At 62.1% G+C, this 57,671-nt stretch carries 53 protein-coding genes, 3 tRNA genes and 1 riboswitch (2 of these 57 cut by a window edge); of the genes, 47 read left to right on the forward strand and 9 right to left on the reverse strand.

From position 1 onward, the window contains the following. From CVS27_RS09460 to ettA, 3 genes are all read left to right on the forward strand, one after another. Positions 1-581: the 3' portion of a single-stranded DNA-binding protein gene (locus tag CVS27_RS09460; RefSeq protein ID WP_103465491.1), read on the forward strand. The gene continues 49 nt to the left of window position 1, outside the view; only the last 581 of its 630 coding nucleotides appear in the window; the start codon falls outside the window, past its left edge; the stop codon is at positions 579-581. Between the two features lie 43 nt (positions 582-624). Then, positions 625-1,152, forward strand: coding sequence for a DUF6993 domain-containing protein (locus CVS27_RS21255; protein WP_243399803.1), 528 nt, complete (start codon positions 625-627; stop codon positions 1,150-1,152). A 94-nt stretch (positions 1,153-1,246) separates the two neighbouring features. Next, on the forward strand, positions 1,247-2,929 hold the full coding sequence (ettA, locus tag CVS27_RS09470; protein ID WP_103465492.1) for an energy-dependent translational throttle protein EttA: 1,683 nt from the start codon (positions 1,247-1,249) through the stop codon (positions 2,927-2,929). 187 nt (positions 2,930-3,116) lie between these two features. Here ettA and CVS27_RS09475 read toward each other — a convergent pair whose 3' ends face one another. Then, a complete protein-coding gene (locus tag CVS27_RS09475; protein WP_103465493.1) occupies positions 3,117-4,022 on the reverse strand; it encodes an acyl-CoA thioesterase in 906 nt (301 codons plus the stop codon). 136 nt (positions 4,023-4,158) lie between these two features. Between CVS27_RS09475 and CVS27_RS09480 the strand changes: the two genes are divergently transcribed. Together CVS27_RS09480 and CVS27_RS09485 are read left to right on the forward strand one after the other, a co-directional pair. Continuing rightward, positions 4,159-4,644, forward strand: coding sequence for an acyl-CoA thioesterase (locus CVS27_RS09480; protein ID WP_103465494.1), 486 nt, complete (start codon positions 4,159-4,161; stop codon positions 4,642-4,644). Then, positions 4,644-5,312, forward strand: coding sequence for a DUF8185 domain-containing protein (locus CVS27_RS09485; protein WP_103465495.1), 669 nt, complete (start codon positions 4,644-4,646; stop codon positions 5,310-5,312). Before CVS27_RS09480 ends, CVS27_RS09485 begins: the two co-directional genes overlap by 1 nt. Before the next feature lie 101 nt (positions 5,313-5,413). Here CVS27_RS09485 and CVS27_RS09490 read toward each other — a convergent pair whose 3' ends face one another. From CVS27_RS09490 to pepN, 5 genes are all read right to left on the reverse strand, one after another. Beyond that, positions 5,414-5,848: a globin gene (locus CVS27_RS09490; protein ID WP_103465623.1), complete on the reverse strand. Its 435-nt coding sequence runs from the start codon at positions 5,846-5,848 to the stop codon at positions 5,414-5,416. 142 nt (positions 5,849-5,990) lie between these two features. Further along, positions 5,991-6,722, reverse strand: a complete 732-nt coding sequence (locus CVS27_RS09495) for a mechanosensitive ion channel family protein (protein ID WP_243400128.1) — start codon at positions 6,720-6,722, stop codon at positions 5,991-5,993. A 78-nt stretch (positions 6,723-6,800) separates the two neighbouring features. Next, positions 6,801-7,283 (reverse strand): OsmC family protein, encoded by a 483-nt coding sequence (locus CVS27_RS09500; RefSeq protein WP_103465497.1) that lies wholly within the window; start codon positions 7,281-7,283, stop codon positions 6,801-6,803. Between the two features lie 60 nt (positions 7,284-7,343). Next, positions 7,344-8,162: an SGNH/GDSL hydrolase family protein gene (locus CVS27_RS09505; RefSeq protein WP_103465498.1), complete on the reverse strand. Its 819-nt coding sequence runs from the start codon at positions 8,160-8,162 to the stop codon at positions 7,344-7,346. Between the two features lie 166 nt (positions 8,163-8,328). Further along, positions 8,329-10,878 (reverse strand): aminopeptidase N, encoded by a 2,550-nt coding sequence (gene pepN / locus CVS27_RS09510; RefSeq protein WP_103465499.1) that lies wholly within the window; start codon positions 10,876-10,878, stop codon positions 8,329-8,331. Positions 10,879-11,113: 235 nt separating this feature from the next. Here pepN and CVS27_RS09515 point away from each other — a divergent pair, with 235 nt between their 5' ends. The 14 genes from CVS27_RS09515 to CVS27_RS09580 all read left to right on the forward strand — a co-directional run bounded on the left by CVS27_RS09515 (position 11,114) and on the right by CVS27_RS09580 (position 24,409). Further along, entirely contained in the window at positions 11,114-12,157 is a 1,044-nt protein-coding gene (locus CVS27_RS09515; RefSeq protein ID WP_133162909.1) for a DUF1648 domain-containing protein, read from the forward strand. 4 nt (positions 12,158-12,161) lie between these two features. Beyond that, the gene (locus CVS27_RS09520; protein ID WP_103465501.1) at positions 12,162-13,157 is read left to right on the forward strand and encodes a hypothetical protein; all 996 of its coding nucleotides are present in this window, start codon (positions 12,162-12,164) and stop codon (positions 13,155-13,157) included. Between the two features lie 74 nt (positions 13,158-13,231). Continuing rightward, positions 13,232-13,705: a ribose-5-phosphate isomerase gene (locus tag CVS27_RS09525; RefSeq protein ID WP_103465502.1), complete on the forward strand. Its 474-nt coding sequence runs from the start codon at positions 13,232-13,234 to the stop codon at positions 13,703-13,705. A gap of 86 nt (positions 13,706-13,791) precedes the next feature. Further along, positions 13,792-14,754, forward strand: a complete 963-nt coding sequence (locus tag CVS27_RS09530; RefSeq protein WP_103465503.1) for an Fpg/Nei family DNA glycosylase — start codon at positions 13,792-13,794, stop codon at positions 14,752-14,754. A 157-nt stretch (positions 14,755-14,911) separates the two neighbouring features. Then, positions 14,912-14,985 (forward strand) — tRNA-Gly (locus CVS27_RS09535). Positions 14,986-15,271: 286 nt separating this feature from the next. Continuing rightward, positions 15,272-15,344: transfer RNA gene (locus tag CVS27_RS09540), tRNA-Pro, on the forward strand. An 89-nt stretch (positions 15,345-15,433) separates the two neighbouring features. Next, positions 15,434-16,801, forward strand: a complete 1,368-nt coding sequence (gene tig / locus CVS27_RS09545) for a trigger factor (RefSeq protein WP_103465504.1) — start codon at positions 15,434-15,436, stop codon at positions 16,799-16,801. Between the two features lie 289 nt (positions 16,802-17,090). Continuing rightward, complete coding sequence (locus CVS27_RS09550) at positions 17,091-17,711, forward strand: ATP-dependent Clp protease proteolytic subunit (protein WP_103465505.1); 621 nt, start codon at positions 17,091-17,093, stop codon at positions 17,709-17,711. Positions 17,712-17,752: 41 nt separating this feature from the next. Continuing rightward, complete coding sequence (locus CVS27_RS09555; protein ID WP_103465506.1) at positions 17,753-18,427, forward strand: ATP-dependent Clp protease proteolytic subunit; 675 nt, start codon at positions 17,753-17,755, stop codon at positions 18,425-18,427. 191 nt (positions 18,428-18,618) lie between these two features. Then, positions 18,619-19,905, forward strand: coding sequence for an ATP-dependent Clp protease ATP-binding subunit ClpX (clpX, locus tag CVS27_RS09560; protein ID WP_103465507.1), 1,287 nt, complete (start codon positions 18,619-18,621; stop codon positions 19,903-19,905). Between the two features lie 109 nt (positions 19,906-20,014). Beyond that, on the forward strand, positions 20,015-20,641 hold the full coding sequence (locus tag CVS27_RS09565; RefSeq protein ID WP_103465508.1) for a mycothiol-dependent nitroreductase Rv2466c family protein: 627 nt from the start codon (positions 20,015-20,017) through the stop codon (positions 20,639-20,641). A gap of 415 nt (positions 20,642-21,056) precedes the next feature. Next, positions 21,057-22,202 carry a glycosyltransferase family 4 protein gene (locus tag CVS27_RS09570; RefSeq protein ID WP_103465509.1) on the forward strand — a complete coding sequence of 382 codons (1,146 nt, stop codon included), beginning with the start codon at positions 21,057-21,059 and terminating at the stop codon, positions 22,200-22,202. Then, positions 22,199-23,557 carry a UDP-glucose dehydrogenase family protein gene (locus CVS27_RS09575; protein ID WP_103465510.1) on the forward strand — a complete coding sequence of 453 codons (1,359 nt, stop codon included), beginning with the start codon at positions 22,199-22,201 and terminating at the stop codon, positions 23,555-23,557. Before CVS27_RS09570 ends, CVS27_RS09575 begins: the two co-directional genes overlap by 4 nt. Before the next feature lie 6 nt (positions 23,558-23,563). Continuing rightward, positions 23,564-24,409: an SGNH/GDSL hydrolase family protein gene (locus CVS27_RS09580; protein WP_103465511.1), complete on the forward strand. Its 846-nt coding sequence runs from the start codon at positions 23,564-23,566 to the stop codon at positions 24,407-24,409. A gap of 72 nt (positions 24,410-24,481) precedes the next feature. Here the strand turns inward: CVS27_RS09580 and valS are convergent, their stop codons facing one another. Continuing rightward, positions 24,482-27,103, reverse strand: coding sequence for a valine--tRNA ligase (valS, locus tag CVS27_RS09585; RefSeq protein ID WP_103465512.1), 2,622 nt, complete (start codon positions 27,101-27,103; stop codon positions 24,482-24,484). Between the two features lie 57 nt (positions 27,104-27,160). Between valS and CVS27_RS09590 the strand changes: the two genes are divergently transcribed. From CVS27_RS09590 to ndk, 7 genes are all read left to right on the forward strand, one after another. Next, positions 27,161-27,640, forward strand: coding sequence for a MepB family protein (locus CVS27_RS09590; protein WP_207767491.1), 480 nt, complete (start codon positions 27,161-27,163; stop codon positions 27,638-27,640). A 154-nt stretch (positions 27,641-27,794) separates the two neighbouring features. Next, a complete protein-coding gene (locus tag CVS27_RS09595; protein ID WP_243400114.1) occupies positions 27,795-28,184 on the forward strand; it encodes a DUF488 domain-containing protein in 390 nt (129 codons plus the stop codon). Between the two features lie 36 nt (positions 28,185-28,220). Continuing rightward, positions 28,221-28,976 carry an SDR family oxidoreductase gene (locus CVS27_RS09600; RefSeq protein ID WP_103465514.1) on the forward strand — a complete coding sequence of 252 codons (756 nt, stop codon included), beginning with the start codon at positions 28,221-28,223 and terminating at the stop codon, positions 28,974-28,976. A gap of 245 nt (positions 28,977-29,221) precedes the next feature. Continuing rightward, positions 29,222-32,500 (forward strand): isoleucine--tRNA ligase, encoded by a 3,279-nt coding sequence (ileS, locus tag CVS27_RS09605; protein ID WP_103465515.1) that lies wholly within the window; start codon positions 29,222-29,224, stop codon positions 32,498-32,500. Further along, on the forward strand, positions 32,500-33,882 hold the full coding sequence (locus CVS27_RS09610; protein ID WP_103465516.1) for a bifunctional folylpolyglutamate synthase/dihydrofolate synthase: 1,383 nt from the start codon (positions 32,500-32,502) through the stop codon (positions 33,880-33,882). Before ileS ends, CVS27_RS09610 begins: the two co-directional genes overlap by 1 nt. A 3-nt stretch (positions 33,883-33,885) precedes the next feature. Further along, positions 33,886-34,341: a DUF4233 domain-containing protein gene (locus tag CVS27_RS09615; RefSeq protein ID WP_103465517.1), complete on the forward strand. Its 456-nt coding sequence runs from the start codon at positions 33,886-33,888 to the stop codon at positions 34,339-34,341. A gap of 44 nt (positions 34,342-34,385) precedes the next feature. After that, positions 34,386-34,802, forward strand: coding sequence for a nucleoside-diphosphate kinase (gene ndk, locus CVS27_RS09620; protein WP_103465518.1), 417 nt, complete (start codon positions 34,386-34,388; stop codon positions 34,800-34,802). Positions 34,803-34,955: 153 nt separating this feature from the next. Here ndk and CVS27_RS09625 read toward each other — a convergent pair whose 3' ends face one another. Further along, positions 34,956-35,591 (reverse strand): vitamin K epoxide reductase family protein, encoded by a 636-nt coding sequence (locus tag CVS27_RS09625; RefSeq protein WP_103465519.1) that lies wholly within the window; start codon positions 35,589-35,591, stop codon positions 34,956-34,958. Between the two features lie 369 nt (positions 35,592-35,960). Here CVS27_RS09625 and CVS27_RS09630 point away from each other — a divergent pair, with 369 nt between their 5' ends. The 17 genes from CVS27_RS09630 to CVS27_RS09710 all read left to right on the forward strand — a co-directional run bounded on the left by CVS27_RS09630 (position 35,961) and on the right by CVS27_RS09710 (position 54,454). Continuing rightward, positions 35,961-39,278, forward strand: coding sequence for an Rne/Rng family ribonuclease (locus CVS27_RS09630; protein ID WP_103465520.1), 3,318 nt, complete (start codon positions 35,961-35,963; stop codon positions 39,276-39,278). Between the two features lie 111 nt (positions 39,279-39,389). After that, positions 39,390-39,488: riboswitch (TPP riboswitch) on the forward strand. Beyond that, entirely contained in the window at positions 39,477-41,069 is a 1,593-nt protein-coding gene (gene thiD / locus CVS27_RS09635) for a bifunctional hydroxymethylpyrimidine kinase/phosphomethylpyrimidine kinase (RefSeq protein ID WP_103465625.1), read from the forward strand. (Overlaps the previous riboswitch by 12 nt.) A gap of 397 nt (positions 41,070-41,466) precedes the next feature. Continuing rightward, complete coding sequence (gene rplU / locus CVS27_RS09640) at positions 41,467-41,775, forward strand: 50S ribosomal protein L21 (protein WP_044573640.1); 309 nt, start codon at positions 41,467-41,469, stop codon at positions 41,773-41,775. A 61-nt stretch (positions 41,776-41,836) separates the two neighbouring features. Further along, the gene (gene rpmA / locus CVS27_RS09645) at positions 41,837-42,091 is read left to right on the forward strand and encodes a 50S ribosomal protein L27 (RefSeq protein ID WP_103465521.1); all 255 of its coding nucleotides are present in this window, start codon (positions 41,837-41,839) and stop codon (positions 42,089-42,091) included. Positions 42,092-42,237: 146 nt separating this feature from the next. After that, positions 42,238-43,839 carry a GTPase ObgE gene (gene obgE, locus CVS27_RS09650; RefSeq protein WP_103465522.1) on the forward strand — a complete coding sequence of 534 codons (1,602 nt, stop codon included), beginning with the start codon at positions 42,238-42,240 and terminating at the stop codon, positions 43,837-43,839. Next, positions 43,839-44,990 (forward strand): glutamate 5-kinase, encoded by a 1,152-nt coding sequence (gene proB, locus CVS27_RS09655; protein WP_103465523.1) that lies wholly within the window; start codon positions 43,839-43,841, stop codon positions 44,988-44,990. Before obgE ends, proB begins: the two co-directional genes overlap by 1 nt. Positions 44,991-45,029: 39 nt before the next feature. Then, entirely contained in the window at positions 45,030-46,310 is a 1,281-nt protein-coding gene (locus CVS27_RS09660) for a glutamate-5-semialdehyde dehydrogenase (RefSeq protein ID WP_103465524.1), read from the forward strand. Between the two features lie 176 nt (positions 46,311-46,486). Further along, complete coding sequence (locus CVS27_RS09665) at positions 46,487-46,738, forward strand: hypothetical protein (protein WP_103465525.1); 252 nt, start codon at positions 46,487-46,489, stop codon at positions 46,736-46,738. A 13-nt stretch (positions 46,739-46,751) separates the two neighbouring features. After that, complete coding sequence (gene nadD, locus CVS27_RS09670) at positions 46,752-47,405, forward strand: nicotinate-nucleotide adenylyltransferase (protein ID WP_279325108.1); 654 nt, start codon at positions 46,752-46,754, stop codon at positions 47,403-47,405. Positions 47,406-47,412: 7 nt separating this feature from the next. Beyond that, positions 47,413-49,101: a hypothetical protein gene (locus CVS27_RS09675; RefSeq protein WP_103465527.1), complete on the forward strand. Its 1,689-nt coding sequence runs from the start codon at positions 47,413-47,415 to the stop codon at positions 49,099-49,101. Positions 49,102-49,127: 26 nt separating this feature from the next. Then, a complete protein-coding gene (rsfS, locus tag CVS27_RS09680) occupies positions 49,128-49,553 on the forward strand; it encodes a ribosome silencing factor (RefSeq protein ID WP_103465528.1) in 426 nt (141 codons plus the stop codon). 36 nt (positions 49,554-49,589) lie between these two features. Continuing rightward, positions 49,590-50,351 (forward strand): histidine phosphatase family protein, encoded by a 762-nt coding sequence (locus CVS27_RS09685; protein WP_103465529.1) that lies wholly within the window; start codon positions 49,590-49,592, stop codon positions 50,349-50,351. Positions 50,352-50,450: 99 nt separating this feature from the next. After that, positions 50,451-50,526, forward strand: a tRNA-Ala gene (locus CVS27_RS09690). Between the two features lie 144 nt (positions 50,527-50,670). Then, positions 50,671-51,393: a FadR/GntR family transcriptional regulator gene (locus CVS27_RS09695; RefSeq protein WP_103465626.1), complete on the forward strand. Its 723-nt coding sequence runs from the start codon at positions 50,671-50,673 to the stop codon at positions 51,391-51,393. Continuing rightward, positions 51,390-51,791 (forward strand): YchJ family protein, encoded by a 402-nt coding sequence (locus tag CVS27_RS09700; protein ID WP_103465530.1) that lies wholly within the window; start codon positions 51,390-51,392, stop codon positions 51,789-51,791. Before CVS27_RS09695 ends, CVS27_RS09700 begins: the two co-directional genes overlap by 4 nt. Before the next feature lie 91 nt (positions 51,792-51,882). Further along, complete coding sequence (locus CVS27_RS09705) at positions 51,883-53,034, forward strand: class I SAM-dependent methyltransferase (protein ID WP_243400115.1); 1,152 nt, start codon at positions 51,883-51,885, stop codon at positions 53,032-53,034. A 154-nt stretch (positions 53,035-53,188) separates the two neighbouring features. After that, entirely contained in the window at positions 53,189-54,454 is a 1,266-nt protein-coding gene (locus tag CVS27_RS09710) for an ROK family transcriptional regulator (RefSeq protein WP_243400116.1), read from the forward strand. 43 nt (positions 54,455-54,497) lie between these two features. Here the strand turns inward: CVS27_RS09710 and CVS27_RS09715 are convergent, their stop codons facing one another. Beyond that, positions 54,498-54,695, reverse strand: coding sequence for a hypothetical protein (locus CVS27_RS09715; RefSeq protein ID WP_103465531.1), 198 nt, complete (start codon positions 54,693-54,695; stop codon positions 54,498-54,500). A gap of 137 nt (positions 54,696-54,832) precedes the next feature. Here CVS27_RS09715 and CVS27_RS09720 point away from each other — a divergent pair, with 137 nt between their 5' ends. The 4 genes in view from CVS27_RS09720 to CVS27_RS09735 are tightly spaced (at most 6 nt apart) and all read left to right on the forward strand, a layout consistent with a single transcriptional unit that may run on beyond the window. Continuing rightward, positions 54,833-55,840, forward strand: a complete 1,008-nt coding sequence (locus CVS27_RS09720) for an AAA family ATPase (protein ID WP_103465532.1) — start codon at positions 54,833-54,835, stop codon at positions 55,838-55,840. Positions 55,841-55,846: 6 nt separating this feature from the next. After that, a complete protein-coding gene (locus CVS27_RS09725) occupies positions 55,847-56,728 on the forward strand; it encodes a DUF58 domain-containing protein (RefSeq protein WP_103465533.1) in 882 nt (293 codons plus the stop codon). Continuing rightward, on the forward strand, positions 56,718-57,188 hold the full coding sequence (locus CVS27_RS09730) for a hypothetical protein (protein ID WP_103465534.1): 471 nt from the start codon (positions 56,718-56,720) through the stop codon (positions 57,186-57,188). The genes CVS27_RS09725 and CVS27_RS09730 overlap by 11 nt, the downstream gene beginning before the upstream one ends. Next, positions 57,179-57,671 carry the 5' portion of a VWA domain-containing protein gene (locus tag CVS27_RS09735; protein WP_103465535.1) on the forward strand. Its footprint extends 491 nt past the window's final position, so 493 of the gene's 984 nt are visible here — the first part of the coding sequence; it begins with the start codon at positions 57,179-57,181; its stop codon lies beyond the right edge, outside the window. The genes CVS27_RS09730 and CVS27_RS09735 overlap by 10 nt, the downstream gene beginning before the upstream one ends.

A 57,671-nucleotide genomic window follows, 5' to 3' on the forward strand; every position in this document is an offset into this window, starting at 1 on the left:
TGCGCACCACGCCCGCAGGCCTGGTTGTTGGGGATTTCCGCATGGGTTCCAACGAGCGCCGCCCCGATCCCATCACCAATGTGTGGGCAGATGGGCCCACCAACTGGTTCCGCGTCAGCGCTTTTCGCGCACTGGCCCAGAATGCGGCGGCAAGCATCCACAAGGGCGACCGCATCATTGTCGTGGGCAAGCTCAAGATCAGCACTTTCCTGCGCAAGGACGGAACGCCCGGCACCAATGTGGAGATCGTGGCCGAAACCATTGGGCCGGACCTTCTCTTTGGCACCGCCCACTACATTCGCGTGGCCAGCGCCCATCCTGTAGGCCGAGACTATTCCGGGACCGACGCCGATCCCTCCGCCGCGGGCAGGTTCACCTCCGGCGGTGGAGCGGAGGTGGTCCATTTTCACGACGAAGATCCTGGGCCGGACAATGCGACCCACGATGGTGACGATCAAGGCGAGGGTTCCGAAGACACCGAGGATCCTGCAGCCCTCGCGGACGATCAGGAAGCAACGGAAGACGGTGAGGTAGTCAATACGTCCACGGGTGAGCTCATTAAAGAAGACGTGCCCTTCTAGGGGAAATGGACGAGCGCGTAGCCGGTCATGGCAGAATGGCGTGGTGACTTTGGAAAAGATGACACCCCGCCACTTGCCAGCAGCCCGTCGTTTGAATGGGCGTGCTGTCGGAGTATCAGTCCTACTGGCTGCTTCCATGGCTCTGGGCGGATGCTCCTTACTGCCGTCGGGCAATCAGGGCAATCAGGGCACGGAACCCAAACCGGCCGCAAGCACTGCAGCTCCGGCTGAGCAGGACGTCGCAAAGCCACCAGCCAAGCCCGCCGAGCCACTTTCTGCGGCGCAGGAGCTCTCGGACAAAGTGAAGGCCTCACTCACCAAGTTGGCCACCGTTACCAAGGCTCCCAACCGTGAGCAAATGTTGGCAGCCATGCTGGAGGCCGGTGCCGTCAAGGAGCAGGTTGAGCTTTCCGTTGACATCACGCCCACAGGCCTTGCCGTTGATGCAGTTGAGTCCGCTACGCGTGTAGCCGAGGAGTGCGTCATTGGCCAGGTGCGCGATGGCAATGTCGCAGTGATGGTTCTTCCAGTGCTGGCATCCGGGCGTTGCTTCGTCGGCGACATCCACTAATCCACACACCACCTGACTCGGCGTCGATGACGCCTTGCTCACTAATGTCGTAGCGAATGTGAGATATGCGCCTGCACCCACTAGCCTTGGGGGTATGGCGGAATTTATTTACACGATGTCCAACACCCGCAAGGCTGTTGGCGACAAACTCATTCTTGACAACGTAAGCATGTCCTTCTTCCCGGGTGCCAAGATTGGCGTCGTCGGACCCAATGGTGCAGGTAAGTCGACCATTTTGAAGATCATGGCTGGTTTGGACACTCCCTCCAACGGCGAGGCTCGCCTGAGCCCCGGCTACACTGTGGGCATTTTGCTCCAGGAGCCGCCGCTGAATGAGGAAAAGACCGTCCTGGGCAACGTCCAGGAAGGCGTTGGTGAGATCTACGCAAAGATCAATCGTTACAACGAGATCTCTGAGGAGATGGCCAGCCCCGACGCTGACTTCGACACCCTCCTTGAAGAGATGGGCAAGCTGCAGGAAGCAATTGACGCTGCCGACGCTTGGGACATCGACTCCCAGCTGGAGCAGGCCATGGACGCACTGCAGTGTCCGCCGGGAGACTCCGACGTCACCGTCCTGTCCGGTGGTGAGCGCCGCCGCGTCGCCTTGTGCAAGCTCCTGCTGCAGAAGCCTGACCTGCTGCTTCTGGATGAGCCCACTAACCACTTGGACGCCGAGAGCGTGCAGTGGCTCGAACTTCACCTGAAGAACTACGCCGGCGCTGTCCTCGCCGTGACCCACGATAGGTACTTCCTCGATCATGTCGCGGAATGGATCGCCGAGGTTGACCGCGGCAAGCTCTACCCCTACGAGGGCAACTACTCCACCTACCTGGAGAAGAAGCGCGCTCGTCTGGAAGTCCAGGGCAAGAAGGATGCCAAGCAGGCCAAGCGCCTCACCGAGGAACTTGACTGGGTTCGCTCCAATGCCAAGGGCCGCCAGACCAAGTCCAAGGCTCGTCTTGCCCGGTACGAGGAAATGGCTGCCGAGGCCGACCGCACGCGCAAGCTCGACTTCGAAGAAATTCAGATTCCGCCGGGCCCGCGCCTGGGTGGCATCGTTCTGGAAGCCGAGAACCTCAAGAAGGGTTACGGGGACCGCGTCTTGATCGACGGGCTCTCCTTCACTTTGCCCCGCAACGGCATCGTTGGCGTCATCGGCCCGAACGGTGTTGGTAAGTCAACGCTCTTCAAGACCATTGTTGGCCTTGAAGAGCTCGACGGCGGCAACCTCAAGGTGGGCGAATCGGTTAAGATCTCCTACGCCGATCAGAGCCGTGGCGGCATCGACCCGGACAAGACCCTGTGGGAAGTTGTTTCCGACGGTCTTGACTACATCCAGGTGGGCAACGTTGAAATGCCTTCCCGCGCCTATGTTGCAGCCTTTGGATTCAAGGGCCCGGACCAGCAGAAGAAGGCGGGTGTGCTCTCCGGTGGTGAGCGCAACCGCTTGAACCTGGCGCTGACCCTGAAGCAGGGTGGAAACCTGTTGCTTCTGGATGAGCCCACTAACGACCTTGACGTGGAAACCCTCAGCAGCCTGGAAAATGCACTGTTGGAATTCCCCGGCTGTGCCGTAGTGGTATCGCACGATCGCTGGTTCCTGGACCGTGTGGCCACCCACATCCTCGCCTACGAAGGCACCGATGAGAACCCGGCCAACTGGCACTGGTTCGAGGGCAACTTCGATTCCTACGAGGAAAACAAGGTTGAGCGCCTGGGCGCCGATGCGGCCCGTCCGCACCGCGTCACACACCGCCGCCTGACCCGCGACTAGAAGTACATGAAGAATGGCCGGTCCCTTCAAGGGGACCGGCCATTCTTGGTCTAGGGGCTGGATTGCGCGGTTTGGCTGCTCTGACTGGACAGATAATGCCGCTATAAAATGTCATAGCGGCATTATCTGCCCAGTCACGGCGGTTGGCGGGTCAACGCGTGCCCGTGACGGCCCAAGAACCGAACAGTTAGTCCGCCAGCGTACCTTCTGGCACTCGCATCATGCCTTCCTGGGCAACTGTGGCGACCAGTACGCCGTCGCGGTTGAAGAAGCGGCCCAGGTTCAGCCCGCGGGCCTCGGAAGCGCTGGGGGATTCGGCTACATAGAGCAGCCAGTCGTCCACCTGGAGCGGGCGGTGCCACCACATGGCGTGGTCCAGGCTGGCCACACTGATCCCCGGCATGGCCCAGCTGATGCCGTGGCGGCGCAGGGACGGTTCCAGCAGCGTGTAGTCGCTGGCGTAGGCAAGGGCGGCCCGGTGCAGATTCTGATCCGTCGGCATAGGACCCAGCGTTTTGAGCCACACGGCCTGATGCGCCACTTTCTCGCCCTTGACGTCAAAGTAGATATTGGCCCCTACATGACGGATGTCGAAGGGGCGCTCGTACGCCCACGCCTGGGCCACGGGGTGGTCGATCGCACCCAACAACTGGGCCGACGTCGGCAGCGTTTCAGGGGCGGGGATGCCCTCGGGCATGGTGTCCTGATGCTCAATGCCCTGGTCGGGACGCTGGAATGAGGCGATCATCGACAAAATGGGCGCGCCGCCCTGGTACGCGTGCGCCCGGCGGGCCGAGAAGGACCGGCCGTCCCGCAGGCGCTCAACGCCGAAGGTGATGGGGGAGGCGGCGTCGCCCGGGCGCAGAAAATACCCGTGCATGGAGTGCATCAAGTGTTCGCTGCCCACCGTGCGTGAGGCGGCAACCAGCGACTGAGCCAGAACCTGGCCGCCAAAAAGGCGCGGCTGTGGCGCGTTGGCGTTGCCCAGGCCCACAAAAATATCTTCATCTGTCTGAGCTCCGCCGGCGTCGGAAAGCTCCAAGATGCGCAGAAGGGTTTCCATGGGGTCAGCTGTTGGTGGCTTCGCATTCATAAACGTGACTCTATGTGTCCGCGGGCCGTAGCGACAAATGGTCTTTCGGGCATGAATCAGCCCGCTCCGGGCGGCTTTGCTGTGACCTTGCCAACTTCGATTGGTGGCGCCCCTGCGGCTTTGACATGATGAAAGCATGGCATCAGGCATCCAGATCTCCCAGCAAATACGTTTCGGCGACATTGACTCGTACGACCACGTCAACAATGTTGTCTTCCTGCAGTATTTGGAGGATGCCCGCGTTCAGCTGACCTACTCTGAATTGCCCGGCGGAGGCACCTTCCAGGACCTGGTGGGCCAGGACCTGTTCACCCTGGTGGGCCGCAATGAAATCGAATACCTGGCCCCCATCAGTTTCCGCCCCACACCGATCTACGTGAACATTTGGATCACCAACATTGGCGGCTCCAGCTTCGACTTCGGCTACACGGTCACCGAGGCCGACACCTCAGTCATCTACGCCCAGGCCGCCACCTCCATGGTGCTGGTTTCACGCAGCACCGGCCGCCCGGTCCGGCTCACCGATCCCCAGCGCAGCGCCCTCGAGGCGTGGCGAGGGGACCCCGTGCCGTTCAAACGCAGCCCCGCCCGCCCCGCCGCCACAATTGAGGGAACCCACTGATGTCCACCGCCACCCACACCGATGAACTGGTCCTGGCCGACGCCGGAACCCTCGCCGATTTGCGCACCTTTGTGACCCGAGCCCGTGCCGCGGACGACGGCGCCATCCGGCTTCAGGGGGCAGGTCACGTCCTCGCGGCTTATGTGTGCGTCATGCGTGCCAAGCTCCTGGGCGAAGGAACCCCCACCATTCTTGGCCTGCGCACCATGGGGTTGGCCTCGGCGTCGAACGTTGATGTCACAGTCTCGCTGTCCTCGGTGGCCGACCGACTGGCCCGCATGGACAACGACGACGTCCGGCTGCCCGTTCCGCCCATGACCGTGAACGAATCGTGGGCTGCCGTAAGCGCACCCCGCAGTGCATGGGAGGAGGTGGCCACTGTCTCCGCCGACACCCTGATTGCTGTGGCAAAAGCAGGCGTGCAGGAAATTGGCCAGATCATCCCAGTAAATCCGGGTGCCCTGCTAGTGAACAATGTTCGCGCCTCGGTGTGGGGCCGGCCCATGGACGCGGTGCCCGGCGATGTTCCCGGTGGCGCGGCGTTTGCGGCCTACGCCCTCGGCTTTGTGGCACCTGGCGAATCCGGAACCATTTTCCGCTCCCACAAATGGCTGCGCATCAGCACCAACCGCGGCCACATCCTGGTCCGCCCCAAGGCAGTGCTCTAACCGTCCGCCCCAAACCGGCCCAATCCGCCTGCCGAACGGGCAGTAGTTGTTGATGTTGCCGCTAAACATCAACAACTACTGCCCGTTCGCGGGGCCGGATTCTAGGCGGAGTTGACCAGTGAGTGCGCCGCCCGCTCCAGATAGTCCCAGAGCGTCGCCTCATGCAGGGGGGAGAGCTCCGCTGCGTCCACGCCCTTGCGCATTGCCGCCAGCCAATGGTCACGTGCCTCGGGAGTCACGGCGAACGGGACGTGGCGCATGCGCAGGCGCGGGTGTCCTCGTTCCTCCAAATAGGTGCGCGGACCTCCCCAGTACTGCTCAATGAACATCAGCATGCGGCGCTCTGCCGGGCCCAGGTCCTCTTCGGGATACATGGCCCGCAGCAGCGGATCGGCCGCAACGCCCTGGTAAAACACATGGATGATCTTCGCAAACGTCTCATGCCCGCCAATCTGGCCGTAGAACGTGTCAGAGTAGTCGGCCGGTTCCGCTTCCTCAACTCCCTGAACAGGACCGGCGGGCAGCTGCTGTCCCATGGTGGTGAGAAGGGGAAGCGTGCGTGGCCGCGGTTCACCAAAGCTGGGCGGAAGGGGGGTGCCGGCGGGATTGTTCCCTGCGGCGCCACCGGTGTTGGAAGCTGAAAAGTTGTGCTCGGAACTCATGGCGTTGATGCGCTTTCTATTCTGAAGATTCTGAGGGTTCGTTGGTCAAGGGCGTGGACGGCGCCGGAACGAGCCCCGGTGCCGGCGCGGCACCGTTGCCCGGGGTGCTGGGGGAGTCGGGCGCCTCGGGTTCTGGCGCCGGTTCCTGGTAGGTGCCCTTGGAACGGTTGCCCAGACGCAGGATTTCACCGTTGCGCAGGTACCACAGCGTGCCGTCCTCGGCCATCACGCGGGTGATGCGCAGGCCCAGGTATTCAACCGTGCCAATGACCTCGCTGGTTTGGATGACATCGCCAATCCCATACTGGTCCTCGATGGTGATGAAGATCCCGGCCAGGAAATCGCGGATCAGCTGCTGGGCGCCAAAGCCAACAGCAATGCCCACCACTCCCACGCTGGCCAGCAGCGGGGCGATGTTCACCCCAAAGGCCAGCAGGAGGTAGAAACCCGTCACCACGACAACAATGCTCGTCAGGATTGAATTCAACAAGGTGCCAATGGTGTGGGCCCGTTGCACGCGGCGCTCATGGTCAAGGGCGCGAATCATCGGATCTATGCCGCGCAGCATGGGCGCGGCCCAGCGCATGGACGTCTGGCCCATCGGGGCCCGATCAGACTTGGCATGTTTGAGCAGGATCCGGATGAAATAGTGCAGAACCACCCAGACCAGCAGTCCAACGACTATCGCGATGCCTGCCTCGAGCAGGTTGTCCCAGAGGTTGTCGCCGGGGTTGTCAATGTTTCCAATACCTTGCACGCTGTGTTTACCTTGCATCTGTGGGGGACAGGGGGAACCCTTCCACCCTAACGCGGTCACGCGCGGGAGTCAGTCCTGTGTGGGCGCAAGCACTTCGGGCACGTGGTGCACGGGGAAGTTGACGCTGCGGGCAATGAAGCATTTTGCGCCAGCCTCGGCATGCAGGCTCAACGCCAACTCTTCCGTGGCGGGATCGGCCACGGCGATCCGCGGGTGCAAGGTTACCGATTCAAATTGGCCGCTGCCATCGGGGTTCAGTATCAGTGTGCCGGTGGCGGTGTCCTCGTACTTGGTGACGACCACGCCGTGCAGGACAGCAACGTGAAGGTAGGAGAGCATGTGGCACTGCGAGAGCGCAGTGACCAATAGCTGCTCGGGGTTCCACCGTTCACGGTCCCCGTGAAAGGTTCTGTCGGCGGAACCCAGCAGGGTGGGCAGGCCAACGGCCGTGACGCTGTGGTCGCGGCCGTAGTCCCTGTAGGCGGATGTCCCGGTGCCCCGGTTGCCCGTCCAAAAAACATTTACCTCGTAGTGGTGAAGGTTCAAAGCCATGGTGCCAAGCCTAACTCCCAAGGGACCTCGAAAGGCCCAAGGAGGCTACGCGCTTGCCCCCTACAGGAACACCTTCAGGGCTGAAGTGTATCCGGACACGTATCCGGCAGCGTTTGGGTGGAACACAAACGGGTTTGCTTCGCCTGGCCCCACAATCCACTGTGCAGGTCCCGAGGGGATCCCATGGCCGGCAAAGGCCCACGCGACGGGAACATAGCGTGCACCGTTGCTCAGTGCCGAGATGGCGAGGGTGGTGTTGAGCAGGTCCGCGGCGCCATTCATCAGCTTGGCTGTCTTAACTTGATCGGCAGGGTACCCCAGTTGGGCCATGTTGCCTGGTTCAAACAGTCTCGGATAGCCCACAAAGGCGATCTTCGCCGACGGGACTTTTGCCTTGATGGCCTTGACCAGCAACTTGATCTTGCCGGGCAGCAGCGTCAATTTCTGCAGCGAAGCCTTCAACGCCGCCGTGCAGACGGCGCTTTCCGGTGCTGCCAGGCAAGCCGCAGAGACATCTCCCGTGCCAATGTCATTGCCGCCCACTGTCAGCGTGACCAGTTTGGTGGTGGTGGGAATCAGTGGCACCTGGTTGGTCTGGACGTCTTCGGTCTTGGCGCCGTAGCAGGCAAGGTTGAGCATGACTTTGCCCGTTGCGGCCGCGTAGGCGTTGCCGTAGCCGTTGGGGCTTTGCAGACAGGGCAGCACCTCAGCGCCGCCGCCCGTTCCTGCAGAGTAGGAATCGCCCATCACTGTGTAGTTGACAGGCGGTGCCGATTGGGCTGTGGCCGGTACTCCGGCTACTCCCGCGATGAGCCCCAGACTCAGCAACGCCGCTACGCCTGTGCGCGCGGCCAACTTCCTCAAAGATAGCGAGTTCATGCCCTGAAGCTACCCCTGAATCCGCTGCGGCGGTAGGCTTTTGGGCACGATAGTTTTCACCGCTTCCGCGGCTGTGGAAGCGTAAATAAACACATGCAAAACGCCTCCCGCTACCGGCAAAAACTGCTGGCCGCGGGAGGCGTTTTATCTGCGGGGATCCAGGGGACTAGTGGTCCGCTGCCTGCGCCTTCAGCGCCCGCACCACACCGTCCCGGCTTTCCACCAGCAAGCGTCGCAATGCCGGCGTTGAATCGCCCAACGCAGCCAGGAACGCATCCGTGGCCGCCACCGTGGATTCCTGGACAAGCTGGGAGGGGTACAGCCCAGTGATGATGGTGGAGCTGATCTCGTAAGACTTCTCCGCCCACACCCGCTCAATTGAGGCAAAGTACGCAGCCACGTACGGTTCCAGCAGGGCTGTATCCCAAACTTTGGTGAACCCGCCGATGGCTGCGCGCTGAATCGAGTTTGCCGCATCACCCTGTACGACGACGGACTCCCAGGTCGCAGCCTTGGCCTCGGCTGTGGGGATGGCAGCGTGTGCCGTGGCTGCCGCGAGCTGGCCGGTCTGGGTGTTGTCCAAGGCCAGGGCGGCGTCAATGACAGCACCAGGTGCCCGGCCGCCGGCCGCCAGGGAGGTCAGGAATTCCCAGCGCATGTCGGTGTCCAGCGTCAATGAATCCAGTTCCTGGTCCCCGTCCAGCAAGGACTGGACCAGATCCAGTTGCTCACCGGACTGGGCGTGGGCGGCAAAAGCCTTGACGAATTGCAGTTGAGCGTCGGAGCCCGCGCCTGCCGACTGCGCCAGCGCCCAGAGGGAATCGGCGGCAGCAACGGCCGTGGCTTTCTGGTGCCCGGGGGCAACGTAGAGGCTCAGTGCGGTGGCCAGTTGGCGCAGCAGCACCATGATGACCGTCGAATCGGATTCGAGGCCAATCGTGGCCAACACAAACTCGACATATTCGCGGGCGGGGGTTTCGCCGTCGCGCGTGGCGTCCCAGACGGACGCGGAGACGAGTGTCCGGGGCAGCGATTCCTTGAAGTCCTGCAAGTGCGTCTTGGCCGTGGTGAGCGAGGCGGCATCGAGGCGGATCTTGGCGTAGGCGAGGTCGTCGTCATTGAGCAGAATCAGCGCCGGGCGCTTCATGCCGACCAGCTCGGGGACCGAGGTGACGGCCCCGTCCACATCGAGTTCAACCCGGTGGGTGCGGACCAGCTTGCCAGTGTCCTCACCGTCAGTTGCCAGGTTGTAGAAGCCAACGGCTGTGCGGTGCGGGCGAAGCGTGGGGTGCTCGGCAATGGCGGACTGGAGGATCGCAAACGAGGTGATGACGCCGTCGTCCGTCACTTCAAGAGCAGGCTTGAAGGTGTTCACGCCAGCCGTCTCAAGCCACTTCTCCGTCCACGCAGACAGGTCGCGGCCACTGGCGGCTTCCAGCTCCACCATGAGGTCCGGCAGCTCGGTGTTGGACCAGGCGTGCTTGCCGAAGTAGGCGCGCACACCGGCCATGAACTCCTCCTGGCCCACCCAGGCCACCAGCTGGCGCAGAACGGAGGCACCCTTGGCGTAGGTGATGCCGTCAAAGTTGACCAGCACGTCCTCAAGATCATTGATCTCTGCCTTGATGGGGTGGGTGGAGGGCAGCTGGTCCTGGCGGTAGGCCCAGCTCTTTTCCAGCGAGGAGAAGGTGGTCCACGCATCCACGTACTTGGTGTTCTCGGCGGCGGCCAGGGTGGACATGAACTCGGCGAAGGACTCGTTGAGCCACAGATCGTTCCACCAGCGCATGGTCACGAGATCGCCAAACCACATGTGGGCCAGCTCGTGCAAGATGGTGATGGCGCGGCGTTCCACCATGGCGTCGGTGACCTTGGAACGGAACACGTAACTTTCCAGGAACGTGACGGCGCCGGCGTTTTCCATGGCGCCGGCGTTGAACTCGGGGACAAAGAGTTGGTCGTACTTGGGGAACGGGTACGGGGTGCCGAACTGCTTCTCAAAGAACTCAAAGCCCTGCCTGGTCAGCTCAAACACGTTCTCCGCATCCATGAATTCCATGAGCGACTTCCGCGCAAACACGCCCAGCGGGATGATGCGGCCATCGGAGCTGGTCAGTTCGCTGCGAACGCTCGCGTAGGGTCCGGCGATCAGCGCCGTGATGTAGCTGGACATGGTCAGCGTGGGCTCAAAATGCCAGCTGGACTTGCCCTCTCCAGCGGATTCCGGGGCAGGGGTGGGGGAGTTGGAGATGACGTCCCAGTGCGCAGGCGTGGTCACGTGGAAGGTGAACGCTGCCTTCTGGTCAGGCTGTTCAAACACGGCAAACATGCGGCGGCTGTCCGGCACCTCAAACTGGCTGTACAGGTACACCTCGCCGTCCACGGGGTCCACAAATCGGTGCAGGCCCTCGCCGGTGTTCATGTACAGCGCGTCGGCTTTGACGGTCAGTACATTCTCGGCGGCGAGGTTCGGAAGTTGGATGCGGACGCCGTCGGACACCTGTGCAGGGTCCAGCTCGACGCCGTTGAGGGTCACCTGGTGCACAGCGGCGGTGACGGCGTCAATGAACGACGCCGATCCCTCCTTTGCACTGAACTCCACCGTGGTGGTGGAGGCGAAGATGGTGTCCGAGGTGGTCAGATCAAGTGTCACGTCATAGCTTTTGACGGTGAGGGTGGCCGAACGCTCAATGGCTTCGGCGCGGGTCAAATTCATACCAGGCAAGGTGTTGCCTTCCATTCATTGGGTGGGTGGAGCATGGCCGCGGACCCTGTGTGAGCATGTCCGGCGGCACATTGAAGTGATTCTTATACGTTACTGCTCCTGAGCCTGCCGGGACGGGAACATGGCCGCATTTGATCAGTGCGAGCGCTTCGGGCAGGGTTGGCAGGGGGCTGTTAGCGCCCTGATGGGATGACTAGATCGATTGTCTGAAGGTGGGCCGTTTTTCGTGGGGGAGCAAGTGCGTGGTGTTGAGGCGGAGAAAACGTACAACCGGCAGTGGTTGATTGGCCTGATCGTGGGGCCATTGCTGCTGGGAGTCCTGGCCGCGGTGTGGATGCTCACGGTGGCGGACAGGCTGCCGGCTGAGCTGGCCTCCCACTGGAACGCCAAGAATGAGGTGGACGGCTGGATGTCCCTGGCGAGTACGGTGTTGATGGCTGTGGGCATGGGCGCCCTGGGCGCGTTCATTGCTCCGCTGGCCTTATTGTTCCGTGCGCAGTCCCTGCTGTTGGCCCGCGTTGGCGTGGGCAGCGGGGTGGCTTTTGGCGTGGGCCTGGTGGCGCTGTCCGTAGCGGTCGTTGCGGGGCAGCTCGACATTGTGGACACGTCAAAAGCCGAACTTAGTGCTCCTGTCATGGCCGTTGGTGTGGGGCTGGCGTTCCTTGGTGGCTGCGTGGCAGCGTGGTTGTACAAGCCGGGCGAGGTGGACCGCGAGCAAAGCCCCGAGGTGGTGGCGGCCAATCAAGCTGCCGCAACTGCCGGTTCAGCCGGTTCAGCCGGTGCCCTAGCGGCGGCACAGGCCGCGCGTGGGGAAACCCTGCAGATCAAGGTGTCCATGGGTGCGTGGAGCTGGGTGCTGAGTCTGAGTGTTGGCACAATCACGGCACTGAGTACATATTTCATCTTCCCGGCTCTTGCCCTGCTGGGTGTGGTGCTGGCCGCCATCCTGTGGATCTTTTGCCACGGCACAGTGGTGATAGGGCCCGACGGCGTCAAGGTGCTGGCTGGCGGGTTCGTCAAGGTCATGCCGCTGCAATGGAAAGAAGTACGTGCCGCTTCTGTGGAGGATATCAAGGCCATGGACTTCGGCGGCTGGGGCTACAGGATGACTGGCGGCAGCGTTGGATTCATCATGGGCAATGGCCCGGCAGTGGTCATTAAGTCCGGGTTCCACCAAACGTTTGTTATCTCCATGCCCCATGCCGAAACAGCCGGCGAAGCTGCCGCGCTCATTAACGCTTACGTCCTTGCCGGAACAGTGAAAAACTAAAGCCATGGGATACGGCAGCGGAGAGGGCACCACGCACGAGCGGCGCATGGACGCGCGGGCGTTGCGGTTTGCCATCGTCTTTGCCGTGCTGCTCTCCGCAGCGTTGCTCCTTGGCGGCTTCCTCATCAGGGCACAGCTGCCCCATGGTGTGGTGCCGCCCTTGGGAGGCAGCCCCCTGCCGGTTCCGACGTTCCTGGGGATAGGGGTTGCGCTGATCTTGCTGCTGGGTGCCGGTCTGGGCAGCCAGGGAGCCCGCATTTCCCTGCCTTCCACTGCACGGCGCGTGCTCCTGGGTGTTGCCGTGGCGCTGCAATTGGCGGTCTTTACCCTTTTCGTGGCCACACTTCTGGGCCAAGGGGCACAAGGCGGGTTGTCCCCAGTGCGCGTGGATGGCTTTGTGCTCCTCATGGGGTGCGGTCTTGCTGCCGCCATGGGGGTGGTGCTCTCCATGACCTTCAAACCTGTTGAACAGTGGAGCGCCGCCGATGACAGGGCCATGGCGCGGGCGTTGGAGGCCGCGAAGGATCCAGCAGCCAGCAATGACAAGCTGGCCTACTTCCTGCACCCCCGTAGTTCTGTGGTCATCATGATCTTGCTGACAGGCATCCTGCCGGGAACGTTTCTGGCCCTGATCAACCCCTGGATCTTCGTCGCAGCCGCCGTGCTTGCCTTGCTCGTAGTTGGCATGCTCTGTGCCACCGTGGAAGTGGACAGGGCACAGCTGAGCGTGAAACTGCTGGGATTGGTGCCCGTGCTAATCGCACCGTGCGAAGGGCTGGATGCGGCGGTTTCGCTGGACATCGTTGCCAAGGACTACGGAGGGTGGGGCCTGCGCAAGCACAGCGGCTCCGCCACCTTCCTGACACACTCGGGCGCCGCCGTCGTACTTCGCCAAAGTGACGGCGGGACAGTGGTTGTCAGTGCCCCGGACCTGGACATTGCCGACGATCTGGCACAGATCCTGAACCGTCGGGCGGGCAAGGCGCCGGGCCAGCACTGACCGGTCCCGGACGTGGCACCGTCATGGGTAGGCTTGAGCGTGACGTAATCACCCGCACAGACGAAGGAATCCTCATGCGCGTTCACATCGCAACAGACCACGCCGGCATGGAGCTCAGCGCCCACCTCATCACAGCCTTGGCCGCCAAGGGCTACGACATGGTTGACCACGGCCCACAGGCCTACGACGCCGAGGACGACTACCCCTCCTTCTGCATCAACGCAGCGCTCGCAGTGGTTGCCGACCAGGCTGCCGGCGTTGACGCACTGGGCATTGTGCTGGGCGGGTCCGGCAACGGCGAGCAGATTGCCGCGAACAAGGTCAAGGGCGTCCGTGCGGCACTGGCGTGGAACCTTTCCACGGCAAAGTTGGCCCGCGAGCACAACGACGCCAACGTGGTTGCCGTGGGCGGCCGCCAGCACAGTGTTGAAGAAGCCACGGAGATCATCGAAGCTTTCCTGGCCGAGCCGTTCAGCGACGCCGAGCGCCACGTGCGCCGCATCGGTAAGATCGCCACGTACGAGACCACCGGCGAAGTCGTCGACTAGCTTTTTGGCTCCCGCATTTGGGGGCCACTCTGTTCCGACCGTCCTGTTCCGACCGCCATGTCTGATCGTCATGCCTAGGAGAAGCCATGCCTGAGGGCCATTCAGTGCACCGTTTGGCCCGGCAGTTCCAAGACGTTTTTGGTGGGGCCAGGCTGGCCGTCTCCAGCCCGCAGGGGAAGTTTGCCGCTGGCGCCGCGAAGATTGACGGGCACGTCTTGGACACTGCACAAGCCCACGGCAAGCAAATGTTCCTGTATTTTTCGCACGATCTGGTGATGCGCGTGCACCTTGGCCTCTACGGGGCGTGGGATTTTGGCGGCGACTCCACCTTTGCAGGAGCCTCCAGCATTGGTGCGCCGCGGCGCATCGGCGAGCAGGAAGTCGCCGATGACGATCGGGGAGGACGTGGGGACTACGCCGGGCCTCCGGAACCCAAGGGTGCGGTGCGTGTCCGGCTGGTCTCGGAGCATGGCTGGGCTGATCTGCGCGGCCCCACCGCCTGCGAAGTGGTCACACCGGCCGAAGCGATCGCGGCACGCAACAAATTGGGCCCCGATCCCCTAAACAACGGCCCAAGTGACTCCGCGGAGTTTGTTCGCAGGATCCGCAAAAGCAGCACCAGTATCGCCGGGCAGCTCATGAAACAGGATGTCCTGGCCGGCGTGGGCAACGTCTACCGGGCAGAAGTCCTGTTCCGTTTGGGTCTTGATCCGATGCTCCCCGGCACCAGCTTGCAGGGCGAGGAGGCGCAGGCGCTCTGGGATGACACGGCGCTCATCATGGCCGACGGTGTGCGCGACGGCCGCATCATCACCACCGAGCTGTCTGACCGGCCATCAGGCCTTGGCGTCGACGTGGGTCACGCGGGTTCAGGCGCAACTTCTGTCGCAGCGACGCCATCGCGCCCCAACCAGGACGTCCCGGTAGAGGATGCCCACTATGTGTACAAGCGTGAGGGCCTGCCCTGCCGGCATTGCGGCACTGAAATCGCCATGAAGGAGCTGGGCGGCCGGAAGATGTATTGGTGCCCGGCCTGCCAAGGCGACTGAGTGTGAAAATGCCGCCGTTCCCGCATTTTGCCGCCCGTACACCTGCGGCAAAATGCGGGAACGGCGGCATTTTTCAAGGCAGCCGTCCGTCGATTTGCAGGACCGGCAAAATGGTTGATACTGTTACGGAGTTGTTCGGCCGCAAGCCGAAAAATTCGGGGGCGTAGCTTAATGGTAAAGCCTTAGTTTTCCAAACTAATGACGCGGGTTCGATTCCCGTCGCCCCCTCCAAATAAACGAAATCCCTGGCCAGTCGGCCGGGGATTTTTTCATGCCGTCCATTTCCCTGGGCTCTACGCAGTGCTGGACGCCACGACGGCGCATAAGCAAGGGGCTGCGGTTGGCTGCAAGAACGTTGGGCAAAATCGCACCAATACTGCGAGAGGGTTTGGTGGCGGGTGCGGTGAAAGCGAAACCTAGGCAGCCGCCGTCGTACGCAAAAACAGGCAAACGGCGCGCGGGGGAGTGCCGATTGTGCATCTGAGAACTTTTGCCCGTAGACTGTTCCGGGCAACTACGGGGCGTAGCGTAGTGGCTAGCGCGCCTGCTTTGGGAGCAGGAAATCGCAGGTTCGAGTCCTGTCGCCCCGACTTCAGCATTATCCGGTTCACGTTTGGTCAGTGACTGCCCATGTGCTGGGCCAATATATCCATCAACAGACCATCAGGAGTACCACGCTGTGAAGAGCGCTGTCGAAAACCTCACACCTACTCGGGTAAAGCTCGATGTTGAGGTTTCTTTTGAGGAATTGAAGCCCAGCATTAAAGAGGCTTACAAGACTATTGGTACGCAGGTCCAGGTGCCTGGCTTCCGTAAGGGCAAGGTCCCCAACTCGTTGATCGACCAGCGCGTTGGCCGGGGCTACGTTCTGGAAACAGCCATCAACTCCGGCCTCAACGGCTGGTACCAGGAAGCTGTTGTCGAGAACAAGCTCGTGCCTTTGAGCCGTCCCGAGGTTGAAATCACCGAGGTTCCCGATCCCACAGGCACCGACGGTGTCGTCAAGTTCCACGTTGAACTCGACATCCGCCCCGAGATCGAACTGCCTGATTACGAGGGCATCGAGGTTGAGGTTGCAGCTGTTGAAGCTGACGACGCCGACACCACCAAGGCACTGGACGAGCTGCGCGCCCGCTTCGGCACCTTGATCGCTGTTGACCGCCCGGCTGTCGAGGATGACTTCCTCACCATCGACATCGCCGCCAAGATCGAAGGCGAAGAGGTTGACTCCGCGTCCGACCTTTCCTACCAGATCGGTGCAGGCAACATGCTTGACGGCTTGGACGAGGCAGCAACAGGCCTCTCCGCCGGCGAAGAAGCAATCTTCAACACCAAGCTTGCCGGTGGCGAGCACGCTGGTGAAGAAGCACAGGTCACCGTCAAGGTTTCCTCCGTGAAGGTCCGCGAATTGCCCGAGGCAAACGACGACTTCGCTCAGTTGGCTTCCGAATTCGACACCATCGCTGAACTGCAGGAAGACTTGGCCAAGCAGGCCGCCGAGTCCAAGACTGTTGAGCAGGGCGTTGAAGCTCGTGACAAGGTCCTCGAGAAGCTCGTTGAGCTCGTTGAGGTTCCCGTTCCTGATTCCGTGATCGCTGATCAGCTGGAGCAGCACTTCAAGCCTGAGAACGCACACGGCACCGAAGAGCACGACACCGACGAGCACCGCGCCGAGGTCAAGGAAAACACCGAGAAGGCTTTCCGCAACGAGATCATCCTCGATGCGATCGCTGAGAAGGAAGAGATCAGCGTCAGCCAGGCTGAACTGATCGACTACATCGTTTCCTCCGCCAGCCAGTACGGCATGGACCCGAACCAGTTCGCTCAGATGCTGGACTCCTCCGGCCAGGTCAACATGATTGTTGGCGAAGTTCGCCGCCGCAAGGCTCTGGCAGCTGTTCTGGCCAAGGCATCCGTCAAGGATTCCGCTGGCGCTGCAGTAGACCTGACTGACTTTGTCTCGGTTGCTTCCGATGAAGACGAGACCACCGAAGATGACGTCATTGAGCCCACAGCAGTTACTGATCCGGGCGAAGTTCGCATCTAGTGTGCTCCCCGTTCAGGGGTAAATAGTTTTTCCAACCGTTGCCGGTTCCTTCTCGAAGGAGCCGGCAACGGTTTTTTTCTGCCCTCACCCAACTACTCCGAAAGCTGGGTCCACGGCCCCGGTTTATTCCCGCCGACCGCCCCTCTTCGGGTATCGTGCGCCGACAGCGAACAGTGTACTGATGGACGCCAAAGCGCCGCCAAAAAGGGCTACTGTCCAAGTAGTGAACATTAGTGATGGTTACGTTGGGCTCGCCCGGCGGACCGCACGAAGGAGAGGTAAACCCACCATGGCACAGCACACCACCCCCACGATGGCTAGCGCGGACCCGTCCGGTTCGGACCAGTACATCTACAACCGCCTGCTCAAAGAACGCATCATTTGGTTGGGTTCAGAGGTCCGCGATGACAACGCCAACCTGATCTGCTCGCAGCTGCTGCTGCTCTCGGCTGAGGATCCTGAAAAGGACATCTACCTTTACATCAACTCACCCGGTGGCTCGGTGACGGCCGGCATGGCCATCTACGACACCATGGAGTTCATCCCCAACGACGTCGTCACGGTCGCCACAGGCCTGGCCGCCTCCATGGGACAGTTCCTGCTCTCCTCGGGCACCAAGGGCAAGCGCTACGCGACACCCAACGCACGCATCCTCATGCACCAGCCTTCAGGCGGCATTGGCGGAACTGCGTCGGACATCAAGATCCAGGCCGAATTGATCCTGCACATGAAGAAGGTCATGGCTGAACTGACAGCAGAGCAGACCGGCCAGAGTGTTGAGAAGATCCTCATCGACAACGACCGCGACAAGTGGTTTACGGCCGAGCAGGCTCTGGAATACGGCTTCTTCGACAAGATCGCCCGTCACGCAGGAACCGTTGCCGGTGGCGGCGGAACCAACGCCAAGTAAAGCAAGCCAAAGAGAAACTAAGATTTCAGGAGCAACCGATCATGACTTACAACTTTGGCAGCACAGCTTTTGGCCACACTGCCGGCAACCTGCCCTCCAGCCGCTACGTGCTCCCGCAGTTCGAGGAGCGCACACCTTACGGCTTCAAGCGCCAGGACCCGTACACCAAGCTTTTCGAGGACCGGATCATATTCCTCGGTGTCCAGGTTGATGACGCATCGGCCGACGACGTCATGGCTCAGCTTCTCGTGCTGGAAGCCGATGACACTGACCGTGACATCACCCTCTACATCAACTCTCCCGGCGGATCGTTCACGGCCATGACGGCCATTTACGACACCATGCAGTTCATCCGCCCGGAAATCCAGACCGTCTGCCTGGGCCAAGCTGCCTCCGCAGCAGCCGTGCTGCTCGCGGCCGGTGCCCCCGGCAAGCGGTTGGCCCTGCCCAACGCCCGCGTGCTGATCCACCAGCCGGCACTCTCTGGCGGCCAGGGCGGCCAGGCTTCTGACCTGGAGATCCAGGCGAACGAGGTCATGCGCATGCGTGAATGGCTGGAGAACACCTTGGCGGATCTGTCCGGCCGCACACCGGAGCAGGTCAGCAATGACATTGAGCGTGACAACATTCTTACGGCCGCCCAGGCCAAGGAATACGGTCTGATCGATGAAGTATTGGCGCCGCGCAAGATGAAGGCACCAGCGATCACACGCTAGATTCCGTGGGGACAACCGCCGGGACAGGGGACACGACATTCCCTTGTTCCGGCGTTTGCTTTCCACTCAATGTCCATGGCGTGGATTAGAGTAGAACTTAGCTTGTAGGACGTTTCCGGCACGAGCCGGCAACGAATAGAGTTTCAGAGATAACAACGCCCCCGGCGGGTTATTCGCGGAAGGACACATCGATGGCCAGGATGGGCGAAAGCACCGATCTGCTGAAGTGTTCTTTTTGTGGAAAGAGCCAGAAACAGGTTCGCAAACTCATTGCCGGCCCCGGTGTCTATATTTGTGATGAATGCATTGAATTATGCAATGAGATTATCGATGAGGAACTGGCAGAAGTAGCCGATCTGGACGCCTTCGACCTGCCCAAGCCTCGGGAGATCTTTGACTTCCTGCAGGAATACGTCGTTGGTCAGGAACCCGCCAAACGGTCGTTGGCCGTTGCCGTGTACAACCACTACAAGCGCATTCAGTCCGGGCACGCCGTCAAGAGCAACACCATTTCCAGCGGCGTCCACGATGACGTCGAGATCGCCAAGTCCAATATTCTTTTGGTGGGCCCCACCGGCTGCGGCAAGACCTACCTGGCGCAGACCCTGGCCCGACGCCTGAACGTTCCGTTCGCCGTCGCCGACGCCACCGCCTTGACTGAGGCCGGGTATGTGGGTGAGGACGTTGAGAACATTCTGCTCAAGCTCATCCAGGCGGCCGATTTTGATGTGAAGAAGGCCGAGCAGGGCATTATTTACATTGATGAGATTGATAAAATTTCGCGCAAGTCCGAGAACCCCTCCATCACCCGTGACGTTTCCGGTGAGGGCGTGCAGCAGGCTCTGCTGAAAATTCTTGAAGGAACAGTTGCCTCCGTACCGCCGCAGGGCGGCCGCAAGCACCCGCACCAGGAATTCATCCAGATCGACACCACCAATGTGTTGTTCATTGTGGCCGGTGCCTTCGCCGGTTTGGAAGAAATCATCGGCTCACGCGCAGGCAAGAAAGGCATCGGCTTTGGTGCCCCGCTCAGTGCACTCAAGCAGACGGAGGCCAGCTACGCCGACGTCATGCCCGAGGACCTCCTCAAATTTGGTTTGATCCCGGAGTTCGTTGGCCGCCTGCCTGTCATTACCACCGTCACCCAGCTGGACCGCCCCGCACTGATTCAGATCCTGACGGAGCCGAAGAACGCGCTGGTCAAGCAGTACCAAAAAATGTTCAGGATCGACGGCGTTGACCTTGAGTTTGACGACGAGGCCCTGACGGCCATCGCCGATTTGGCGCTGGTGCGTGGCACCGGAGCCCGCGGCCTGCGTGCCATCTTGGAAGAAGTGCTCCAGCCGGTCATGTTTGACCTGCCCAGCCGTGAGGATATTGCCACCGTGGTGATCACTGCCGACGTCGTCGGGAAGAAATCGGAGCCCACGCTGATCCCTCATGAAGTGGCCGCCAAGCGCAGGAACAAGTCAGCCTAAGGCGCTCCCTGCTGCTGCGGAATAGACCCGTGGCCATTCTGGTTGTTGGAACTATGGGCTCATTGCCCTCATGGCCTTTTGAATCCACGAACCACCTAGGAGATTTAACGTGTCCGAGAACGTTGCAGTTGCCCCTGAAGCCGCCGATTTTTGGTTTGACCCCGCCTGCCCGTTCGCCTGGGTGACCTCACGTTGGATTGGCGAGGTGGAGCAAGTCCGCAACATCAAGGTTGACTGGCACGTCATGAGCCTTTCGGTGCTCAATGAAAACAACCAGGACCTGCCCGAGGCGTACAGGGAGCGCATGGATAAGGCATGGGGCCCGGTTCGTGTCATTATTGCGGCCGTGCAAGAGCACGGGGAGCAGGTCATCAAGCCGCTGTACGACGCCATGGGTACCCAGATCCACAACAATGGCAACACGGACATGGCTGACGTCATCGCCAAGTCGCTGGCCGAGGTGGGCCTGCCCGCCGAACTCGCAGCAGCAGCCGCCACAGATGCTTACGATGTGGCGCTGCGCGCCAGCCACGCCGATGGCATCAGCAAGGTGGGCCAGGACGTGGGCACACCCATTGTTTCCTTCAACGGCACGGCGTTCTTTGGCCCTGTCATCACCCGCATCCCGCGCGGTGAGGAAGCCGGCAAGCTGTGGGACGCCACCGTCACGTTGGCCAGTTTCCCGTTCTTCTTCGAGATCAAGCGCAGCCGCACCGAGGACCCCCAGTTCGGGTAATTTGTGCAGCACGGGGCCGGAGCAAATTACACTAAAGTAATTTGGGTCCGGCCCTTGTTTTGTCTTCTTGGCAGGCGCATACTGGTTCTTACCCAATCCGCCAAGGAAAGGGCTAGCAGGTACCAGAAATTCAGTGACTGAACCATCTGATACATGAGATACCGTTTCGACGGGATGCTCGCATAGGTTCATTGACACCGGTGACGCGGTGAAAAGTCCTGAAAGTTAATGGCACCCGTTAGACCGCTAATCGTCACGTAGCGGGATGAAAGTCGAAGCCCCACCGACGGCAACAAGCCGATGGGGCTTCCCCTTTGCCCAAAAACGAACCGGCCATCAGCCTGTTCACCCACTCTTCACCGCAACGTTTCGCCAGCGGCCCACGGCGTCAACCTGGACCGGTCATGGTTGAACCGTGAAGGTTGCAATAGTTGCTGAATCGTTCCTGCCGGATATGAATGGGGTGACCCATTCACTACTGAAGATCATGCAGCACCTGGATGAGCGCGGTGATACTGTGCTGGTCATAGCACCATCCACCTTGGAGAATGCCCCGGGAATGGTTGAAGGTGCAACAGTCAGGCGGCTGCCTGCGGTCCCCTTGGCAGGGTACCGAAACATCCGTGTTGCCGTTGGCGGCGTTGCTCGGGTCAAAACACTTCTGGCCGAATTTGGGCCGGATGTTGTGCACCTTGCCTCGCCCTTTGTCCTTGGATGGAGGGCTGTGAGGGCAGCGGCAGCGCTGGACATTCCCTCGGTGGCCGTCTACCAAACCGACGTCCCCGGTTATGCAGCCAAGTACGGGCTGCCGTTCCTTGAAAACTGGGCGTGGCTCCGCGTGGAACGCATCCACATGGCAGCCACCAAAACACTGGCCCCCTCCACGGACTCCTTGAACCAGCTGCGCGGCCATGGCATCCCACGCGTGGAGCTGTGGCGCAGGGGCGTGGACACCGAGCGTTTCCACCCCAGCAAGCGCAGTGTGGCTTTCCGCCGGAAAGTGGCGCCTGCGGGCCACAAGATCATTGGCTATGTGGGTCGGCTGGCCTTGGAGAAACAGGTTGAGGATCTGGCTGTGCTCGCCTCCGTCCCCAATTCCAGGCTCGTCATAGTCGGCGACGGGCCGCAGCGCGAAATGCTCGAATCGGTCCTGCCCCATGCGTACTTCACCGGATTCCTTGGGGGAGAAGACCTTGCTACAGCCATGGCGTCCTTTGACCTTTTTGTGCACCCTGGTGAGTTGGAAACTTTTTGCCAGACCATTCAAGAGGCCATGGCCTCGGGTGTCCCCGTCATAGCCACCGGCAAGGGCGGCCCCGTGGATCTGGTTGATTCCTCCCGCACGGGCTGGCTCTACGCCCCGGGCAATCTGGGTCAACTTCTGGGCTACGTCAGCGACCTCATCGGCGACGATGCGAAGCGTGCCGCCTTTGGTGCGGCAGCGTACGAGCAGGTTCAGGGCCGCCAGTGGTCCGTCGTTTGCGAGCAGCTGATGGGCATATACAACCAAGCCATTGCAGACCACCCGCGGCTCACCGCCGCGCTGAAAGGAATCAAATGAAAATTTCAGTCATTGGCGCGGGCTATCTGGGCACGGTACATGCGGCCACGCTGGCCTCCATGGGTCACCATGTGATTGGCCTCGACACAGACGCCGCCCGGATCGAGACGCTGGCCCGCGGCGCGGCCCCGTTCCACGAGCCCGGCTTGGCTGAGCTGCTTCAGGACGGGCACAGCAGCGGCCGGCTCACCTTCTCCACAGACCCGGCCCGTCTGGCGGATGCCGATGTTCATTTCCTCTGTGTTGGCACACCCCAATCCAAGACGGGCAATGATACCGACCTGAGTTTCCTCCTGTCCGCCGTATCAGCCCTGCTCCCGCATGTGCGCCCCGGTGCCGTGGTGGTTGGCAAGTCAACAGTGCCTGTCGGAACTGCAGCCATCGTGGCGCAAATGCTCCTTGGCACAGGAGTAGCCCTGGCCTGGAACCCGGAATTTCTGCGCCAGGGAACAGCTGTTCAGGATTCTCTGGCTCCGGACCGGCTGGTCTATGGAGTGCCCAGTGATGCCAAGGGCACCCAAGCTTGCTCAATGCTTGACGTCGTCTACGCACCACTGCTGGCACGTGGCACCCCACGGCTGGTCACCAACTTCGCCACAGCGGAACTGATCAAGGTGTCCGCGAATGCCTTCTTGGCCCTGAAACTTTCTTACGTCAATGCAGTGGGTCAGCTATGCGAGCAGGTGGGGGCCGACGTCATACAGCTGTCCCAGGCGCTGGGGCTGGATGAGCGCATTGGCGGGCGCTACTTCCACGCAGGGGTTGGATTCGGCGGCGGCTGCCTGCCCAAGGATTTGCGTTCCTTCAGGGCACAGGCTCATCGGAATGGGGTTGAGTCCCTTGATGAGATGCTGTCCCTGGTCGACGGCATCAATGCCGATGCCCGCTATCACACGGCCGAGGCGGCGGTCCGGCTGTGTGGTGGTTCGGTCCGGGGACGGGCCATTACGGTTCTCGGCGCCACCTTCAAACCGAACACGGATGACATCAGGGATTCCCCCGCGTTGGATGTGGCCAGCCAGCTTGCGGCGCAGGGTGCGCACGTGACAGTCACCGATCCGCAGGCGGGGGACCACGTATGGCTGCAGTATCCGCAACTTACCTTTCAAAGCGACGTCAGTTTGGCCCTGCGTGGCGCCGACATGGTGCTGTTGCTGACGCAATGGCCGCAATTCCTGTCGCTTGATCCGGCGCTGACTGCCGCACTGGTGCAGCGGCCGGTGATGCTGGATGGGCGCAACGCACTCGATGCCGCAGCGTGGCAGGCGGCCGGGTGGGAGTATCACGGGATAGGACGCGGCCAGGTTCTTGCCAAGAATGTGCCCTCCGCTGGGTTGTCCCAGGCCGCTGCGTAGGGACGCATGAACCCGAACGAGCCTTGGCTCCCGAGCGTCCCGGGACGGTACGTGGCACTTGGCGACTCGTTTACCGAAGGCGTGGGGGATGCCAGCGTCCATCTGCCCAACGGGGTTAGGGGCTGGGCCGACCGTGTGGCCGAGGCACTTGCGCGAGAAATGCCCGGATGGGAGTACGCCAACCTGGCCATCCGCAGCAAACGGCTGCGGCACATCATCGCCGAGCAGCTGGAGCCGGCAGTCGCCATGGAGCCTACCCTCATCACCCTCTACGCCGGTGGCAATGACGTGATGGATGTGGGCACCAGGGTTGCTGACATCCTGGGCCGCTATGAAGACCTTGTGGCGGAACTTGCTCGGACGGGCGCCACCCTGCTGCTCTTTACCGGATACGACGTGGAGGTTTCGCCTCTTCTGGGCCCGTTGCGGCGCAAGAACCATGCCTACAATGACGGGGTCCGGCGCATTGCCGCAAAGCATGGTGCGGTTTTGGTGGACTACGCAGAATTAGGGGCGTACGCCAATCCGCGCATGTGGGGACCGGACAGGCTCCATATGTCCAAGGCCGGGCACAAGTACCTTGCCGCCCAAGTTCTTGACGCTTTGGGGGTGTCGCACGGAATCGTGCACAAACATGGACGCAGGGCGCCTCGGGGAGTCAGACAGCGGACCAGTGAGCAGTACCTGTGGGTCACCGACTGGGTGCTGCCCATGTTTGGCCGCAAGCTCCGGGGCACCACCTTGGGGGATACGTTGAATCCGCGCTGGCCGGAGCCGGTTCGGGTGCCGCCAAAAAAGGGCCTGAAGAAGTTGGTCCGCCGCCAACTGAACTCCCCGATTAAACACATCTGACCCGCAGAAAACGACGAAAAACACACGTAAAACGTGATTTTTCGGCGTTTTCTGCGGGCCAGTTGGAGGGGGCTAAGCCTGTACGGGCTCCTCAGCGGGCGCCAGCTCGACGTCGCTCACGGTGAGTTCGCCGTCGCCCACGGCAATGGTGATTTCAAGGGCGTTGGAGGCAGCCTTCAAGTCACCCAGGCCGGCCGTCAACTGCGCGGCCTGGACCTCGCGGGCTGTAACGGTGGCGCGGAGCACCTGGGTGCGCTGCTTGACCTTCGCCTCGGACTTGGCCTTGCGGATGCCGCTCAGCGCGTCCCCGACGGTGGCCAGCAAGGTGGTGTCGCCGTCGAGCACTTCAACGGCAACCGGCCACGCGGCGCGGTGCACCGAATCGGCACGCCACCAGCTCCACACTTCCTCCGTGGCGAACGGCAGGAACGGTGCGAACAGGCGCAGCAGCGAATCCAGCGTGGTGGCCAGGGCAGCCAAAACGGAAGCCTGTCCGGCGTCGCCCTCGGCACCGTAAGCACGGTCCTTGATGAGCTCAACATAGTCGTCCGTGAAGTGCCAGAAGAAGCTCTCGCTCAACTGCAGGGCCCGGGCGTAGTCGTACTTCTCAAACGCGGCCGTTGACGAGCGCACAACCTCGGCCAGCTGCGCCAACAGGGCGCGATCCAGCGGGTTGCTGAGAACTGCTGTGTCGGCACTGAGCACATTGGCCTCGGTGGCGCCAAGGTTCAGCACAAACTTGGAGGCGTTCAGGAGCTTGATTGCCAGGCGGCGGCCAATCTTCATCTGCGCAATCTCGTACGCGGTGTCGGCGCCGAGCTTGGCGGAGGCTGCCCAGTAGCGGACTGCATCGGCACCAAAGTCGTTGAGCACGTCGGTGGGAACCACCACGTTGCCCTTGGACTTGGACATCTTTTTGCGGTCCGGGTCAAGGATCCAACCGGAGATGGCGGCGTGCTTCCACGGCGCGTTGCCCTGCAGGGCGTCGGCGCGTACGGCGGAGGAGAACAGCCAGGTGCGGATGATGTCGTGGCCCTGAGGGCGCAGGTCGAAGGGGTAAACCTTCCCGAACAGGTCCTCGTCAACGCCCCAACCGCCCACAATCTGCGGTGTCAGGGACGACGTGGCCCAGGTGTCCAGCACGTCGGCGTCGCCAACGAAGCCGCCGGCGACGTTGCGCTGATCCTCGGTGTAGCCCGGAGCTGCATCTGCTGCGGGGTCAACCGGCAGCATTTCCGTGGTGGGCAGGATGGGGTGGTCGTAGTCCGGGTTGGCATCGGCATCCAGGGGGTACCACACGGGAACCGGCACGCCGAAGAAGCGCTGGCGTGAAACGAGCCAGTCGCCGTTCAGCCCGGAGATCCAGTTGTCGTAGCGTGAGCGCATGAAGGCCGGGTGGAACTCAATGTCCTTGCCGCGGTTGATCAGGCGTTCGCGGCGGTCCTCGTCGCGGCCACCGTTGCGGATGTACCACTGGCGGGAAGAGACGATCTCCAGGGGCTTGTCGCCCTTTTCGAAGAAGTTCACGGGGTGCATGATCTTCTTGATCTCGCCGTCGAGCAGATCTGCCTCAGTGAGCATTTCCACAACGCTTTCCTTCGCGCTGAAGACTGTCTTGCCAGCAATCTTGGCGTAGTTCTCGCGGCCTTCCTCGGTGGTGATCCACTCGGGGGTGTCGCCCAGGATGCGGCCGTCACGGCCCACAATGGCGCGGGTGGGCAGCTGCAGTTCACGCCACCAGATGACGTCGGTGAGGTCACCGAAGGTGCACACCATGGCGATGCCTGAGCCCTTGTCGGCCTTGGCCAGGGCGTGCGGGCGAACCTCCACCTCAACACCGAACAGGGGGGAGGTGACCTTCTTGCCAAAGAGCGGCTTGTAGCGCTCGTCGTCCGGATTCGCTACCAGCGCCGAGCAAGCAGCCAGCAGTTCCGGGCGCGTGGTCTCAATGTAAATCTTGGTGCCGTCTTCGGCGTAGAACGGGTAGCGGTAGTACGCGCCGGGCATTTCGCGGTCTTCCAGCTCTGCCTGGGCAACTGCCGTGCGGAAGGTGACATCCCACAGTGTGGGCGCTTCAGCCATGTACGCGTCGCCCGCGGTCAGGTTCGCCAGGAACCCTCGCTGGGAGACGGCACGGGAATGGTCATCAATGGTGCGGTAGGTCAGGTCCCAGTCAACGGACAGGCCCAAGGTCTGGAACAGGTGCTCAAAGACCTTCTCGTCCTCCACGGCCAGCTCTTCACACAGTTCAATGAAGTTCTTGCGCGAGATGACGTCGAAGTCGCGCTGGTTCTTGGCGGGGGTCGCCGGTGCGCGGTAGTCGGCGTCGTAGGAGATCTTCGGATCGCAACGGACACCGTAGTAGTTCTGCACGCGGCGCTCGGTGGGCAGCCCGTTGTCATCCCAACCCATGGGGTAGAAGACGTTCTTGCCGTTCATGCGCTGGAAACGGGCCAGCACATCGGTCTGCGTGTAGGAGAACATGTGACCCACGTGCAAGGATCCGGATGCCGTGGGCGGGGGAGTGTCAATGGAGTACACCTGCTCACGGGTGGTCTCACGGTCAAACTTGTAGGTGCCCTCGTCCAGCCAGCGCTTGGTCAGAGACTCCTCGAGTCCCTCCAAAACGGGCTTGTCGGGAACGTTGTTTGTGGTGGGTGCGGGCGTGTCTGTGCCCGGAATGATTTCAGCCATTTTTCGATTCTTTCATGAGTTGACCCGGAAGCAGGATTCTGCAGGAGAATGGTGCTCGTGAAAATTCCTGAGAGCGCGCAGCAACAGTGGCACAAGGCGGGTCTGGCGTGGGCCGATGTGGTCCCCGAGACGGAAAGCGCCGAGTATTGCGCGCATCGGCTGACGTTGGGCGGCCGGTCCGCCATTTTTCGTGTTGCCAAGACCACTCCCACCAAGGCGGGACAGTTTGTCACCCTGTGGCAGCGTTCCCTGGAGGGTCCCATCCGCCCCTTTGACATGCACGACGGCGTTGAACTGTTCGTTGTCCAGGCCGCCTTGGGTGCGGGGCTGGGTGAGTTCGTGTTCCCCCTGGGCGCGTTGGCTCGCCATGGTGTGGTGTCAGTGGACGGGAAAGGCGGCAAACGGGCCATGCGCGTCTATGCGCCCGATGTGGTGACCACCAGTGTCCAGGCCCGGCGCACCCAGAAGTGGCAGTGCGAGTACTTCCTGCCGCACGATGCCAGTGTGGCGCAGGCCAGGGAGCTGTATTCGGCCTGACGCAGCACGCAGGCACCTCCGAAAATTATGCGCGGAACTCATGCTGGGTTCCGCGCATGAACACTCATGCGCACAACCCAACGCGAGTTCTGCGCATAAGTTCAGTCGACTGAACTCATGCGCAGAACTGGCGGCCGATTTGGTGCATAAGTTCATGGCTTCAGTCGGGGATGGCTGGACGCAGGGCTATGATGCGGTCATGGGCACAGTGCGGATATTGCGTGTTTATGAGGAGCCGGATGCGGGGGAGTACCGCGTTCTGGTGGACAGGCTGTGGCCGCGCGGAGTCAAGAAGGACAAGATTGACCTCTGGCTCAAGGACGTGGCCCCCAGTGCACAAGTGCGGAATGACTTTGACCACGTGCCCGAGCGCTTCGAAACCTTCACACGTGACTACACCGCCGAGTTGCGAGCCAACCCGGCCGTGGCACAGCTGCGTGACGTCATTGCCGGCCACCAGCATGTGGTGCTGCTCTATGGTGCCAAGGACACGCAGCATAACCAGGCGGCGGTGCTGCTGGAATTCCTCAAACACCCAGCATGAACCAGGAGCCCGTCCCCGGCACGCTACATTTAAGTCATGGCTGAAAACACTTCCAAGCATGCAGTTGTCACCGGCGCCAGTTCAGGCATAGGAGCAGCAACTGTCCGTAAACTTCGCGCCGATGGCTGGACAGTCGTTGCAGTAGCCCGCCGTGCCGACCGGCTTGAAAAGTTGGCCCAGGAGACAGGCGCCCTGGCGTTTGCCGCGGATGTGACCAGGGACGAAGACGTCGCGGCCCTCGTGGATTTCGTGGCTGCCCATGGCGGCCTGGATACACTGATCAACATTGCAGGCGGCGCCCGTGGCACCGACCATCTGGCCACCGCCAAGGCAGAGGACTGGGACTGGATGTATCAGGTCAACGTCCTGGGCACCATGAAAATGGTCCAGGCCTTCCTGCCGGCCCTACGCGCCCACGGCCATGGCACGGTTTTGAACCTGACCTCCACCGCGGCACTGGCAGCTTACGAGGGCGGCGCCGGCTACAACGCGGCCAAGTTTGCCCAACACGCCATCACCAGTGCCCTGCGGCTGGAAGAGGTGGCAAACAACCTGCGCGTCATCGAGGTGGTACCGGGCCTGGTGCAGACCGAGGAATTCGCCCTCAACCGTCTGGCTGGTGACGCCGAAGCCGCCAAGAAAGTCTACGAAGGCGTGGCAGCGCCCCTGACCGGTGCGGACGTGGCAGATGTGGTGAGCTACGCCGTCGGGCTTCCCCACCACATCAACTTGGACCAGATTGTGGTGCGCCCCGTGGCCCAGGCCGCCAACCACAAGCTGATCCGCAGCTAACAAACACAGACAGCGGCCGCATCTAGTAGACTTGCCAGCAAAGCGTTGACCCGGCCATCACCGGTGAGCTTCCGGAAGAACACACCCTCATGGAAGGTGTCAGTAGAACCGGACGGGTAAGCCCGTCACAGCAGCTAATGAGCGGCCGCACCCGGGGTAAAGAACGGGGGTGGTAAGCGAGGTGGTACCGCGGCGCAAGCCGTCCTTGCATCCTGATCAAGAACACCCACAACCAGGATGATGTGATGACCCACTTCCCGAAGGCTTCAGCCGCCGCCGGCCTCCACGCCGAATCCAAGCATGTTCCCTCCTCCGTGAATTTCCCGAAGGTGGAAGAACTCGTCCTGAAGTACTGGGATGAGGACGGCACGTTCCAGGCCAGCATCGATGCGCGCGACGCCGGCGAGAATGGGTCCAACGAGTTCGTCTTCTACGACGGCCCTCCCTTCGCCAACGGCCTGCCGCACTACGGCCACCTGCTCACCGGCTACGCCAAGGATTTGGTGGCCCGCTACCAGACCCAGCGCGGGCGCCGCGTGGAGCGCCGCTTTGGTTGGGACACGCACGGCCTGCCCGCCGAGCTGGAAGCCATGAAGCAGCTGGGCATGACAGACAAGGCCCAGATCGAGGCCATGGGCATCGACAAGTTCAACGACGCCTGCCGCTCCTCCGTCATGAAGTACGCCGGCGAATGGCAGGAATACGTCACCCGCCAGGCCCGCTGGGTCGACTTCGACAACGACTACAAGACCCTCAACGTTGAGTATATGGAGTCCGTCCTCTGGGCGTTCAAACAGCTCCACTCCAAGGGCCTGACCTACAACGGCTACCGCGTGCTGCCGTACTGCTGGAAGGATGAGACACCCCTCTCCAACCACGAGCTGCGCATGGACGACGACGTCTACAAGGACCGCCAGGACCAGACCGTCACCGTCACCTTCCCCATCGTGGCCGGCGAGTCCGCGCTGTCCCAGGAGCTGGCCGGCGTTGGGGCCATCGCCTGGACCACCACGCCCTGGACCCTGCCCACCAACCAGGCCCTCGCCGTGGGGCCCAAGGTGAGCTACGCCGTCGTGCCCGTTGGCCCCAATGGGGTTTCGCTGGGCGCAACAGCTGAGAAGTTCCTGCTTGCCGCTGACCTGGTGGGCGCCCACGCCAAGGATCTGGGGTACGACGACGCTGCTGCCGCGACTGCCGCTGTCACCGCCACCTACGCGGGCGCCGAGCTTGAGGGCCTGAAGTACGAGCCGCTGTGGGACTACTTCGCCGACGACGAAAAGTACGGCACGGCCAAGTCATGGCAGTTCCTGCTGGCCGACTACGTGACCACCACCGACGGTACCGGCATTGTCCACCAGGCCCCCGCCTACGGTGAAGAGGATCAAAAGGTCTGTGAGCAGTACGGCATCCCGGTGGTCCTCTCCGTCGATGAAGGCGCCAACTTCCTGCCGCTCTTTGCCGAAGGCCCGCTGAGCGAGATCGCCGGCGTACAGGTCTTTGACGCCAACAAGGCGATCACGAAGGTGGTCCGCGAGGCCGGCCGCCTGGCCCGCCAGGCCAGCTACGTGCACAGCTACCCGCATTGCTGGCGCTGCCGCACACCCCTGATCTACCGCGCCATCTCCTCCTGGTACGTGGAAGTCACCGCGTTCAAGGACCGCATGGTTGAACTGAACCAGGACATCAACTGGATCCCCGGCAACGTCAAGGACGGCCAGTTCGGCAAGTGGCTGGCCAACGCCCGCGACTGGTCCATCAGCCGCAACCGGTACTGGGGCAGCCCCATCCCGGTGTGGCAGTCCGATGACCCCGACTACCCGCGCACCGACGTGTACGGCTCCATCGCCGAGATGCAGGCTGACTTTGGCCGCCTGCCGCTGAACAACGAGGGCGAAGTTGACTTGCACCGCCCGTTCATCGACGAGCTGACCCGGCCCAACCCGGATGACCCAACAGGCAAGTCCACCATGCGCCGCGTGGAGGACGTGCTGGATGTTTGGTTCGACTCCGGCTCCATGCCGTATGGCCAGGTCCACTACCCGTTCGAGAACGAGGAATGGTTCAACACCCACAACCCGGCGGACTTCATCGTCGAGTACATTGGTCAGACCCGCGGCTGGTTCTACATGCTGCACATCCTCTCCACTGCACTCTTTGACCGCCCGGCGTTCCGGAACGTCATCAGCCACGGCATCGTGCTGGGTTCCGACGGGCAGAAAATGTCCAAGAGCCTGCGCAACTACCCGGACGTCTCCGAGGTCCTGGACCGCGACGGTTCCGACGCCATGCGCTGGTTCCTGATGGCCAGCCCCATCCTGCGCGGCGGCAACTTGGTTGTTACCGAGCAGGGAATCCGCGACGGTGTCCGCCAGGTCATCCTGCCCCTCTGGAACGTCTACAGCTTCTTCACCCTCTACGCGAACACGGCCAACGGCGGCAAGGGCTACGACGCCAAGCTCCGCTACGACGACTACTCCGACCCCATGGACCAGTACTTGCTGGCCAACACCGGCGACCTGGTCCGCGAACTGACGGCCAAGCTCGATGACTACGACGTCTCCGGCGCGTGCGAATCCCTGCGCGTCTACTTCGACATGCTCACCAACTGGTATGTCCGCCGCAGCCGCACCCGCTTCTTCGATGAGAACGTGGACGCCTTCGACGCCCTCTACACGGCGCTGGAAACCGTGTGCCGCGTGGCTGCTTCACTGCTGCCGCTGGTCACCGAGGAAATCTGGCGTGGCCTGACCGGCGGCCGTTCGGTGCACCTCACCGACTGGCCCAACGCCGATCTGTTTGTGCCCAACACCGCACTGGTTGAGCAGATGGATAAGATCCAGCAGATCTGCTCCACTGGCTCAAGCCTGCGCAAGGCGGCCAAGCTGCGCGTCCGCCTGCCCCTGGCGGAACTCACCGTGGTGGCCCCCAATGCCGCCCTGCTGACCGACGGCGCCGGCGTGGTGGCGGACGAGCTGAATATCCGCTCGGTGCGCTTCGTTGACGCTGCCGACGCTACTCCGGAGGAGTTTGGCATCTCGCAGAAGCTGGTTGTCAACGCCCGTGCTGCCGGACCTCGCCTGGGCAAGAACGTCCAGCTCGCCATCAAGGGCTCCAAGTCCGGCGACTGGTCGCTCACCAACGGCGTTGTCACGGCCGGTGGCTTGGCGTTGGAACCGTCCGAATACACGCTGGAGACAGTTGTTTCTGACGGGCACGACGGCGGCGCCAGTGCGGTGGCGATGCTGCCCGGCGGCGGTTTCGTGGTGCTCAACACCGAGCTGACACCCGAGCTCGAGGCCGAAGGCACGGCACGGGACATGGTCCGCGCCATCCAGCAGGCCCGCAAGGACACCGGCTTGCAGGTCAGTGACAGGATCCGCACCATCATCAGCGCCCCGCAGGACATTGTTGATGCCCTGCACGCCAACGCCGAGCTGGTCAAGACTGAGACCCTGACGCTGAAGCTTGAACTCATCCCCGGTGACGTTGAAACCACCATCACTGTTGAACGGACCGTAGCCTAATGACTGCCAATCACGACGAATTCTCTGTGGAGAGTGTCTACGCCGAACTTCTGGGCCGCGCCCCAGAGAACAAGATGGAGCCGCGGCTTGCTCCGCTGTTCCGAGCCATGGACATCCTGGGTCAGCCGAACAAGGCGTTCCCGATCATCCACATCACGGGCACCAATGGAAAAACTTCCACGGCCCGCATGATCGAGGCCGGCCTGCTGGCCCACGATCTGCGCACCGGCCGCTACACCAGCCCGCACCTGACAAAGGTGACGGAGCGCATCAGCATCGACGGCGCACCCGTCAACGACGCAACGTTCGTGCGGATTTGGGATGAGATCCGCCCCTACCTGGACATTGTTGACGCTGAGCTGAGTGCTGCCGGCGAGCAGCGGCTCACGTACTTTGAGTGCCTGACCATCTTGGCGTTTGCCATTTTTGCTGACGAGCCGGTGGATGTTGCCGTCATGGAAGTTGGTTTGGGCGGCATTACCGACGCCACCAACGTGGGCGACGGCCAGGTAGCTGTCATCACCCCGATCTCCTTGGACCATGTGGAGCTGCTGGGTGACACCACAGCCCTCATCGCCACCGAAAAGGCCGGCATCATCAAGGAAGGCGCGTTCCTCATCAGCGCCGCCCAGCCTGCTGACGCCGCCCAGGTCCTGCTGGACAAGGCACGCGAAATGCACGCCGACTTCCGCTTTGAAGGCATTGAATTTGGTGTGGAAGCACGCACCATCGCCGTGGGCGGCCAAATGTTGGACCTGCAGGGCCTGGCCGGACGTTACCCGGGCATCCTGCTCCCGCTTCACGGTGAACACCAAGCCCAGAATGCCGCCGTCGCACTTGCCGCGTTGGAGGCATTCCTTGGCGGGGGAGAGAAGGAACTGAGCCACGAGCTGGTTCAGGAGGGCTTTGCCGCCGTCACCTCCCCGGGACGTCTTGAAGTCCTGCGCACCTCGCCCACCATTGTGGTGGATGCGGCCCACAACCCGGCCGGCATTGCCGCCAGTGCCAAGTCGCTGCAGGAATCCTTTGCCTTCAGCAAGTTGGTGGTGGTCCTGGGTGTCCTGGTTGAAAAGGATGCGGAGGAGATTCTGCGCACCATCAAGGAATCCTACGGTGATGAGGCTGCGGAGATTTGCTTGACGCAGTCCAACTCTCCCCGCGCCATTCCAGCCGCCGAGCTGGCCGAGATGGCAGCCGACCTGGGCTGGTTGGACGAGGACATTCACATTGCTGAAAGGCTCGACGACGCTATTGAGTGGGCTGTTGAACGCGCCGAGTCGAACAACGACCTGGCCGGCGGTGTGCTGATCACAGGGTCCATCACGCTGGTGGGGGAGGCTCGCATCCTGCTGGGCCGCCCCGGTGAAAAGGAAGGTGCCTAAGCCATGGCGAAATTGACCAAGGCGCAACGCGAGTGGAAGCCCAATACGCCTAAAAAGCTCCGCTCCACCCGCATGATGTTTGCCTCAGTGGTGCTCATGCTGGAAGCCTTCGTGGCGCTCTTCCTCGGTTTGGGACTGTTTGGCCTCAAGGACAAGAACCCGCTCTTCCTGGTGGCGGCAGCAGTCCTGGCCGTCCTGTTCATCGCGGCCTGCGGAGTGGTTCGCAAGCCGTGGGGACCGGCCTTTGGCTGGGTCCTGCAGGCGGCACTCATTGCCGGCGGCTTCTGGGAACCGTCCATGTTCGTTGTGGGCATCCTGTTTGCCGCAGCCTGGTGGTACGCCCTCTACGCCGGTGCCAGGATTGACCGGGAGAACGTTGACCGGGCCAAAGCGCAGGCGCGGTGGGACAGCGAACACCCCGACATCAGCGGCGACGGCCCAGCGGCCGCGGCCAAGTAAACTGAATCTGAAAACACTTTTCACCTATTTTGTTTGGAGTTACTGTGAGCATTGAGCGCACTCTTGTCCTGGTCAAGCCCGACGGCGTGGCACGCAACCTCGCCGGTACCATCCTGGCCCGCGTTGAGGCCAAGGGATACACCCTGGCAGAACTGAAGAAGGTCACTGCCACCCGTGAGCAACTCGAAGCGCACTACGCAGAGCACGAGGGCAAGCCGTTCTACGAGCCCCTGGTTGAGTTCATGCTCTCCGGTCCCGTTGTGGCGGCCATCTTTGAAGGCAACCGTGTCATCGAGGGCTTCCGCGCCGTAGCCGGAACCACTGACCCCACCACGGCAGCGCCGGGCACCATCCGTGGCGACCTGGGACGCGACTGGGGCCTGAAGGTTCAGCAGAACCTGGTCCACGGCTCCGACTCGGTGGAGTCCGCTGAGCGCGAGATTGGCATCTGGTTCGCCTAAGCGAACTACGTTTGAAGGTACGACGACGAAGGGCACCTCCCGCTGGGAGGTGCCCTTCGTCGTCGTCCATGAAAATCTGTGTCGCAGTTGTTGCATCAAATGGGCCCCGGAAAGCGCTACCCAAGGCATCTACTGCTACATAGATGGTGGGGGCTAGGCGTTGGAGGGGATGATCAGGTGCATGAACCTGAAGAAGATGGAGGCAAGAACAGCCACGTAGAACAGGCCCATAATGACCCAGGCCCAGTCGTTGATGAACTTGGTCAACGCCGGTGTGGCGGGGATGACCCCATGGTTGATGTTCCGCACGGTAGTCCAGACGAAGATCGGAATCATCATGGCCCAGACGATCATGCAGTAGGGGCACAGGACCGCCAGGGTGTAGAGGGCCGTGAACCAAAACCAGGACACCAGGGCCATGCCGGCCGTGATGCCCACCTGCAAGCAGATCCAGAACCAGCGCTGCATGTGTGCCCCGGCGAGCAGGACAACCCCGACGGTGATGAGCACTGCAAAGGCCACCACGCCGATGAACGGGTTGGGGAAGCCGAGAATTGCGGCCTCGGGGGTCTTCATGACGTCACTGCAGGAAATCCATGCGTTGAAGTCGCAGCTGGCGCTGGCGTCGGGATTTTTGTAGAGTTCCAACCGCTCAAGCACCAGCGTGAAGGACGCCACCCAGGCAATGGCGCCTGTGATGATCAAGAACCACCCGAACGATTTGGCCCGTACCAGGGCTGGCTTGTCGATGTCCGCTGGATCGCTGGTGGAAACTTTGGTGCTAGGCATTGTGTCCTTTTCATCGGGATGAGGTGAATGTGTCCTGATTGTAGCTTGAGTTTCTTGGCGCGCCATGGAGAAAACTGCTCCATGACAGGGCTCGTATGAGACAATGGTTTCGGCTGACTGGCGATCCACGTGCGTCTTTCAGTCCAATGGCACGCCCACGGGTTGCCGGTGACGACGCTGCCAGTGTGTGCAGCCATCCACCGGACTCATTCCGTAAACCATTGGCTTATCAGAGCTTGCGCACCCAGAAGTTGGTGCCGCCTGAGAAGTAATTAGACGACTTCCGTCGACGCCTGCGGGTGTTGGCACATTAGCCGATTTCGGCGCTCGATGTGGGTGCGCTGTTTTGGCGCGAAAGTAACGCCCACTATGAATAATGAACAGCCCACATTTGATGCAGCAGAGGCTGCTGTTGCAGCCCCCGCCAAGGCCAAGGCTCCCCGTTCGCGCCGTGCCACGGCCGCGGTAACCAGCCCGGCTGCGGCCCCTGCCGCCGTTGAAAGCACTACTGCTGAAGCCAACACAGTTGAAACAGCCGTGGAAACAGCAACAAGCACAGCGCCAGCCGTGAAGGCCCCCGTCCGCCGCAGCCGCGCCAAAAAGGAAGCCGCTCCCGTTGATGCCGAGCAGCCGGCCTCGCTGCTCGATTCCCCTGAAGCAGCAGCGCCGGAAGCAGCGCCGGTCAAGCGAGCTGCCCGCCGTCGCGCAACGGCACCTGTTACTGCACCCGCTGCGGTTCAGGGTGAATTAAGCATTCCAGGTGAGGAAGCCGCAGCGGCGCCCGCTGCCAAGGCGCCTGCCAGGCGGACCCGCACCACCAAGGCTGCAGCCGTCCCAGCCGCCGAAGAAGTAGTTGCAGCAGACGTGGTTGACGCAGCGGAGCCTGCGCCCTCGGCCAAGGCCAAGGCGCCCCGCCGCGCCACCAGGAAGGCTGCTGCCCCTGCGGCCGAGGTGCCGGAGCAGGGCGCGCAGGAAACCGCCGTGGATTCTGTGGCACAGGAAGCAGCAGTACAGGCCCCCTCAGCGCCGAAGACCACTCGGAGCCGTCGCAAGCCTGCCACCCAGACCACTGTCCCCGCCGAGTCCGCCTCCGTCCCCGCCGAGGCCCCCGCCGAGGAGCCTGTGGCAGAGGAAGTGGTGGAAGCCGCAGCGGCCCCCGTGGCTGAGGCCTTGTTCTCAGCACCGACAAGCGGCATGTCCACGCTGTTCCTGGCCCCGGACATGAGCATGGCGGTGCCTGCCGTTGTTGCCCAGGATGACAATGATGACCGTGATGACGAGCAGGACGGCAACGATGGCGATCGTCGCGGCCGGAACCGCAGCCGTAACCGCCGTACCCGCCCCGCCGAAACGGATGTGGCCCAGTCCGACGACGACTCAGCCATTGAGCAGGACACTGATGCGCCCGACGACGGCGTGACCTCGCGTCGCCGTCGTCGTCGCCGCCGTGGCGATGCTGACCTGGAGCTGACGGGCGGCACCGATGAGGACCCGCCCAATACCGTGACCCGCGTGCGTGCCCCGCGCACCCCCGCCGAGCCCAGCGCCAGCGCATCCAACCGGGTGACAAGCCTGCGCGGCTCCACTCGTTTGGAAGCTAAGAAGCAGCGCCGCCGCGATTCCCGCGACTCCGGCCGCCGTCGCACAGTCATCACGGAGGCTGAATTCTTGGCCCGCCGCGAATCGGTTGACCGGGTCATGGTCGTTCGCCAGAGCGATGACAGGATCCAGATCGGTGTCCTGGAAGACGGCATCCTGGCCGAGCACTTTGTCTCCAAGACGCAGCAGGATTCCCTCATCGGCAACGTGTACCTGGGCAAGGTCCAAAACGTGCTGCCCAGCATGGAAGCTGCCTTTGTTGACATTGGGCGCGGCCGCAACGCCGTGCTGTACGCCGGTGAAGTTGACTGGGACGCCGCCAACCTCAACGGTCAGCCGCGCCGCATTGAGAACGCGCTGAAGTCCGGCGACTCCGTCCTGGTTCAGGTCTCCAAGGACCCCGTAGGCCACAAGGGTGCCCGCCTGACCAGCCAGATTTCCCTGCCCGGGCGCTACCTGGTGTTCGTGCCGGGCGGTTCCATGACAGGCATCTCCCGCAAGCTGCCCGACGTCGAACGCAACCGTCTCAAGCGCGTCCTGAAGGACCACCTGCCCGAAAACGCCGGCGTCATTGTGCGCACGGCTGCCGAAGGTGCCAGCGAAGAAGAGCTCACCAATGACATCAACAGGCTCCGCGCCCAGTGGGAAGGCATCAACAACCGTGCCTCCTCCCACAAGACGCTGGCCCCCGAGATGCTCTACGGCGAGCCGGACCTGACCATCAAGGTGGTCCGCGACGTCTTCAACGAGGACTTCTCCAAGCTGGTTGTTTCCGGCGAGGACGCCTGGGACACCATTGAAGCCTATGTGACCTATGTAGCCCCGGATCTGCTGGACCGCCTGGAAAAGTGGAGCAAGAGCGAGGACATCTTTGCCGCACACCGGATCGACGAGCAAATCTCCAAGGCCCTGGAACGCAAGGTCTTCCTGCCCTCCGGTGGCTCGCTGGTCATTGACCGCACGGAAGCCATGACTGTGGTTGACGTCAACACCGGTAAGTTCACCGGTTCCGGCGGAAACTTGGAAGAAACAGTCACCAAGAACAACCTGGAAGCTGCCGAAGAAGTGGTGCGCCAGCTGCGTCTGCGCGATATTGGCGGCATCATTGTCATTGACTTCATCGACATGGTGCTCGAATCCAACCGCGACTTGGTATTGCGCCGCCTGGTGGAATGCCTGGGCCGTGACAGGACCAAGCACCAGGTTGCTGAAGTAACCAGCCTGGGCCTGGTGCAGATGACACGCAAGCGCATGGGCACTGGCCTGCTGGAAGTCTTCGGCGAACAGTGCGGCACCTGCTTGGGCCGCGGCATGGTCACGCACGAGATCCCCGTTGAGCACCGCCGTGTGCACACTGTTGCCGTGGAGTCGCCGCAGGCACATGCTGCCAAGGTGGCGCAGGAACAGCGCGACGGTGACCGCACCACAGCCAACAGGTCCACACGCAGCGAACGCAAGCGCAACCGCAACCGTTCCAAGCCTGAGTCCGAGCAGGCTGAACACGCCCCGGTGGAGCTGCATGAGGAACCCACTGATGCTCAGAAAGCTCAAAAGGCCCATGAAGCCCGTGCCGCGTTGGCCAACATTGCAGCCGCTGCTGCAGCCTCGCACCATGAGCACGACGCTCCCGCAGCTCCTGTTGCAGTGCCGTCAGCGCAGCAAGACAATGATGCGCCCGACGCCGCAACACTCACCCTGGGTGGGGAAGCCATTGAGCTGCCCCGCGGCCACCGCAGTGAAAGCTCCGGTTTCGCCGAGACCAGCAACGCCGACCAGGCCGCGGCCTTGGCTGGCTTGACCCAAGCGCTGGATCAGTTGACCAGCCCGGGCCAGGACCAGTCAGCGCCGGACACTGCCGAGGCAGGTGGCAACAACCGCTCGCGCTCACGCCGTGGACGCCGCAACCGTAGCGCCCGCAGTGCACAGGGCGGAGCCGACATGGCGGTGGAAACTGCCGAGTCGCAGGCCCCGGCCCAGGGTTCGGTGCAGCACAGCAGTGCTGCCGTGGACTTGCCGGCGGCAGCCAAGCCGGCCAGGAGTTCCGAGCCGATCATCCTCGGTGTGGGAGTTCCCGCCTCGGAGCTGTAGCCAGCCTCTCAACTGACCCGCAGTAAAGGTCGAAAAAACGCGTTTTCAGCCCGTTTTTCGACCTTTACTGCGGGTCAGTTTGGTTTAACCGCTGGGGCGGGGTCTAGGGTTGAGAGCGACACGGGGTGCCTGGACAAGAGGTCCGGCTGAGAAAAGACCCGTTGAACCTGCCCGGCTAGCACCGGCGAAGGGATGTCCATGGAAACCTTGCTTTCTGCCCCGCCACTTTTGGATTCACCACCCCCGGCCCGTGAGGCCAGTCCCGGTTCCCGGCAACAACGGGGCGTCAGTCACCCGCGCGTTCTGAGCATTGCCGGTTCCGACCCCTCAGGGGGTGCCGGCATTCAGGCAGACATCAAGGCCATCAGCGCCCACGGCGGCTACGCCATGGCTGCCCTGACAGCGTTAACGGCTCAAAACACCACAGGTGTGCACAGTGTCCATGTGCCGCCCGTGGCCTTCCTCGCGGAGCAACTGGAGGCCATTTCTGCCGACATTGACATTGATGCAGTGAAAATCGGCATGCTCGGCACCGCGGAGGTTATGACCGTGGTGGGGGACTGGCTGGCAAGAACCCGGCCGCCCGTGGTGGTTCTTGATCCTGTCATGGTGGCTACCAGTGGCGATGAGCTTATGGCGCCGGCAGCGCGCCAGGGTTTGCTGCGGTTGTTGGAAAGCACTCACCTGGTTACACCCAATATTTTGGAACTTGCCGTGTTACTGGGGCAACCCCAAGCCAAGAACTTTGACGAGGCGCTGGGCCAAGGCCTGCAGCTGGCCGCTGCGCACGGGGTCGCCGTTCTGGTCAAGGGCGGGCACCTCCCGGGGGAGGAGTGCTTGGACGCACTCGTACAACACGACGGCACCGTTGAGGTGTTTACAGCACCCAGGGTGGATACCCCCAACACCCATGGCACGGGCTGTTCACTGTCTGCCGCAGTGGCCACCTTGCAGGCGCAGAAGGGTGACTGGGCCGTCAGTGTGCGCCACGCCAAGTCCTGGCTGAGCGTCGCCCTGGAAACGGCCCATGAGTTGAATGTGGGTGAAGGCGCCGGCCCCATCAACCATTTCCACGCGCTGTGGGACAGTGCGGCACCGACCCTTGATGCCTTCAGTCAGCAGTTGTGGCAGGAATGCGAGGTTCAGCGTGAAGCCATTTTCGGTCTTGATTTCATCAAGGAGTTGGCGGCCGGGACATTGCACAGCGACCACTTTGCGTACTATCTTGCCCAGGATGCGCTGTATTTGAGTACGTATTCGCGTGTTCTGGCCAGGGCCAGCGCCCTGGCGCCTACAGAGGTGGAACAAAAGTTTTGGGCCGGGGGTGCGCAGAATTGCTTGGAGGTTGAGCTGGCCCTGCACCGCGACTGGCTCAGCCACTACCCCACGGACATGCGGCAGGGCCCCGTCACCAAACATTATGTTGACCACCTCCAAGGTGTCGCCTTCTCCGGCAGCTACGGGGAAGTGGTGGCCGCCGTACTGCCTTGCTATTGGCTTTATGCAGAGGTTGGCCGGGTGCTGCACCAGGACTACCTGTCCTTCTCGGGCGAGCACCCCTATGGGACGTGGCTGGCGACCTACGCCGATGATGACTTTGCCCAGGCCACTGAAACGGCAGTAGCCATCATGGATGCGGCCGCGCGGCGCGGCTCAGCAAGGGAACGCGAAGGCATGCGGGCCGCTTTTGCCCACTCGGCCCAGTATGAGGTGGATTTTTTTGCCGCCCCACACAGTTTCTTTGACGGTTGGGCCGCCAAATCCGCGCCAATTGGGGCCTTGGGTGATTAACGCCACCAGCTCTGAGGCAGAATCGCGGCGCGTCATGGGGCGAAATGGCAAAAACTCTCCGCATCCACGCTAAAGTTGGTGAGTACGGTTTCCCGCTCCTCTATGGCAACTGGGCAAATTTAGGTTTGTTCTGTCGTCCACTGTGAGTGTGGGTAATCAGTGTCATTTGCGCCCGGAGACAGAGTTAGCGTATTCTTGATCTTCGGTGCTTACGCCAACACCTAGGGCAACCACTCCATGGCAGAACTCCATTGAGGTCCACGGCGTTGAGGCACGTAGTATGCACCCCGTGCCCGTTCTATTCTGAACAGCGGGCGCATACGGTTGGTAGATGTCAATCATGATTCCTACCGGCACAAAAACTTTGTAATAAACGTCGAGAGAAGTGAGTTCCCCAGTGGTGTACGCGATTGTCCGCGCAGGCGGCCGTCAAGAAAAGGTTTCCGTCGGAGACCACGTGACCATGAACCGCGTCCCCGGTGGAGTTGGCAGCACGCTTGAGCTGCCCGCTTTGCTCTTGGTTGATGGTGACAAGCTCACCACAGCCGCGAAGGACCTGGCTAATGTGAAGGTTACGGCTGAGAAGTTGGAGGATCTTCGTGGACCGAAGATCGTCATCCAGAAGTTCAAGAACAAGACCGGCTACAAGAAGCGCCAGGGTCACCGTCAGGAACTGTCCAAGGTCAAGATCACTTCAATCGCTTAATAAGCGTTTTTGAAGTTCGATCCACTTTAGAATCTTTTAGTAAAAAGGCAGGCATTTTCAAATGGCACATAAAAAAGGTGCGAGTTCCTCTCGCAACGGTCGTGACTCAAACGCCCAGTACCTGGGCGTAAAGCGCTTCGGCGGTCAGGTTGTCAAGGCAGGCGAAATCATCGTTCGCCAGCGCGGCACCCACTTCCACCCCGGTGAGGGTGTTGGTCGTGGCAAGGATGACACGCTGTTCGCATTGGACGCAGGCGCTGTCGAGTTCGGCACACGTCGTGGACGTCGTGTTGTGAACATCGTCGCTGCGGTCTAATACCAAAGCTTTTCCAGTGGAGCGGGCCGCATGGCTCGCTCCACTGGCTTTTAACACAGATACATTTTTCGGCCGGTATCAGGCCCTAGTTCAGCAGTGGACTAGAATTGGTGCGCACAAACTAAGTTCTATTCAAGGAGATTTCAGTGGCCAGCTTTGTTGACCGGGTTGTTTTGCACGTATCCGGCGGGACTGGCGGCCACGGCTGCGTCTCAGTTCACAGCGAAAAATTCAAACCGTTGGGCGGGCCCGACGGCGGCAAGGGCGGCGATGGCGGTAGTGTCACCTTCCGTGTCAGCGACCAGACCACCACCTTGCTTGACTTCCACCATGCACCCCACCGTCGCGGTGGCAACGGCCAGCCCGGCATGGGAGACTGGCGCGACGGCAAGGACGGGAATTCGCTGATCCTTGAAGTTCCCGATGGCACTGTCATCAAGGACCGGAACGGCAATGTCCTCGCCGACCTCGTTGGCATCGGCACGGAGTACGTCGCTGCCGCCGGTGGCCTGGGCGGGCTCGGCAACAATGCCCTTTCCTCACTGAAGCGCAAGGCCCCGGGCTTCGCTCTGTTGGGTATTGCAGGCTCAGAGGCCGACATTGTCCTTGAGCTGAAGTCCATTGCCGACATCGCGTTGGTGGGCTTCCCGTCCGCCGGCAAGTCCAGCCTCATCGCTGCCATGTCTGCGGCCCGGCCCAAGATTGCCGACTACCCCTTCACCACCCTGATCCCCAACCTGGGCGTTGTCCAGGCCGGCGACGTCCGCTTCACCATGGCCGACGTGCCCGGCCTCATCGAGGGCGCAAGCGAAGGCAAGGGCCTGGGCCACAACTTCCTGCGCCACGTGGAGCGTTGCGCCGCGATTGTGCACGTCCTTGACTGCGCAGCACTCGAGGCCGACCGTGACCCGGTCACCGACCTGGCCGTCATTGAGCGCGAACTCGACCAGTACGACGTCGACATGAGCTTCGCAGGAACCGACGGTGACGTGGTTCCCCTGAACGCCCGTCCCCGCCTGATTGCACTGAACAAGGTGGATTCACCGGACGGCCGGGACATGGCCGGATTTGTCCGATCTGACTTGGAAGCCCGCGGCTACCGTGTCTTCGAAGTCTCCGCGGCAAGCCATGAGGGCCTGAAGCAGCTTGGCTTCGCGATGGCAGAAATTGTCACGGAAGCACGCAAGGCCCTCGCCGATGCTCCCGTCAAGGCCACCCCGGTGGTTCTGCGCCCCCGTGCTGTCAACGAATCATCCTTCACCATTCGCCGCGAAGAGCGCAACCTTTCTCCGTTGTTCCGCGTTCGCGGTGAAAAGCCCGAGCGGTGGGTTGAGCAGACCGATTTCCAGAATGAGGAAGCCATCGGCTACCTGGCAGACCGGCTGGCGAAGGCCGGCGTCGAGAAGGAACTCTTCAGGATCGGTGCCACACCCGGCGACACTGTCGTCATTGGTGGCGAGCATGGCATGATCTTCGACTGGGAGCCCACCATGATGGGTGGCGCCGAGCACTTGGCAGCCCCCCGCGGCACCGACCTGCGCCTGCTGGATCTTGGTGACCGCCCCACCCGTGCGCAGAAGCGTGAGGAACAGCAGGACCGCCGCGACGCGAAGGCTGCTGCCCGTGCCGAGCTGGAGTCCGAGCGTAAGGCAGGCATCTGGACCGAGACAAGCACCCGCAAGGCTGAAGAGGCCCGCGTTGTTGCAGCCGAAGTTGCTGCCGACGACACAGGTGCAGCGCAGAACTAATGGGAAATATGGGGCAGGATCAGGTGACCTCGCTGAGTTCGCGGCGGGGCATTGCCACCGCGGCGCGCATAGTTGTCAAAGTTGGTTCGTCGTCGCTGACGTCAGTGGCGGGCGGCATCTCAGAAGATGCCCTCGTCAAGCTGGTGGCTGTGCTGGCGCAGCGCCGGCTGGCCGGAACGGAGATCATCCTGGTCTCCTCCGGTGCCATCTCAGCGGGATTGCTGCCGCTGGGCCTGAGCCGCCGCCCCAAGGATCTTGCCACCCAACAAGCTGCGGCCAGCGTGGGCCAAGGCCTGCTCATGGCGCATTACAACCGTGCCTTTACCTCTCACGGTGTCACGGCCTCGCAGGTCCTGCTCACGGCAGAGGACCTGACCCGGCGCCACCAGTACGTCAATGCGCACCGTGCCCTGGAACGGTTGCTGCTTTTGGGCGTGGTTCCCATTGTCAACGAAAATGACACGGTGGCCACCCACGAGATTCGTTTTGGTGACAACGACAGGCTGGCCGCCCTGGTGGCCCACCTTGTCAAGGCCGACGCTCTGGTGCTCCTCTCCGATGTGGATTCGCTCTACGACGGCCCACCGGCCCAAGGGGCAAAGCGCATCAGCGAAGTTGCCTCGCCCGAAGACCTTGAAGGCATTGTCATCGGCAGCGCCGGCAAGGCAGGCATCGGCACCGGTGGCATGGCCACCAAGGTGCAGGCTGCCTTGATCGCTGCCGAGACGGGAATTCCCGCACTTGTCACTTCCACCGGGCAGGCGGCTGCCGCTCTGGCGGGGGAGGATGTGGGCACCTGGTTTGGCATCAACGGCAACAAGCGCCCCGTGCGCATGCTCTGGCTGGCGCATCTGGCTGACATTCGCGGCCGTTTGGTCTTGGACGACGGCGCCGTCCGGGCAGTGAGCGAACGGCACAAGTCCCTGCTCCCGGCCGGTATCACGGCCATCAGCGGTGACTTTGATGCCGGTGATGCCGTGGAGCTCAGTGACTCCGCGGGCAGGGTATTCGCCCGCGGACTGGTCAACTACCGGCACTCGGACCTGCCCCAAATGCTGGGTCGTTCCACCAAGGAGCTGGCCAAAGACTTGGGCAGGGAGTTTGAACGCGAAGTGATCCACGTTGATGACCTGGTGCTCCTGAACGGTTAGCTCACAGCGCGATCTGCACCTGTGCCATAGACTTGGGGCATGACCGAGCAGATTGTTGAACAAGATATTGCCGCCGAAGTTCGGGCCATCACTGACCGCGCCCGCAGGGCCGCGCGTCGCATGGCCGGAGCAAACCGTGCCTGGAAGGACAAGGGGCTTCGTGCCATTGCCAAAGCCTTGTTGGAACACCAGGACAGGATTTTGGCTGCCAACGCCAAGGACCTTGCAGCTGGCAAGGAGAACGGCACCTCCGTTCCCATGCTCGACAGGCTCACGCTCACCAAGCCACGGGTGCAAGGCCTGGCCGACGCCCTGGAAAAGCTTGCCACCCTGCCCGACCCCGTAGGCAACGTGGTGCGAGGTCAGACCCTTCCCAACGGACTGCGCATGCGCCAAATCAACGTTCCCATGGGTGTGGTTGCCGCCATTTATGAGGCACGTCCCAACGTTACCGTCGATATTGCCGGGCTGGCCCTCAAGAGCGGCAATGCGGTGATCCTGCGCGGCGGAACTGCCGCCGCACACACCAACCAGGCCCTGCTGGGCATTCTGCGTGACGCTCTGGAAACCGTGGGGCTGCCCGCTGACGCAGTGCAGTCCGTTGACCAGTTTGGCCGCGAAGGTGCCAACCTGATCATGAAGGCCCGCGGCGCCGTTGACGTGCTGATTCCCCGCGGCGGCCGCGACCTCATCCAAACTGTGGTCAACAACTCATCAGTGCCTGTCATTGAGACCGGTGAAGGCAACGTCCACATCTTCATTGACGCCAGCGCCAAGGAAGAGATGAGCGTGAACATTTTGTTGAACGCCAAAACTCAACGCCCCAGTGTTTGCAACACCGTGGAAACACTGCTGGTGCACAAGGATGCCAAGGTGCTTGCCGCCGTGCTCACAGCACTCAACAAAGCCGGCGTACGCTTGCACGTTGACGAGCGGGTTCAAGCAGTGCTGCCCGCCGGTATCACGGCAACGCTTGCCACCGACGAGGACTGGGCCACCGAATACATGGACCTTGATTTGGCTGTGAAGATGGTTGACTCCCTGCCCGAGGCCATCAAGCACATCCGCACCTGGAGCACGGGCCACACGGAAGCGATTCTGACCAACGATCTTTCCAATGCGGAGATTTTCGTGGCCGAAGTTGATTCGGCAGCCGTCATTGTCAATGCGAGCACCCGCTTCACCGACGGCGGCGAACTGGGTCTTGGCGCAGAAGTGGGCATTTCCACGCAGAAGCTGCACGCCCGAGGGCCCATGGGCCTCACCGAGCTGACAACCACCAAATGGATTGTCCAGGGCGAGGGTCAAGTCCGGGGCTGACACCCACTCGCGATGTGAGTGTTTTTGCACGCAAATGTGGTTCCGTTCACAACACTGTGGACGGGTCGGTGTGCCAGTGTGGGCAGATACCACGTACCATTAGAGGGAATTCAAGCCAACAAAGGTCCGGAATCGGTGAATAGCTCACCCCGGGCACGTACCCAAGGGGAGAAATAATGCTGACCCAGTTTGCCGGCGTCGTACTAGCCGCTGCAGAGGAACATCATGAGGAACTGGCGCCGTTGATCGCGCCGCCGTTTGTGATTGGTGGCATCATGCTTGCGGCATTGTTGCTGCTCATGTTCGTTTGCGTGTCCTTCATGAACATGGGCAACCGCCACGCAGCTGTTGAGACCACTGACGATCCCCACCGCCAGCACACCAACAAGCACCCGCACGGCGACGGTTCGGCGTCCTCCAATCACTAAGGAAACGCGCCGGGTGCCTGCACTTGACGGCACCCGAGATCGTCTCCGTATTGGAGTCATGGGTGGAACGTTCGATCCGATCCACCATGGTCACCTTGTTGCAGCCAGTGAGGTTGCGAGTGTTTTTGAACTTGATGAAGTCATTTTTGTCCCCACGGGCGAGCCCTGGCAAAAGGTAAAAGGTGAAGTCAGCGCGGCCGAACACCGTTACTTGATGACTGTCATTGCAACGGCGGCAAACCCGCAGTTCACTGTGAGCCGGGTGGACATTGACCGCCCGGGCCCCACGTTCACCATCGACACCTTGCGTGATTTGCGGCGAATGCGCCCGGATGCGGACTTGTTCTTCATCACAGGTGCTGACGCCATGGCCCAGATCATGTCGTGGAAAGACAATGACGAATTGTGGGACCTGGCCCATTTTGTGGGTGTGACACGCCCCGGCCATGTGCTCGATAACAGGGGGCGCAAGGACGTAAGTTTGTTGGAAGTGCCCGCAATGGCCATTTCCTCCACTGATTGCCGCAAGCGAGTGGCTGAGCACAATCCCGTCTGGTACTTGGTGCCCGACGGCGTGGTGCAATACATTGCCAAGTACGGGCTTTACGTTCAACCGGGCACTGATGCCAGTGCTGGCATTGTGCCGGTGACTTCGAGAACTGAATGAGTAATTGATGAGTAAGGAAAAGGAGCCGATTCGTAGCCGCAGGGAACTGCGGGAACAATCGGTAAACGCCGCAGGCGCCACGGAACAACCGTCGGTGCCCGTTCGCCCTGCCCCCAGCACGCCGCCAAGTAGCGCACCGGTTCCACCTGCTGACGCCGGCAGCGACAGCCCTGCGCCGCGTGAACGCCAATCGCAGACACGAGCCCGTGACAGGGCCGCCCTGCGCGCCTACAAGGAACTCATCGATCCGCCGGGACTAAGCCCGCTGCCCTCACGGCGCACCCTGCGACAGGCCCAGCTCGACGCCGAACGGGCGCCCGTTACCGCTGTCAATCCTGTGGTTCAGGTCCCCAAGAAACTGGCCAAGCCTGCGCCGGCCGCTCCTAGTGAAGCGCCGACCGCCCCGGCTGCACCCAGCGAAGCGCCGACCACCCCGGCCGCGCCCAGCGCAGCCGCACCCAGTGAAGCGCCGCCCGTGACGGCCCAGGCACCCACAACGGCTCCCAAGAACGCCGTGCCCAAGAACGCCGTGCCCAAGAAAGCTGCTGTCAAGAACCCACAGCCCGCAGCAAAACCGGTTCGCGAACCGTCCGCTGCTCCCCAGCAGCCCAGCGCCGCTGGAGCCCGCAACCGTGGGGGACGCCGGGCAGCAGCCATGAACTCTGCGCTCGAGCCGCAGCCGGCAGCAGCCGGGGAGGTTGTTGCCCCGGCGCAGCCAGGTGAGGTGCAGGCTGAGTCGCCGGAGCATGCCGGAGCAGTCATTGAACCGGCACCAGGGGCAAGCAGTGCGGAACCAATCGCACAATTGCCTGAGGCCGCAGCGGTTGCCAACGGGTATTCTCCCCTGCCTGGGCTGGTCCCCGGCGGCAGCTACTACCCCATCTCGGCGGGACCGCCGCCCGCCACAACGCCCAGCACGGAAGAGTTGGCCGTACTGGCTGCGCAAAAGGCCGAGGACGAGCGCACGGCAGTTCTGGCCCTTCGCGCCCAGGCACGTGAACGCTTGGCGCAGGAAAGCGCCAAGAGCCGGCGGACTGCTGCCGATCCCACGGCAACCAACAACCTGGCCATGGTGACTCCCTTGGAGTTCATTGAGGTCCCAGGGGTGAGCCGGCCCGTGCTGCGCCCGCCCACCACCACGCACGTGCCCATCGTGACGCGGGCAACTCCGCGCCAGACTCCGGCTGGGAAAAACCGGGCCGGGCAGCAACGGCAGAACTCTGCCGCTGGTGGCAGCGCCGCCTCAGCAAGTCCTGCAACTGCCAGCAATGCCGTTGTCAATGCTCCCGAGGCTGTCGAGCCAAGCGCCCAGGCACACGGCAAGGGCTCGGCCACCGTGCCAAATGTCAGCGCCGAGCGCTTTGATGCGGCCCTGGCTGCTCGTGCAGTGCACAGGCCAGGACCTGGCAACAGGCCGTTGACCGGAGGTCGCAGCAGCACGCTCAAGCGAGCCGAAGAAATGGCCACCGGGGGGCACCCAACCATTGCTTCCGGCGTCGAGCAGGTAGAAGTAACACGCTCACAGATGCCGCCCATGCCGGCAGACTACGCCCACGGCCTTGAGCCGCTGGATGCCATGACTGCCGGGCTGGGACGCACACAACGGAACATGCTGATCCAGTGGGGCAGCATCATTGTTGGTGGTGCAGCATTTGTGGTTGGCGCCATCATGTTCATCACCACACTTACACGCTAAATTTTCACCAATCAAAGGAAACAGCAGTGACAGCAACAGAACAGTCAGTCGAACTTGCACGGGCAGCAGCCCGCGCGGCATCGGACAAGCTGGCCCAGAATGTAACAGCCATTGACGTCAGCGAACGCCTGGCCATCACGGATATCTTCTTCATCGCCTCGGCAGCCACCGAACGCCAGGTCAACTCCATTGCCGACGGCATTGAAGACGAGCTCCACAAGTTCGACCTGCGACCGGTTCGCCGCGAGGGCCGCTCCAGCGGTCGTTGGGTGCTGTTGGACTACGCCGACATCGTCTTCCACATCCAGCACGAAGAGGACCGGGTGTTCTACGCACTCGAACGCCTCTACGGCGACTGCCCCGTCGTCGACCTGCAGCTGGCGGCATCGGACCCCTCGGCCAAGGCTGTTGACGCCGACGTTGAAACCGAAGAATCCGCTCACGAAGACTAATCCCTTTTAGGGCTCAGGAATGGAGAGTGTCTCTTGATGGCTTCCACCGAACCAGAGCGCTCAGTGTTGCAACCCGCCGGTTTACGCCGGCGGGTGATTTTTTGGCGACACGGGCGCACCTCCTGGAATGCTGCACGGCGTTTCCAGGGTCAAAGCGACATTCCCCTGGACGAGGTGGGAGCTTCCCAGGCGAGCCGTGCCGCGTCATTGCTGGCTGGCAAGCTTGTGCGTCACGGCCCTGAGTTTCACGGCAACGAGCCGACGATGCAGATCTTGTCTTCTGACTTGTCCCGGGCCTTTTCCACTGCCCAGCAGTTGGCCACCCTGACCGGCGGTGATGTGCTGGTGGATCCCCGCCTGCGTGAAACGTTCGGCGGGGACTGGGAAGGTAAAACCTTTGACGAGATCATCGAGCAGTTTCCGGAGCAAATCCAGAAATGGCAGCGCGATGAGCCCGGTGTCCGTGCCGGCGGCGGGGAGACCCGGGTTGAGGTTGCCCACCGCATGGTGGCGGCTGTCCTGGAAAACGTTGAGGCACTGCCCGACGGCGGCACCTTGGTGGTGACTACCCACGGCGGTGCCACCCGGGTGGCCGTCGCACAAATGTTGGGCCTGCCCGAGCATTTGTGGCGCACGCTGTCGGGGCTCTCCAATTGTCATTGGTCCGTGTTGGAGGCGTCCCAGTCAGCTGCCGCCGGCAACGGGATTGGCAACTGGCGCCTGCTTGAACACAACGTTGGCACGCTCCCGGAGCCCTACGAATTACCCGAAGATTTGGCCGAGCCGGTGGAGGATTAGCCCCGGAGAAACCCCCGATTTGTCAGCGGGGCAAATCGTGTTCTAGTATAGTCAAGTTGTTCCGGCCAAGACCGATTGGTCAAGCTGGGAAAACGGTTTGGGGCTGTGGCGCAGCTGGTAGCGCACCTGCATGGCATGCAGGGGGTCAGGGGTTCGAGTCCCCTCAGCTCCACCAAAACAATGAAAGATCCGCTCATCCGTGCAACGGGTGGGCGGTTTTTTTGTGCCCGGGCCGTCCGCAACGACGCCCCGAGCAGACAGTTTTGCCTCGCACAGGTCACGGGTGTTGGCCCGGCAATGGGACAATGGTGGGGTGTCCATGCCAGATTCCCCCCTCATCCCCGCCGCCCGCAGCTACGAGGCGGTGCTGAGCCGCATTGAAGCCGAGCTGCGCGACGGCAAGCTCAAAGTGGGCGACCACCTGCCCGGTGAACGGGCCATGGCGCTGGCACATGGGATTTCCCGCGCGTCCGTGCGGGACGCCATCAGGGTTCTGGACGTCATGGGCGTGGTGCGGACCTCGGTTGGTTCCGGCCCGCAGTCAGGCGCCGTGGTGATTGCCAACCCCAGCGCCGGCCTGGCATCCACGCTTCGCCTGCACATGGCCACAAACCATTTCCCGGTGGCTGACATTGTCCAGACACGCATCATGATGGAAACCTGGGCCGCGGTGGAGGCGGCCCAACACGTCCACGACACGGCCAAGGTGGCCCAGCTGCAGCAGTTGCTGCTCGCCATGAATGCCACGGATCTTGGTCGGGAAGAATTCCACGTCTTGGACGCGGCCTTCCACGTGCTGCTGAGTTCCCTGGCGGGCAACGCCGTGGTCACGGCCATGATGGAATCCCTGCGCTCAGCCATCCAAAGCTACGTCAGCGCTGCCATTGACAGCGAGGAACGCTGGGACGCCATTGTTCCTTCCTTGCGCCAGCAGCACGAAGCGATCGTCGCAGCGGTTTTGGCTCACGACGGCGGCGGGGCAGCTGACGCTCTCAAGGAACACATTGAGTGGTTCCACGCACAGACCCATCCGCTGCCATGAGATGCCCCTGCCAGAGCGGTGAGCACTTCGAAAGCTGTTGCGCCAAGTACCTTGCGGCCACTGTTGGCGGTCAGCGCAGCTTTCCGCCAACGGCTGAGGCGTTGATGCGCTCACGCTTTAGCGCGTTTGCGCTCGGTGACGCAGGGTACTTGCTGCACACGTGGCACCCGTCAACGCGCCCGGAGTCCCTTGAGCTGGATCCCGATCAGCAGTGGTATCTGCTGGAGATCCTGGACACCCGGCAAGGCGGCTATTTTGACCAGGAGGGTGTGGTGACTTTTAGGGCCCACTACCGGTCGGCGGCAAACCGGAAAATCAAGGACTCGCTGACCGAAACCAGCAGCTTTGTGCGGGACGGAAAGCAGTGGCTGTACGGTGACGCGTTGGAGTTTCATTAGCCACAGCTTTCATTGACCACAGCGTGTGAAACTGGGCACATAGTTGCAGGTGGCCAGTGGGGTGCAATTTGCGGCACTGTAGAGTGGCTCGGTGGAGGAAATTAGCGGAAACCCGGTCAGTGACTTTGATTTTGCGCAGCTGCGCCGGTTTCCAGACATTGAGGCGGAGAATCTCTTCGCCCACGACGCCACGGATGAACTGATTCTGCGCGAAGCCGAACAGGCGCTGGCCTTGGCTGGTCATGGCGAAGTGGCCATTGTGGGGGAGCGGTACGGTGCCTTGACCCTGGCCACTGCCACCGTCCACGGCCTGCACGGGCTGCGGGTGCAGCAAGACGGTCTCTCCGGTGAAAACGCATTGGCCGCAAATGCGCTCCGGGCCGGATTGCGCGAGTCTTACACGTCCATGCCGCTGAGCGCTGAGCTCTTTGACCGGGTCAAAGTGGTCCTGTGGCAGCTGCCGCGCAGCCTGGACGAAGTGGCCGAAGTGGCCGAACTCATCGCCGCCCATGCCAACCCTCAGGTGCAGATAATTGCCGGCGGCCGCATCAAGCACATGACCCTGGCCATGAACGCTGTCCTGGCGCAACATTTTTCGGCTGTGACGGCGGGCCGGGCCTGGCGCAAGTCCCGCCCGCTCCTGATCAACGGCCCTGTCAACGACGGGACGGCGCCGAGCTTTCCACGGCGGGAGTTCCACGCGGACCTTGACCTCTGGTTGTGCGCTCACGGCGCCACCTTTGGTGGCAGCAAAGTTGACGTGGGCACCCGTTTCCTGTTGGAATTCCTGCCGCAAATGCAGCCTCAGACTAGTTTCGCCATTGACCTGGGCGCGGGCAATGGCACCATCGCCGCGGCGCTGGCCAAGGCCCGGCCAGACATCCATGTCACAGCCACTGATCAGTCGGCTGCAGCGGTGGCATCAACAACCGCCACGGCAGCGGCCAACGGACTGGCGGACCGCATCGAGGTTGTCCGCGACGACGCGCTGGGCACCTTTGCAGATGAGTCAGCGGAACTGATCCTCCTGAACCCGCCGTTTCACATCGGCGCCACGGTCCACGCCGGAATAGCGCACAAGCTCTTTATCGCAGCAGCACGAGTCCTTGCTCCAGGGGGTGAGCTCTGGTGCGTGTACAACCGTCATTTGGACTACCGGTCAGCCTTGGACAAGCTGGTGGGCCCCACCGAGGTAGTGGGGCGCAACAGCAAGTTCACGGTGAGTGTTTCACGCAAGTCTTGAGCAAGTCTTGAGTAACCCCTAAGGAACTCTTAAGCTCAAGATCGGCTTCTCCGTCGTGGCGGTCACACCCAGCCGCCCGGCGCGGGGTAATCTGACAGCTGGGTATTGGGGGCCTACTTGGCCCGTATCCGAAATTAATCGCCTCAAGGAGAAAATGTTGGCTGTTCCCGATATTGCTTTGCCGCAGCGGCGCCGCGGCACAAATCTCCCCAAGATGGGCGATTTCAACCAAGCAGTCATCCTGGACTCCATCCGCCGCTCCGACGAAGGCCTCAGCCGTGTTGAGCTGGCAGCCTCGGCGGGCCTGGCAGCGCAAACCGTTTCCAACATTTGCCGCCGCCTCCTGGACGCCGAATTGATTGTTGAAGCCGGCAAAGAAACGTCCGGCCCCGGAAAACCCAGAACCATTTTGCGCTTGAACCCGCGCGGCATGTACGCCGTTGGGCTCCACATTGACCCCGCCTTGACCAGCTACGCGCTGGTGGACGCCGTTGGCACGGTCCTTGTCTCGGTGGATGAAGCCACGGACCTCATCAGCAGCCCGGGCGACGCCGTAGCCGCCATGGGTGCCAAGATCCGCAGCATCATAGCGGAATCAGGCGTTGACGAGCAGCGGATAGCCGGTGTTGGCGTGGCCACCCCGGGACCGGTTGATGCCGCCAGCGGCACGGTGGTGGACCCTCCCCACATGCCCGGGTGGACGCGGGTTCCGCTGCAGGAAATTTTGCGCCAGACCACGGGGCTGCCCGTCGTTGTGGACAAGGACGTGACGGCCGCCGCCGTGGCCGAGCTATGGGCCGGTTCAGCCGCCAGCTCCACCGACTTTGTGTTTGTTTACATCGGCACGGGCATTGGTGCCGGCTTGGTGCTCAATGACGAGGTGGTCCGCGGGGCGTCGGGCAACGTGGGTGAAATTGGGCACATCATCACCGATCCTGCAGGTCCGGAGTGTGACTGTGGCCGCCGCGGCTGCGTCAAAGTCACCTGCATGCCCGAAACGTTGGTGGCGCAGGCCCGCGAGGCTGGAGCCTTGGCCCCGGCTGATCCAAAGAAGCCAGCTTCCCTGCCCGACGACGTCGCAGCCCTAGCCCAAGCTGCTGCCGACGGCAACCCTGCGGCACGGCAAATCCTGGCCAATTCAGCCCAGCTCATGGCCGGGGCAGTCTCGGTCCTGACCAACCTGCTCGATGTGGCACGGGTGGTCTTTGGTGGCCCGTTCTGGCCGCAGCTGGCACCCACCTACCTGGCCCAAATGCCGGCGCTGCTGGCGCGGCTGAGCGTCACCACCAGTGTCCACTCGGTGGATGTGGTGGGAACCATTGTGAACTCGGGTGAAGAAGCCTTCGGTGCCGCTTGCCTGGTCATGGAGAAGACCTTCAGCCCCAAGGCTGCTCATCTGCTCCTGGACTCAAAGCTCTAACCGGCTCAAGGTCCACCCGGCGCAAACGCCAAACGCCCGACGTTCAGTCAACGCCCTCGCGGATCTCTCCAAAGGGGACTGTGCTGTCCGTCCTGGCCTGGACCACATGCGGATTGATGATGATCCGGACGCCGTGATTTTTCTCGGCAACAGATTGCTGCAACACTGGCAGGACCGTGGCAACGAAGTCCTCGTCACGGCCTTGCAAGTACTCTTCATAAGCGGCTGGCAACTGGTTCATGAACCATACTGTAGTCCCCAGCCCGCGTCAGGGACAGGGAAAATGGGAAGTTCTCCCCATTGCGGCAAAGCCCGCCATAGGGTGAGCTGGCCACTAGGATTTTGCCGCGAGCCGTGCCATCGAAAGGCCCAGACACAGTGTTACCCACAACCGTCAGTTCCCGCATCGAGCCCGCAGAACTGGAGCGTGCCCAACGCATAGTGGGCAGCATCTCCCGCAGCTTTGAAAGTAAAGTGGTGGGCCAAGCAAGGCTGCGCGAAACCCTGCTGATCTCGTTGATGACAGGTGGGCACGTGCTGTTGGAGTCAGTTCCCGGTTTGGCGAAGACCACAGCCGCTCAAACCCTGGCAGATTCCATCAGTGCCCTCTTTCACCGCATCCAGTGCACGCCGGACCTTTTGCCCAGCGACATTGTGGGCACCCAGATTTACGACGCCGCCAAGGGCAGCTTTGTCACCCAGCTGGGACCTGTCCACGCCAATATTGTGCTCCTGGATGAGATCAACCGCTCCAGCGCAAAAACACAGTCAGCCATGCTGGAGGCCATGCAGGAACGCCAAACCACCATTGGCGGCCAGGTGCACCCCCTGCCCCAGCCCTTCATGGTCATGGCCACGCAGAACCCCATTGAGCAGGAAGGCACCTACCAGCTGCCCGAAGCGCAGATGGACAGGTTCATGCTCAAGGACGTGCTGGACTATCCCAGCCCCGTGGAAGAGGCGGAAGTGATCCGGCGCATCGACGCCGGAGTGTTCCTGGCTGGCTCAACGCCCCACCCCGTGGCAACCCTTGATGAGGTGCGCGCCCTGCAGGCCACTGCCAGGAAGGTCTACCTGGACCCGGCACTGGTGAACTACATTGTGGGACTTGTCTATGTGACCCGCCATGCCGGCGCATACATCGACCCGAAGCTGGCCGGGCTGATTGAGTTTGGTGCCAGCCCCCGTGCCAGCATTGCCTTCACCCAGACGGCGCGCGCCCTGGCCCTGCTGCAGGGCCGCGACCACGTCATCCCCGAGGACGTGAAGGCACTGGCTGAGCGGGTGTTGCGGCACAGGATCATCCTGGGCTTTGAGGCCGTGGCGGAAAACATCCGGGTGGAAAAAATCATCGCCGCCATTGTTGACTCAGTGCAGACTCCGTAGGGACACGTGGGAACTCTCTTGACGGCGGTGAAATCAAAGATGTACATCTTTGCCCACCGCCGCGCCCGCGGAATGCTCGACGGCGAATACGCCGCCATTTTTCGTGGCCGCAGCCTGGACTTTGACGACCTCCGCGACTATGTCCCCGGGGATGAGGTGCGGGACATTGACTGGAAGGCCACCGCCCGGGTTGGCACGCCCCTGATCAAGCGCTATGTTGCCACCCGCAGGCAGCAGCTGCTCTTTGTTGCCGACACCGGACGGAACATGGCCGCCGCGGCCCTGGGCGGCGAGATCAAGAAAGACATTGCGGTCATGGCCATGGGGGTCCTTGGTTCTTTGGCTATTCGCCACGGCGATTCCGTGGCCCTGGTCCACGGCGACGGCGCATCCTCGCTGGCGCTGCCGGCCAAGGGGACCGAGAGTCATCTTGAGCAGGTGCTGCAACGCATGGACGCGGCAACCCTGGGCAACGGTCCCAGTGACCTGTGCGCCAGGCTGGAGTACGTGGCCGCCCACTACAAGCAGCGCATGCTCCTGGTGGTCATCGCTGATGATGTGAACGCCGATGACCGGCTGGCCACGGTGCTCCGGCGCCTCCGCGCCCAGCACGAGATCCTGTGGGTGCAAGTGGCCGATGCTGAGCTCGCGGGGCCGGCAGCGGCGCACAGTGCCGCCATGGACGTGGCGGGGATGGAAACGCTGCTGTTGCTCCTGGCCCAGGATCCAGAGCTGGCTGCGAGCTACCTGGATGCCACGGCAGCGCGCTCCCGGGCGCTTGCGGAGCTCTTGAAGTCCAACGGCATCGCCGCCACCAGCATTGGCTCCACCACCTTGGTTTTAACGAAGGTCTTCGCCCTGCTGGAAAGGCACCGCCGTGCCCACTGACGCAACGTTCTATGCACCCGTGGGCTATTCGCCGTGGTGGCCGCTGGCCGGTGCTGCGATCCTCATCCTCTGCCTGGGCTGGTTCGCCTGGGTGTGGAACTCCACCCGTGCCGGCGCCCAGGCGGGCGTGCCTGATTTTGTGGCGCCCAGAAACCCGAATTCCGTCAGGGCAAAATACTGGGCCCTGATCAGCTCCATTGAGGAAAATCACGACGCCGGGACGCTCAGTGCGCGTGCGGCCCACCTTGAGCTGAGCATGGCCGTGCGGACCTTTGTCCACGAAATGACCGGGCTGAAGACCCAGCGCATGACCCTGGCTCAGCTGCGTGAGCATCAGCTTCCCCTCGTGGCTGATGCGGTGGAGTTGTACTACCCGGGGGAGTTTGCCGCGCACAGCGAGCACCTCACCGTGGCCGGATCTGCCGCGTCCGCGCGAAATGTGGTGGGATCGTGGCGTTAAAATATTGGTGGCTGGTGCCCCTGGGCCTGGCCCTGCTGGCAACTGTTGTGGTGGTGCTGTGGCGCCGCCCCCGCGCAGCACAGGAACTCATCCCTGTGGCACATGCAGACCGGCTGACAGCCCTGCCCTTGTATAAGAATGCCTTGGCACGTCACCGGACGTGGCTCGTGACGGCACTCGCGGCGCTCGCAGTCCTGGCGGTGTCCTTGATTGTGGCTGCCGCCCGCCCGGTGAGCGAAAGCACCAGCATTCCCGAACAACGCAACAGGGACATCATGCTGTGCCTGGACGTTTCAGGCTCCATGCTGGACACGGACGAGGCCATTGTGAGCGTCTTCGCTGACCTTGTGGGCAATTTCAAGGGCGAACGCATAGGGATGACCATTTTTGATTCCAGCGCCGTCACGGTCTTCCCGCTCACGGACGACTATGACTTTGTGGCCGAGGAACTCACTGTGGCCAAGAAAGCGTTGAGCGCCGACG

The sequence above is a fragment of the Arthrobacter glacialis genome, assembly GCF_002909445.1.
Taxonomy (GTDB): Bacteria; Actinomycetota; Actinomycetes; order Actinomycetales; family Micrococcaceae; genus Specibacter; species Specibacter glacialis.

Excerpts from the sequence above, each read along its gene's own strand:
- valS (WP_103465512.1), bottom strand. The coding sequence starts at position 27,103 with ATGGCTGAAATCATTCCGGGCACAGACACGCCCGCACCCACCACAAAC.
- CVS27_RS09625 (WP_103465519.1), bottom strand. The coding sequence starts at position 35,591 with ATGCCTAGCACCAAAGTTTCCACCAGCGATCCAGCGGACATCGACAAG.
- proB (WP_103465523.1), top strand. The coding sequence starts at position 43,839 with ATGGGAAATATGGGGCAGGATCAGGTGACCTCGCTGAGTTCGCGGCGG.
- CVS27_RS09575 (WP_103465510.1), top strand. The coding sequence starts at position 22,199 with ATGAAAATTTCAGTCATTGGCGCGGGCTATCTGGGCACGGTACATGCG.
- ettA (WP_103465492.1), top strand. The coding sequence starts at position 1,247 with ATGGCGGAATTTATTTACACGATGTCCAACACCCGCAAGGCTGTTGGC.
- CVS27_RS09675 (WP_103465527.1), top strand. The coding sequence starts at position 47,413 with ATGAGTAAGGAAAAGGAGCCGATTCGTAGCCGCAGGGAACTGCGGGAA.
- CVS27_RS09660 (WP_103465524.1), top strand. The coding sequence starts at position 45,030 with ATGACCGAGCAGATTGTTGAACAAGATATTGCCGCCGAAGTTCGGGCC.
- CVS27_RS09480 (WP_103465494.1), top strand. The coding sequence starts at position 4,159 with ATGGCATCAGGCATCCAGATCTCCCAGCAAATACGTTTCGGCGACATT.
- ileS (WP_103465515.1), top strand. The coding sequence starts at position 29,222 with ATGACCCACTTCCCGAAGGCTTCAGCCGCCGCCGGCCTCCACGCCGAA.
- CVS27_RS09500 (WP_103465497.1), bottom strand. The coding sequence starts at position 7,283 with ATGGCTTTGAACCTTCACCACTACGAGGTAAATGTTTTTTGGACGGGC.
- CVS27_RS09505 (WP_103465498.1), bottom strand. The coding sequence starts at position 8,162 with ATGAACTCGCTATCTTTGAGGAAGTTGGCCGCGCGCACAGGCGTAGCG.
- CVS27_RS09695 (WP_103465626.1), top strand. The coding sequence starts at position 50,671 with ATGCCAGATTCCCCCCTCATCCCCGCCGCCCGCAGCTACGAGGCGGTG.
- CVS27_RS09700 (WP_103465530.1), top strand. The coding sequence starts at position 51,390 with ATGAGATGCCCCTGCCAGAGCGGTGAGCACTTCGAAAGCTGTTGCGCC.
- rpmA (WP_103465521.1), top strand. The coding sequence starts at position 41,837 with ATGGCACATAAAAAAGGTGCGAGTTCCTCTCGCAACGGTCGTGACTCA.
- CVS27_RS09630 (WP_103465520.1), top strand. The coding sequence starts at position 35,961 with ATGAATAATGAACAGCCCACATTTGATGCAGCAGAGGCTGCTGTTGCA.
- CVS27_RS09580 (WP_103465511.1), top strand. The coding sequence starts at position 23,564 with ATGAACCCGAACGAGCCTTGGCTCCCGAGCGTCCCGGGACGGTACGTG.
- pepN (WP_103465499.1), bottom strand. The coding sequence starts at position 10,878 with ATGAATTTGACCCGCGCCGAAGCCATTGAGCGTTCGGCCACCCTCACC.
- CVS27_RS09555 (WP_103465506.1), top strand. The coding sequence starts at position 17,753 with ATGACTTACAACTTTGGCAGCACAGCTTTTGGCCACACTGCCGGCAAC.
- CVS27_RS09665 (WP_103465525.1), top strand. The coding sequence starts at position 46,487 with ATGCTGACCCAGTTTGCCGGCGTCGTACTAGCCGCTGCAGAGGAACAT.
- CVS27_RS09520 (WP_103465501.1), top strand. The coding sequence starts at position 12,162 with ATGGGATACGGCAGCGGAGAGGGCACCACGCACGAGCGGCGCATGGAC.
- thiD (WP_103465625.1), top strand. The coding sequence starts at position 39,477 with ATGGAAACCTTGCTTTCTGCCCCGCCACTTTTGGATTCACCACCCCCG.
- clpX (WP_103465507.1), top strand. The coding sequence starts at position 18,619 with ATGGCCAGGATGGGCGAAAGCACCGATCTGCTGAAGTGTTCTTTTTGT.
- CVS27_RS09715 (WP_103465531.1), bottom strand. The coding sequence starts at position 54,695 with ATGAACCAGTTGCCAGCCGCTTATGAAGAGTACTTGCAAGGCCGTGAC.
- CVS27_RS09550 (WP_103465505.1), top strand. The coding sequence starts at position 17,091 with ATGGCACAGCACACCACCCCCACGATGGCTAGCGCGGACCCGTCCGGT.
- CVS27_RS09525 (WP_103465502.1), top strand. The coding sequence starts at position 13,232 with ATGCGCGTTCACATCGCAACAGACCACGCCGGCATGGAGCTCAGCGCC.
- CVS27_RS09530 (WP_103465503.1), top strand. The coding sequence starts at position 13,792 with ATGCCTGAGGGCCATTCAGTGCACCGTTTGGCCCGGCAGTTCCAAGAC.
- CVS27_RS09490 (WP_103465623.1), bottom strand. The coding sequence starts at position 5,848 with ATGGGACAGCAGCTGCCCGCCGGTCCTGTTCAGGGAGTTGAGGAAGCG.
- CVS27_RS09615 (WP_103465517.1), top strand. The coding sequence starts at position 33,886 with ATGGCGAAATTGACCAAGGCGCAACGCGAGTGGAAGCCCAATACGCCT.
- CVS27_RS09610 (WP_103465516.1), top strand. The coding sequence starts at position 32,500 with ATGACTGCCAATCACGACGAATTCTCTGTGGAGAGTGTCTACGCCGAA.
- CVS27_RS09685 (WP_103465529.1), top strand. The coding sequence starts at position 49,590 with ATGGCTTCCACCGAACCAGAGCGCTCAGTGTTGCAACCCGCCGGTTTA.
- CVS27_RS09600 (WP_103465514.1), top strand. The coding sequence starts at position 28,221 with ATGGCTGAAAACACTTCCAAGCATGCAGTTGTCACCGGCGCCAGTTCA.
- CVS27_RS09475 (WP_103465493.1), bottom strand. The coding sequence starts at position 4,022 with ATGAATGCGAAGCCACCAACAGCTGACCCCATGGAAACCCTTCTGCGC.
- CVS27_RS09595 (WP_243400114.1), top strand. The coding sequence starts at position 27,795 with ATGGCTTCAGTCGGGGATGGCTGGACGCAGGGCTATGATGCGGTCATG.
- CVS27_RS09710 (WP_243400116.1), top strand. The coding sequence starts at position 53,189 with ATGTTGGCTGTTCCCGATATTGCTTTGCCGCAGCGGCGCCGCGGCACA.
- CVS27_RS09485 (WP_103465495.1), top strand. The coding sequence starts at position 4,644 with ATGTCCACCGCCACCCACACCGATGAACTGGTCCTGGCCGACGCCGGA.